Genomic DNA, 54759 nt, shown 5'->3' with positions numbered 1-54759 from the left:
TACACCGACAGCCATGTGCTGCTGGAGCAACTGGCGCCAGTCCCCGGTCGCCCACCGCGGCCGATTGTGCGGCTGGAGCCGCTGTTCGCCCAGGCGCGCCAGGCCTTGCAGGTCCTGGGCACAGTGCAGTTGCGCTGGGTGCCGCGGCGCTGCAACAGCGAGGCCGATGCCCTGGCGCGCGCGGCCGCCGAGGCGCTTGAGGTTTGAGAAAAACATAGCGCACAGCGCAGGCTGCACAAGCGCTGGTGCCATTTTTGGCTAGGGATGGTGTTCAAAAATCTGCCGCTGGCGCTGTCTGAAGTACGGCGCCGCGCCTGACAATACGCTCATGAAGCAACAAGACCTCGGCCTGAATCTGAGCAAGCGACGCACGCGCAAAGCGGTATTCTTGGACTAGATGAACCTGGTGGTGCCGTGGTCTGAGTTGCTGGCATTGATTGCTCCGCGCGCACCGCGAGCCAAGACCGGCAGACCTCCGTTCGAGTTGGAGACCATGCTGCGCATTCACTTCGTCCAGCAGTGGTTCGGCCTGTCCGACCTGGCGATGGAAGAAGCCCTCTTCGAGACCGCGCGATACCGGGAGTTTGTGGGTCTGTCCAGCGTCGAACGTATTCCCGACCGGGTCAGCATCCTGCGCTTTCGCCATCTGCTCGAAGAGCACCAGTTGGCCCAACGAATCCTGGCTACCGTCAACGCCACGCTCACCGATAAAGGTCTGATGCTGCGCGAAGGCACGGTGGTCGATGCCACCCTGATTGCCGCGCCCAGTTCGACCAAGAACAAGGGGGGTGAACGCGACCCCGAGATGCACCAGACCAAGAAGGGGAATCAGTGGCATTTTGGGATGAAAGCCCACATCGGCGTGGATGCCGATTCCGGCCTGGTTCATACCGTGGTGGGCACGGCGGCCAACGTCAACGACGTGACTCAGGCCAGCAAGCTGGTCCATGGTGACGAAGCCGATGTGTTTGCCGATGCGGGTTACCAGGGCGTGGCCAAGCGCGAAGAGACGCAAGACATCACTGCCCAGTGGCATGTGGCTATGCGCCCTGGCAAGCGCCGTGCGCTGGACAAGAGCACGCCCATGGGCGCCATCCTGGACAAGCTGGAGCAGGTCAAGGCACGTATCCGGGCCAAAGTGGAACACCCATTGCGCGTCATCAAACGGCAGTTCGGCTACACCAAGGTCAAGTACCGTGGCCTGGCCAAAAACACGGCCAACCTGGTAACGCTGTTTGCGCTGAGCAATCTGTGGATGGCGCGGCGCAAGCTTTTGCAGGGTCTGCATGGATGAGTGCGTCCACAACCGGCCAAAGGGCCAGCGGCAAGGATGAAATGCCCTTATTTGCAGCCCAAAAAACGCCGAATTCGTCATCATGTGGAATATCTCGACTCAGTGGCCACCGCCACGGGTGTTTTGAACACCATCCCTAGAAACTCTGGTGCAACCGCACCGTGATGGCCGGGGGCGCGGCTGTGCCGGCCCGGCCTGCTGCCATGCGCCATCCACGTGGGGTCCCCGCTTTCCTGTCGCCGCGCAAGGTACTCAGAGCCTGAGACAATGTCGCCCATCATGAGTGACCAGAACGACAAGATTTCCCCCGATACCGAATACGCCGACATGCCCGCCGCCAACCCCAGCCTGCCCGAAGGCTGGCTGGAAGTGGTGTCCATGGACATGGAAGCCAAGGGCGTGGCCCGCAAGCCCGATGGCAAGGTGGTGTTCATCGACGGGGCTTTGCCCACCGAGCTGGTCACGGCCAACGTGCACCGCAAGAAGAACAACTGGGAAGCCGCCAGCCTGCGCGAGATCCACCGCGAATCCGCACAGCGCGTGCAGCCCGGCTGCCCCAACTTCGGCCTGCACGACGGTGCCTGCGGCGGCTGCAAGATGCAGCACATGCACGTGGCAGCCCAGGTGGCCGTCAAACAGCGCGTGCTGGAGGACAACCTGTGGCACCTGGGCAAGGTCAAGCCCGAGACCCTGCTGCGTCCCATCGAAGGCCCGGCCTGGGGCTATCGCTACCGCGCCCGCCTGTCGGTGCGCTATGTGATCAAGAAAGGCAAGGTGCTGGTGGGCTTCCACGAGCGCAAGAGCCGCTACATCGCCGACATGGAAACCTGCAAGGTGCTGCCGCCCCATGTGGACGCCATGCTGATGCCCATGCGCGCGCTGATCGCCAGCCTGGATGCGCGCGAGACCTGCCCGCAAATCGAGGTGGCCTGTGGTGACCATGTCACCGCCCTGGTGCTGCGCCACCTGGAGCCGCTGTCCGACGCCGACCTGCAGCGCCTGCGCGACTTTGCCGCCGCACAGAACGTGCAGTGGTGGCTGCAGCCCAAGGGCCCGGACACCGTGCACCTGATGGACCCGTGTGGCCCGCAGCTGTCGTATGCGCTGCCGGACTTCGGCATCACCATGCCGTTCAAGCCCACGGACTTCACCCAGGTCAATCCGCACATCAACCGTGTGCTGGTGACGCGTTCGCTGCGCCTGCTGGATGCGCAAAAGAGCGACCGCGTGATCGACTGGTTCTGCGGCCTGGGCAACTTCACGCTGCCGCTGGCGACCATGGCGCGCGAGGTGCTGGGCATCGAGGGCTCGGACGCGCTGGTGCAGCGCTCGCACGAGAACTACGCCGCCAACAACGCCACGCGCGCGCAGGACGACCAGCTGGCCCCGACCCGCTTTGTGGGCCGCAACCTGTTCAACATGACGCCGGCGCTGCTGATGGCCGACGGCAATGCCGACAAGTGGCTGGTGGATCCCCCGCGCGAGGGCGCGTTCGCCCTGTCCAAGGCACTGGCCGACATCCACCAGATCCGCATCGGCGCCAAGCAGACTGGCGTGGCCACCGAAGAGCAGCCCGACCTGCTGCCGCCGCTGCCCGAAGGCCACGAGGCCTGGCAGTTCCCCGAGCGCATCGTCTACGTCAGCTGCAACCCCGCCACGCTGGCGCGCGATGCCGGCCTGCTGGTGCACCAGGCGGGCTACCGCTGCGTGGCCGCCGGGGTGGTCAACATGTTCCCGCACACGGCCCACGTGGAATCGATGGCCGTGTTTGAGCGCGCCCACTGAGGGTGTGCCTGACCGGGGCGGCGTTGCTGCCCTGGGTGTGACACACCACAAAAAAAGCCCGGATGAGCGCAAGGCTCTCCGGGCTTTTTTGTGGGGGCACCCGCTCAGCTGCGGGGGCGGGTGTATTCGGTTTCGACGTCGTCTTCGCGGGCGCGTGCAGGCTCGGGCTTTTGCGTCAGCACCGAGGGTGTGCCCTCCAGCTTGTGCTCGCGCATGTACTCGTCCATCTCCTTCCAGCCGGCGAACACCATGGCCTTGGGGGCCTTGGGGTTGAGGGTGTAGCAGTCTTCGATGCCGCGCATGGCATGGCGGCAGGCGCTGCCGATGGCCTTGGCCTCGTTCTCGCGGATCACCATGCGGGGGTCCGGACCCAGACCCGGCACCTGTTCAAGACAACCTGCCAGCAAGCCTGCGGCCAGCGGCAGCAGCAAGAAGGCAGGGCGGAAGGAGTGGAGATGTTTTGGCATGTGTCAGTGGTATCGACAAGCTGCAGACAATATTAAGGGTTTCTTCGCGCGGACGTAAAAAAAGCCCCCGAAGGGGCTTTTGGGGCCTTGTGGCCGTGCATCAGTCGCGTTCGCCGCCCATGATGCCCAGCAGGGCCAGCAGGCTCTGGAACACATTGAAGATGTCCAGGTACAGGGCCAGGGTGGCGCTGATGTAGTTGGTCTCGCCGCCGTCGATGATCTGCTTGATGTCGTACAGCATGTAGGCCGAGAAGATGCCGATGGCCAGCATGGAAATCGCCATCATGCCCGCGGTGGAACCCACGAACACGTTGATGACGGCACCCACCATCAGCACCAGCGCGCCGACGAACAGCCACTTGCCCATGCCGGAGATGTCACGCTTGATGACGGTGGCCAGCGAGGCCATGACAAAGAACACGCCGGCCGTGCCCGCAAAGGCGGTCATGATCAGCTGTGAGCCGTTGCTGAAGCCCAGCACCATGGCAATCATGCGCGACAGCATCAGGCCCATGAAGAAGGTAAAGCCCAGCAGCACGGGCACGCCTGCGGCCGAGTGCTTGGTTTTTTCGATGGCGAACATGAAGCCGAAGGCGCCGCCCATGAAGACGAGCAGGCCCACAAAGCCTGTCAGGCCGGCCGTGATGCCGGTGGCCACACCAACCCAGGCGCCCAGCACGGTGGGCAGCAGGCTCAGTGCCAGCAGCCAGTAGGTGTTGCGCAGCACTCTGTGGCGCTGCTGCTGCGCGATACCGTAGCTTGCAGAGTCCAAAGTGTTTACTTGGTGGTTCATTGAGTGTTTTCTCCTGTTGAACGGGCGAAATGCCCGTGGCGTCCATTCTATGAGAAGGGTTGCGGGGTGTAAGTTCCCGCCGCCCGTGCAGGACGGAGCGGTTTTCCGCGCGTTTTTGGGTTGGAATGTTTTGCGCAGAAGGTTGGGGCGGGGGGCTGGATTGTCGCTATGCTTGCCCTGTTTTGTATACAAATTGTGGGAGTCGTAGCGATGAAGAGCAAGTTTGAACTGGAATTGGCCGATGTCAAGAAAATTGCCGCCGCGGCAGAAGCCGAAGCGCTGAAAAACCACTGGCCAGTGACCATCTCCATCGTGGACGATGGCGGCCACCTGCTGTGGTTGCAGCGCCTGGATGGCGCCGCCGCCATCTCCTCGCACATTGCGCCGGCCAAGGCCCGCTCGGCCGCTCTGGGCCGCAAGGATACCAAGGCCTTCGAGGACATGATCAACAACGGCCGCACGGCCTTCCTGAGCGCGCCCTTTGTGGATGGCCTGCTGGAAGGTGGCGTGGCCATCCTCAAGGACGGCCAGTGCCTGGGCGCCGTCGGTGTTTCCGGCGTGAAGGCCAGCGAAGATGCGCAGGTGGCGCAAGCCGGCATTGCGGCGCTGGGCCTGTAAGCCGCTGCTTCTGCGGCCATAGAAAAAGCGACCGGTCAGGTCGCTTTTTTTGTTGGGAGCTTCGTGGAAAAAAGGACTGGCTACGCAATGCCCGATGAACGCCTTGTTGGCTGGCCTAAAACGATGCCGGGCCAGTGAACCCGGAATCGCCCCACGATGAAACGGTTTATTTGGTCAGGATCAGCTTGCCCAGCTTGGTGGCCTGCAGGCGGTAGGTGGCGCCGTTGTGCACGATGGACACCGATTTCTGGCCACGCAGCAGCAGCTCGCTGTCCACGCTCAGGTCCTCGGCGGCGCTGGCCGGCTGGCTGGCACGCTCGGACAGCACAGACGATGGGGCTGCAACGCGGCGCGCGGTGGGGAGGGTGAGTGTGGCTTGCATGGTGCGAAGTGTTGGGTTGGTGTGAATGTTTGTTAATGATAACGATTCTTATTCGTGTGTCAACCGCTATTCGGTGTCCCTGGATGTAAAAGGGGATTGCATGCAGGAATAGATAGCGACTGGCGCTCGTCTGCATTCGCATTCAGCCCAAAAAGTGATTGAAACCCAGGAATGGCGAGCGCTAACAGCTCTGTTTTTTGCAAAGCCCTAAAAAAAAGCCCTGCAGGCTTGCGCGTGCAGGGCGGAGGTGTTCTCGGCAATGCAGCCGGCGGTCAACGCTCAGGTTCGGTCACGAAGCCGATCTTACGGATGCCCGAGGTCTGGGCCGCCGCCATGGCCTTGGCCACGCGCTCGTAACGCACTTGCTTGTCGCCGTGGATGTGCAGATCCGGCTGCGGATCCTTGGCGGCCTCGGCCTTCAGGCGCTCCACCAGCTGCTCGTCGCTGATGGCTTCCTTGTTCCAGTGGTACTGGCCCTGGGCGTCGATGCTCAGGCTGATGTTCTGGGGCTTGACCACCTCGGGCTCGTTGGAGGCGCGGGGCAGGTCCACATTCACCGCATGCTTCATGACAGGCACGGTGATGATGAAGACGATGAGCAGCACCAGCATGACGTCCACCAGGGGCGTCATGTTGATTTCGTTCATGACTTCATCGCTGTCGTCTTGGGTGCCGAAGGCCATGGCTTACGCGCCTTTCTTGATCGGCAGCACCTTGCCGTCGGTGCCGTTGCTGGATGTGTCCACGGTCATGCGGGCGCCAGTCACGAAGAAGGCGTGCAGGTCGTGGGCAAAGCTGTTCAGGCCGCCCAGCACGCCCTTGTTGCCGCGCACGATGGCGTTGTAGCCCAGCACGGCGGGGATGGCCACGGCCAGACCAAAGGCCGTCATGATCAGGGCCTCGCCGATGGGGCCGGCCACCTTGTCGATGGACGCCTGGCCGCTGGTGCCGATCACGATCAGCGCGTGGTAGATGCCCCAGACGGTGCCAAACAGGCCCACGAAGGGGGCGGTGGAGCCGACCGATGCCAAGATGGCCAGGCCGGACTGCAGGCGTGCCGTGAATTCGTCAATACCGTTGCGCAGGCAGCGTGTGATCCAGTCGCTGACGTCCAACGCATCGTGCAGGTGGGCACTGGTCTTGCGGTGGTGGGCGATGGCTTCGCGGCCTTCCAGGGCCAGGTAGCGGAAGGGGTTGGACGGATTGGCGTCCAGCTTGTTCAGGCCGGCACCGAAGTCTTCGCTGTGCCAGAAATCCTTGGCTTCCTTGGCGTACTTCTTGAACTTCATCAGGCACAGGGCCTTGACGATGATCACGACCCACGAGGCGACCGACATGAGCAGCAGCAGGATGGCGACGCCACGCGTGACAAAGTCGCCTTGCGCCCAGACGTGGGCAATGCCGAATTGGGATTCCATGAAAACTCCTGAGATGACTGTTTATTCGAGAACGAAATTGATGGGCACGATGTACCACATGGCTTCGGGGACGCCATTGCGCTTGCCGGGCACAAAGCGCCAGCGCTGCACGGAGGTGATGGCGGCCTTGTCCAGGCGCTCATAGCCACTGGACGTCTTGATTTCAATTTGCTGCGGCAGGCCTTGTTCGCTCACCATCACCCGCAGCAGCACCTTGCCCTGCTCGCCCATGCGGCGGCTGATCGATGGATAGCCGGGGCGTGGATTGTTCAGGTAGGCGGCGTCGCTGGATGGCAGCTGCACGGCCCCGCCCGAAGGTGCGGCTGGCGGTGTCGACGGGGCCGGTGGCGCGGGCGGGGCGGGCGGCGCCGTGTTGACGGCGGGCGCGCTGTCCAGCGTACCGGTGGGGGCATTCGGGGCAGGCGTCGGGTCCGCAATCGCCTTGGGCAGGGGGGGCGCCTTTTGCACCGGCTGCGGCTTGGGCGGCGGCGGCTTGGGGGTGGGCTTGGGCGGCTGCGGGGTGGGCGGTGCCGCAGGTGCGGGAGCGGGGGGCTCGGGTGCTGGCGGCGCAATGAATTGGGCAATCACCTCGGCCGGAATAATCTGTGGCTCTGGGGGGCGGTCCATACCGCTTTGCAAGGCCCAGATGCCTGCGGCATGCAAGGTCAGCACCACGCCGGTGATCATGGTCTTGTGACCAAAATGTCCGGCAGGAGCGAATTTTTCAGAAGGAGACATAGATATCAAAAAGCCGGCTGTCGCAGCCAGCAGGCCTGCCATCGCGGCCTAGTGCGCAAGGTGGAAGAAATCGTACGCCCAAAGCGTCGGTGCTGCGTCCGCTATTTGCGGAAGATCCACCATGAGCAGCCCAGAACCAGAATCAGGCTGCCTGCAACTGTTGAGACGAATGCCATGCTTTGCTCTCCAAGATAGGGGTGGCAAGCTGAACTGTCTGTACGCTGGCTTCGTTGTGGATGGCCGCCGCGGCACCGCTGCTGCAGCACTTGGCCACCACGTCACGGGCGCAGGTTTCGCATCGACCGCATTGGGTGGCCACACCCAGTTCGAATTGAATTTCGTCAAAACTCATGCCCGCATGTGCATGGCGCGCGATCTCGCGATCAGAAACTCGGTGGCATACACAAACGATCATGGCTGCAAGCAGTTGTGGCTGGCTATTGATGTGATGCAGGAATTATAAATGCGAATTCATCGCATTTGCAAACACTTTCTATGCGTCGGGTTAAAGCGAGGCCGCAGACGGGCGTAAAAAAACCGGCCGAAGCCGGTTGTGTGTGCGCCAGGTAAATCAGCTGACGTGCTTGCCGATCAGGCCAGCCATTTCGAACATCGAAACTTGGGGCTTGCCGAACACTTCCTTGAGCTTGGCATCTGCGTTGATCATGCGCTTGTTGGCAGCGTCTTGCAGCTTGTTGGCCTTGATGTAGACCCACAGCTTGCTGATGATTTCGGTGCGGGGCAGAGGATCCTTGCCCACCACGGCCGCCAGAGCGGGGCTGGGGGTCAGGGGTTTCATGAAGGCGGCGTTAGGAGTGCGCTTTTTTGCGGGAGCTGCGGTTGCAGCAGTTGCCTTCTTTGCAGTTGCCATGTTTGCTTTCCTTGTTGGGATGGGTGTTGTGCCAGCTTGGTGGGGCGTAGGCCTGCGCCAAGACTGGTTGAGCCTGATGCTAATGGGAAAAATTAGGCTTTCCAAGCGGGCGAACCAGTTTTTTTCACCAGAGTTGTTGCAACAGAGCACGTCTTGAAGCAAAAGCGTACCGTTTCTTTCCAGTCCGCCCAAGAAATGGGAGCATGCCTCTGTGTGAATCCAGAATCAAACCAAGGGCGTTGACCTGCCCGCAAGAGGAGATGTGATGTCAGTCAATTTTCAGACCTGTGACCTGTGCGACGCCCACAAGAGCGAGGACGTTGGGGCCTTCAGGGTGTTGCCGCCGGTGTTTCACCACTATGGGGGGCGGCGGCAGTTTGCGGGTCCCGTGGTCACCGTGAAGTGCTTTGAGGACAACAGCCTGGTCAAGCAGGCGGTGGACTCTGCCGGGAACGGGCGGGTCTTGGTGGTGGACGGCGGCGGGTCCCTGCGCAAGGCGCTGGTGGGAGGCAACCTCGCAGCGGCAGCGGCGCGCAACGGCTGGGCGGGGGTGGTGGTTGATGGGTGTGTGCGTGACGTCGCGGAGTTGCGCATTGCGGAGGTGGGCATCATGGCTCTGGGTCTGATGCCCATGCCCACCGAAAAGCGCGGCGAAGGCCAAAAGGATGTAGCGGTGATGGTGGCGGGCGTGCCCGTGCGTCCGGGGGACTGGCTGTATGCGGATGAAGACGGGGTGGTTGTGACACATGGGCCGGTGCACATGGCCGCAAGCTGAATCAGCCTTTCAGCCGCAATTTTCACTTGGCAAGGATGTGTTTTCATATTGCAAAATTCCTCAATGTTGCAATGCAATAAAAAATTTCACGGATAAGAATTTGATTTTGCATTGAGAAATTTATGTGCAAGTAATTGATTTTTAATGGTAAAAATATTTGTCTTGTATAAGACATAAGAGCTTGATTAACTCTTCTATAAGACTTAAATTTATCTCCAGGCCGACAAGAAATCGGCGCCCAAGTTCGGACCATTGACTGACTTTTAACTGGAGACCCACCATGCCTGAATCCCTGAACCAACAACTCAGCCGTGAACAGCAGATCGCCGCCCTGGAAAAGGATTGGGCGCAAAACCCCCGCTGGAAAGGTGTGAAGCGTGGCTATACCGCTGCCGACGTGGTGCGCCTGCGTGGCAGCCTGCAGCCTGAGTACACCCTGGCCCAGCGCGGCGCAGCCAAGCTGTGGGAAAAGATCAACGGTGGTGCCAAGAAGGGCTATGTGAACGCCTTCGGCGCGATTTCTGCAGGCCAGGCCATGCAACAGGCGAAGGCAGGGCTGGAAGCGGTGTATCTGTCGGGCTGGCAAGTGGCTGCAGACGGCAACACTTCCGAAACCATGTACCCCGACCAGTCGCTGTACGCTTACGACTCGGTGCCTACCATGGTGCGCCGCATCAACAACACCTTCAAGCGTGCTGACGAAATCCAATGGGGCCGTGGCATCAATCCTGGCGACAAGGAGTTCATCGACTACTTCCTGCCCATCGTGGCTGATGCCGAAGCCGGCTTCGGCGGCGTGCTGAACGCCTTCGAATTGATGAAGAACATGATTGCCGCTGGCGCTGCCGGTGTGCACTTCGAAGACCAGCTGGCAGCCGTGAAGAAATGCGGCCACATGGGTGGCAAGGTGCTGGTGCCCACGCAGGAAGCCTGCGAGAAGCTGATCGCCGCGCGCTTCGCTGCCGACGTGATGGGTGTGCCCACCATCGTCCTGGCCCGTACCGATGCCGAGGCCGCCAACCTGATCACCAGCAACCACGATGCCAACGACCAGCCGTTCCTGACTGGCGAGCGCACCCAGGAAGGTTTCTACCGCGTCAAGAACGGTCTGGAGCAGGCGATCAGCCGTGGCGTGGCCTACGCACCTTATGCGGATCTGGTCTGGTGCGAAACCGGTGTGCCCGACATTGGCTTTGCCCGTGAATTCGCACAGGCCGTGCACGCTGCCTGCCCAGGCAAGCTGCTGTCGTACAACTGCTCGCCTTCGTTCAACTGGAAGAAGAACCTCAACGACAGCCAGATCGCTTCTTTCCAGGAAGACCTGTCGGCACTGGGTTACAAGTATCAGTTCATCACGCTGGCTGGCATCCACAGCAACTGGTACAACACCTTCAAGTTCGCCCACGCCTATGCCCGCGGCGAAGGCATGAAACACTACGTGGAAATGGTGCAGGAGCCTGAATTCGCCGCCCGCGAACTGGGCTACACCTTCGTGTCGCACCAGCAGGAAGTGGGCGCAGGTTACTTCGACGACGTGACCACCGTGATCCAGGGTGGTTCGTCCTCGGTCAAGGCGCTGACCGGCTCGACCGAAGAAGAGCAGTTCCACTGATTGAGCACCTGCCGGCGCAGAGCAAGGTGGGGTTCTGCGCCGGTTGGGGGTGATATGGCTTGGCCTGCAGTCGTTGACTGCGGGCTTTTTTGTTGTTGCAGCGTTAAAATGCGCAAATACTTAATCAACAAGAGCGAGAAAGGCAATCTGGTTATGACACCGCGAACGACGAGCACGGAGTTCTCTCGCAGCCATTGAGGCTGTGTGTTCGCGCCTGCCTACAGTTGTTGGCCCCTTCAGCGCGGACATGTCCGCGCTTTGTTTTTTCAGTCACTGCGCGCTTCTGTCACAGACAAGTTTCCAAGGATTTTCATGCTAAAGATCACACTTCCAGACGGCTCGCAACGCGAATTTGACGGCCCTGTCACGCCCATGCAGGTGGCTGCATCGATTGGTCCTGGCCTGGCCAAAAACACGGTGGCTGGCAAGGTCAATGGCCGTTTGGTGGATGCCTGCGATCTGATCGAGCAAGACGCGCAGCTGCAAATCATCACGCCGAAGGACCAGGACGGACTGGACATCATTCGCCACTCCTGTGCCCACTTGGTGGGGCATGCCGTCAAGCAGCTGTATCCGACCGCCAAGATGGTGATCGGCCCTGTGATCGACGAAGGCTTTTATTACGACATCTCGTACGAGCGTCCCTTCACGCCCGAAGATATGGCGGCGATTGAAGCGCGTATGAAGGAGTTGATCGCGCAGGACTATGACGTGATCAAGAAGATGACCCCGCGCGCCGACGTCATCAAGGTGTTCCAGGAGCGTGGCGAAGACTACAAGCTGCGTCTGGTTGAGGACATGCCGGACGAGCAGGCCATGGGCTTGTACTACCACCAGGAATACGTCGATATGTGCCGTGGCCCCCACGTGCCCAATACCCGTTTCCTGAAGGTCTTCAAACTGACCAAGCTGGCAGGTGCCTACTGGCGTGGCGATGCCAAGAACGAGCAGCTGCAGCGTGTGTACGGCACAGCCTGGGCCGACAAGAAGGACCTGCAGGCTTACATCACCCGCATCGAGGAAGCTGAAAAGCGCGACCATCGCCGCCTGGGGCGCGAGCTGGGCCTCTACCACATCGATGAATGCTCGCCCGGCACTGTGTTCTGGCACCCCAAGGGCTGGCGCGTGTGGCAGGAGGTGGAGCAGTACATGCGCCGCATCTACCGCGACAACTGCTACGAAGAAGTCAAGGGTCCCCAGATCCTGGACAAGACGCTATGGGAGAAGACCGGTCACTGGGACAAGTACCGCGACAACATGTTCGTGACGGAGTCCGAGAAGCGCGACTACGCCTTGAAGCCCATGAACTGCCCCGGGCACATCCTGATCTTCAAGCAGGGCATCAAGAGCTACCGCGAATTGCCGCTGCGCTATGGTGAATTCGGCCAGTGCCACCGCAATGAGCCCACTGGCGGCTTGCACGGCATCATGCGCGTGCGCGGCTTCACGCAGGACGATGGTCACATCTTCTGTACCGAAGACCAGATCCAGCAGGAAGTGCTGAACTTCAACCAGCTGGTGCAGAAGGTGTATGCCGACTTCGGCTTCATCGACATTATCTACAAGGTGGCCACCCGCCCCGCAGCACGCATCGGCTCGGACGAGATCTGGGACAAGGCCGAAAAGGCCTTGTTCGATGCACTGAAGGCATCGGGTTGCGACTACCAGATCGCGGTGGGCGATGGTGCCTTCTACGGCCCCAAGATCGAGTACACCCTCAAGGATGCGTTGGGTCGCCAGTGGCAGTGCGGCACCATCCAGGTGGACTTCTCTATGCCGGAGCGTCTGGATGCCGAGTACGTGGGCGAAGATGGCGCACGCCACCGCCCCGTGATGCTGCACCGTGCCATCGTCGGTTCGCTGGAGCGTTTCATCGGTATTTTGGTCGAACAGTACGCGGGCGCCTTGCCCGTGTGGCTGGCGCCAGAGCAGGTGGCGGTGCTCAACATCACGGACGCACAGGCCGATTACGTGAAGGAAGTTGTGGCAAAGGTGCAAAAAGCATTGCCCCATCAAAGCCTTAAGGTCGTGTCTGATCTGCGCAACGAAAAGATCACGTATAAAATACGCGAGCATGCATTGCAGAAGCTGCCTTACATCCTGGTCGCCGGCGACAAGGAAAAAGCGGCAGGCACCGTCGCTGTGCGTGCCCGAGGTAACAAGGACTTGGGCGTCATGTCGGTGGAGGCGTTCATTGAACTGCTGACCAGCGATATCCACAACAAAGTCTGATGCAGTAAGGCGCGGCCAGTCCGCGCCGATCTCATCAATGCAAGCAGCTACGCTTTTCGTAGCGTTTTCAATTTAGGGTGAAAGCCATAGCTACAGAATTCCGTGACCGTCGCCACCGCGAGGAACGCAAACACCGTCTGAACCGTGAAATCATGGCGCCTGAAGTGCGTCTGTCGGGTCCTGAGAATGAGCCCCTGGGCATTGTTTCCTTGCAGGAAGCATTGCGCATGGCCGGTGATTTGGACGTTGATCTGGTGGAAATTGCCGCAACGGCAACGCCGCCCGTATGCCGCTTGATGGACTACGGCAAGTTCAAGTACCAAGAGCAGAAGAAGGCGGCGGAAGCCAAGGCCAAGCAGACCGTGATCGATATCAAGGAGGTGAAATTCCGCCCAGGTACCGATGATGGCGACTACAACATCAAGCTGCGCAACATTCGCCGTTTCCTGGCGGACGGCGACAAGGTCAAGGTGACCCTGCGTTTCCGCGGCCGTGAAATCACGCACCAGCAACTGGGTCTGGATCTGCTGAATCGTCTGCGCGACGAGCTGGCGGACTCCATCCAGGTGGAGCAATTCCCCAAGCTGGAAGGCCGCCAGATGGTGATGATGATCGCTCCTGCGCGCAAAAAGCCTGCCGGTGGCAAGCCTGCCGCAGACACGGGCGCACAAACCGCGTAAAATGAATTGTTTTTCGGGAGCCTGCCCGCAAGGGCAGGTTTTCGTTTTGCAGCTTCCAAAGCTGTAAAAGCCGGCGCAAGCCAGCACCCAGAAGTGTCTCGGGGCCTACAAGTTGGGGCAGGGTTGCCACAACGCCTCACGAGCACAACAAACAGGAGCATTCACATGCCCAAAATGAAGACCAAGAGCAGCGCGAAGAAGCGTTTTCGCGTTCGTCCCGGTGGTACCGTCAAGCGCGGTCAAGCCTTCAAGCGTCACATCTTGACCAAGAAGAGCACGAAGAACAAGCGCCACCTGCGTGGCATCACTTCCGTGCATGAAGGCGATATGGGCTCCATCGCAAAGATGTTGCCTGGCGCTGGTCTGTAATTCACTGACGAACTAGGAGAAAACACATGCCTCGCGTCAAACGTGGTGTAACGGCTCGTGCCCGTCACAAAAAAGTTCTGACCCTGTCCAAGGGTTTCCGCGGTCGTCGCGGTAACGTCTTCCGCGTCGCCAAGCAGGCGGTGATGAAGGCAGGCCAATACGCCTACCGTGACCGTCGTACCAAGAAGCGCGTGTTCCGCCAGCTGTGGATCGCCCGTATCAACGCCGCTGCACGTGAACTGGGCCTGACTTACAGCCAGTTCGCCAACGGCCTGAAGAAGGCTTCCATCGAAATCGACCGCAAGATGCTGGCCGATATCGCTGTGCACGACAAGGCTGCTTTCAGCAGCATCGTTGACCAAGTGAAGGCCAAGCTGGCTGCTGCTTAAGTTAACGGTTGGTTGCTACTCTTCGGGTAGCTGCTAGCGCACAAACGGCAAGGGCTAGGGCTTGAAAAGGCACTAGCCCTTGTTTATTTTTACAAGTCGATAAAGAGTCGATATGAACGAGTTGGATTCTCTGGTCGAAAGCGCGCAGCAGTTGTTTGCGCAGGCCCACACCCCCGCTGATCTGGAAAATGCCAAGGCGCAGTTTCTGGGCAAGTCGGGCAAGATGACCGAGCTCATGAAGGGCATGGCGCAGCTTTCCGTCGAAGAGAAAAAGTCGCGTGGCGCTGCCATCAATGTGGCCAAGCAGGCGATCGAAGCGGCCCTGACCGCGCGCCGCAAGGCGCTGGCCGATGCCGAGCTGCAGGCCCACCTGAAGGCCGAAGTGCTGGACGTGACCCTGCCGGGCCGCCGCCGCGGCACGGGCGGTTTGCACCCCGTGTCCGTGACGATGGAGCGCATCGAGGGCATCTTTGGCTCCATGGGCTTTGACGTGGCCGAAGGCCCCGAGATCGAATCCGACTGGTTCAACTTTACGGCGCTGAACACGCCGGAAGACCACCCCGCGCGCTCCATGCATGACACCTTCTACGTGGAAGGCGGCACGCAGCACGCGCCCAACCTGCTGCGCACGCACACCAGCCCGATGCAGGTGCGCCATGCCGTGCAGCACGTCAAGCAATACCGCAATGCGCTCGATGCCGGGCAGTCCATGCCCGAGATCCGCGTCATTGCCCCCGGCCGCACCTACCGTGTGGACTCGGACGCCACGCACTCGCCCATGTTCCACCAGTGCGAAGGCCTGTGGATCGGCGAGAACGTGAGCTTCAAGGACCTGAAGGTCGTGTTCACCGACTTCTGCAAGACCTTCTTTGAATCGGACGACCTGGTGCTGCGCTTCCGCCCCAGCTTCTTCCCGTTCACCGAGCCTTCGGCCGAAATCGACATCCAGTTCCAGAGCGGCCCGCTGGCCGGTCGCTGGCTGGAAGTGGCCGGCTCCGGCCAGGTGCACCCCAACGTGGTGCGCAACATGGGGCTGGACCCCGAAAAGTACATCGGCTTTGCCTTTGGCATGGGCCCCGATCGCCTGACCATGCTGCGTTATGGCGTGAACGACCTGCGCCTGTTCTTCGACGGCGACATCCGTTTCCTGTCGCAGTTCCAGTAATTCATAAAGTGAGCGGTTTGCGCGCGTCCATCAAGTGTTTCGGATGGTTTTGATACGGAAATCCTTGATCACCGCGCGCCAACAGCTCCTGCTTTTGAAAGTACGCCTGCCCAGTCCGCTGCAGACCTGCAAGGTGCAACGGGCATGAACGCCAAAGAGTCTGACTATGCAATTTCCTGAATCCTGGTTGCGCGAATACTGCAACCCGACACTGACGACCCAAGAGCTGGCCGATACCCTGACCATGGCTGGTCTGGAAGTCGAAGAACTCGACCCCGTGGCGCCTCCCTTCACCGGCATCGTGGTCGGTGAAATCAAGGAAGCCGTGCAGCACCCCGACGCCGACCGCCTGCGCATCTGCCAGGTCGACGTGGGCGGCCCCGAGCTGCTGAACATCGTCTGCGGCGCACCGAACGCGCGCGTGGGCATCCGTGTGCCTTGCGCCACCGTGGGCGCCGAGCTGCCACCCGGCGAAGACGGCAAGCCCTTCAAGATCAAGATCGGCAAGCTGCGCGGTGTGCAGAGCTTTGGCATGCTGTGCTCGGCCAAGGAGCTGGGCATCGACGACGACGCCAGCGGCCTGCTGGAGTTCCCCGCCGATGCGCCCCTGGGGCAGAACGTGCGCGAGTACCTGAATCTGGATGACACGCTGTTCACGCTCAAGCTCACGCCCAATCTGGCGCACTGCCTGAGCGTCTACGGCGTGGCGCGCGAGCTGTCGGCCCTGACCGGCACGCCGCTCAAAGCCCTGTCCTTCCCTGCCGCCGCCGTGGCACTGCAGGACAAGCTGCCCGTGAAGATCGAGGCGACCGACCTGTGTGGCCGCTTCTCGGGCCGCATCGTGCGCAACGTCAACACGCAGGTGAAGACGCCCCAGTGGATGGTGGACCGCCTGGCGCGCTGCGGCCAGCGCGCGGTTTCACCCCTGGTGGACATCTCCAACTACGTGATGTTCGAGCTGGGCCGTCCCAGCCATATCTTCGATCTGGACAAGATTCACGGCGGCCTGAATGTGCGCTGGGGCAAGGAGGGCGAAACGCTCAAGCTCCTCAATGGCAACACCATCCAGGTCGATGATTTCCTCCAGGTCGGCGTGATTGCCGACGACCAGGGCCTGGAATCGCTGGCTGGCATCATGGGTGGCGACGCCACGGCCGTGTCCGACGATACCAAGAACATCTACATCGAAGCCGCGTTCTGGTTCCCCAAGGCCGTGGCTGGGCGCTCGCGCCACTTCAACTTCTCGACCGACGCCGGCCACCGCTTCGAGCGCGGTGTGGACCCTGCGTTCACAACCGAGCACATCGAGCGCATCACCGCGCTGGTGCTGGAGATCTGCGGCACGCCTGACACACAGGTCGGCGCCTTGGACGACCAGCAGCCCAACATGCCCGCGCCCAAGACCGTGCAACTGCGCGTGGCGCGTGCGGCCAAGGTCATCGGCATGGCCGTGACGCAGCAGCAATGCCTGGATGCCTTGAATGGCCTGGGCCTGCCGGCCACTGTGGCCAGTGAAGGCGTGATTGCGGTCACCGCACCCACCTTCCGCTTCGACATCAACCTGGAAGAGGACCTGATCGAAGAAGTGGCCCGCATGATCGGCTACGACAACCTGCCGACCACCAAGCCGCTGGCGCCCATCGCGCCCAAGCTGCTTGCGGAAAACCGCCGCAGCCCCTACACCGTGCGCCATGCGCTTGCCGGCCTGGGCTACCAGGAAACCATCAACTTCTCGTTCGTGGAAGCCAAGTGGGAAGCCGAACTGGCTGGCAACCAGGACCCCGTCAAGCTGCTGAACCCGATTGCCAGCCAGCTGAGCGTGATGCGCTCCAGCCTGATTGGCTCGCTGATGCAGGTGCTGAAGTTCAACGTCGACCGCAAGGCGCCACGCGTGCGCGTGTTCGAGCTGGGCCGCGTGTTCTTCAAGGATGCGTCCGTGGTCGACTCCGACACCACCGTCAAGGGCTTCTACCAGCCCATGCGCGTGGCCGGCCTGGCCTATGGCGCGGCCGAGCAGCTGCAGTGGGGCCGTGTGGATGCCAAGGTCGACTTCTACGACGTCAAGGGCGATGTGGAAGCGCTGCTGGCACCGCTCAAGCCCGTGTTCGAGCCTGCCGAGCACCCCGCCATGCACCCCGGCCGCTGTGCCCGTGTGCTGCTGGACGGCCAGGCCATCGGCTTTGTCGGCGAGCTGCACCCCCAATGGCGCCAGGAATGGGATCTGGCCCAGGCGCCGGTGATGTTCGAGCTGGAGCTGGACGCCGTGCTGGCCCGCCAGGTGCCCGTGTTTGCCCCCGTGGCCAAGCACCAGGCGGTGGAGCGCGACATTGCTGTGGTGGTCAAGGAGGCCGTGACCCACGCCCAGGTGATGCAGGCGATTGCCGCGGGTGTGCCCGGGGGTATGCTGCGCCATGCCGTGCTGTTTGACGTGTTCCGTCCCAAGAAACTCAAGGCCGGCGAGGAAGCGGCACCCGGTAGCCTGGCGCAGGACGAGAAGAGCCTGGCCGTGCGCCTGACCCTGGGTCGCGATGATGCATCGCTGACCGACGTGGACATCGACACCGCCATGCAGGCGGCGATTGCCGCCTTGCAAACCCAAGTGCAGGCCCGCCTGCGCGGATGAGGCAGACCATGGAAGCAAGCAAAGTGCTGATGGACAGCGACGTGGACACGGCGGGCGCCTTGACCAAGGCCCAACTGGCCGATCTGCTGTTTGACCAACTGGGCGTGAGCAAGCGCGAGGCCAAGGACATGGTGGATGCCTACTTTGACCTGATCGCGCAAAGCCTGGTGCAGGGCGAGGAGGTCAAGCTCTCGGGCTTCGGCAACTTCCAGATCCGCACCAAGGCGCCGCGCCCCGGACGCAACCCGCGCACCGGCGAGCTGATCCCCATCGAGGCACGCCGCGTGGTGACCTTCCACGCCAGCACCAAGCTCAAGGAGCAGATCCAAGGCTGAGTGAAGGGCTAGGTCCTTGATTTCAAAGGACCTGGTTGAAATCTGTGGTTTGCGGCGTCTGATTTGCCTCAGATGCTACAAAAACTGGATTACAATCATTGCTTCGGCGTGTAGCGCAGCCTGGTAGCGCACTTGCATGGGGTGCAAGGGGTCGCGAGTTCGAATCCCGCCACGCCGACCAATTTATCGAAAATGTGCCAGATGGGTATCTGGCACATTTCACTTCCCAAGCATCCTCAGTGTTTGGAAAAGTTGGTGTAAAAACCACGGTATAATCTGAGGCTTCGGCGTGTAGCGCAGCCTGGTAGCGCACTTGCATGGGGTGCAAGGGGTCGCGAGTTCGAATCCCGCCACGCCGACCAGTTTGAAAAGGCCTTGATCTTCGGATCAAGGCCTTTTTCATTGGCGCATATAAATCACCAAGCATAGCGGCCAGCGCAGGCCTGGCTGGACTTTGCGATATCTTTGGCACCGAACGCCATAAGCAGCTTGCGCAAGTAGATATGTTTTTGGTAGCGGGTCAACCCTTTTCTGCGCTTTGTTTAACGCAGGACAAGGCTTGGATGCCGTCGCGTTAATTAACGTCAAACCGTCATCGTGGGGCCGTGCCAGGCACTTCTTAGGATCGCGCCTTTGTCTGGCGCCAGGCATGCCTTGCACCGATTTTGTGCGTGTGCGGGCTCTCTGAGAACGACGTGTATGCGCGAAAACCTTCCCGTGATTGACCAAGAATTTGATTACCCGGCGGACGAGCTGTTGATGTCCACCACCGACAGCCAGGGGCGCATCACCCACTGCAATGCCGCTTTCGAGCGCGTCAGCGGCTACACCATGCAGGAGTTGATGGGACAGCCGCACAACCTGGTGCGTCACCCGGACATGCCACCGGAAGCCTTCAAGGACATGTGGTCCACGATTGGCCATGGCCGCAGCTGGAAGGGGCTGGTCAAGAACCGGCGCAAGGACGGCAGCTTCTACTGGGTGGCGGCCCATGTCACGCCCATCGTGCACGAGGGCAGGCCGGTGGGCTATATGTCGGTGCGCGCCAAGTCCACGCGGGCGCAGGTGCAGTCGGCTGAGGCCTTGTACGCGCAGTTGCATGCGCAGCGGGGGCAGCCACAGCCTTCGGTGGCGCTGCACGCCGGCCACGTGCGCCGCCAGGGCTGGCGCAACCACCTGGGCAAGCTGCAGCGCCTGTCCTTCACGAAGCGCATGGCCTGGTTGCTGGCACCGGTGCTGGCGCTGGCTCTGATTTTCCCCTGGATGGGCTGGACCCAGGCGTGGCAGTTGGCTGCGCAGGCGTTGGCGCTGCTGGCGTTGATGGGGCTGGCGCTGTGGCGCTTGCATGCACGTGTCAGCCAGCCGTTGGCGCAGGTGCAGGCGCTGGCCACGGACCTGGCCGGTTGCCAGCTGAACAAACCCTTGCCGCCCTTGCTGTCGGGGCGCCATCCCATGGCCTTGCTGATGGAGCGCCTGCAGCAGATTCACATCAACCTGCGTGCGGTGGTGGGCGATGCGCGGCATGAGATCGGCAGCTTCACCGATCTGTCGCACGGCATTGCGGCGGGCGCCACCCACCTGACGCAGCGCACAGACGTGCAGGCCGGCAAGCTGCAGGAAACGGCCAGCACCATGCAGGTGCTGGCCCAGGCGCTGGGGCAGTCGCAACAGACCACGCTGGAGGTGATGGCGGAAAGCCAGAAGAGTGCGCAGTTGGCATCCGAGGGTGGCAAGGCCATGGAGCACGTGGAAAGCCTGGTGGAGAGCATCCGCCGTTCGTCGCAGCAGATGGGCAGCATCATCGCCACCATCGAGTCGATCGCGTTCCAGACCAACATCCTGGCGCTGAACGCCGCGGTGGAGGCCGCATGCGCCGGCGAGCAGGGGCGTGGTTTCGCGGTCGTGGCCGGAGAAGTGCGGGCCCTGGCGCAAAGCAGTGCCCAGGCGGCGGGGGAAATCCGGCGGCTGATCTCGGACTCGCACACGCAGATGGGGCAGGGGGTGGAGAAGATGCTGGGCGTACCATCGCCGAGGTGGTGCAGGCCGTGGCCCATGTGAGTGATCTGATGGGGGCGATTGGCGATGCCTCGCGCGACCAGGCCAGCGGCATCGGTCAGGTGGATGCCGCCTTGCGCGATCTGGACACGGTGACCCAGGGCAACGCCCGCCAGGCCGAAGAGTCGGCACAGGCCGCCCTGGGTATGAGCAGCAATGCCGCCATCCTGGGCCGCACCCTGGAGTTCTTCAGGCTGTAGCGGAGTGCGGTCCCCATCGGTGGATGGGGTAGACAATCAAAAAGCCCCGGAGCGCATGGCTGCCGGGGCTTTTTTGATGGAGTGTGCGCGGCTTAGGCGGCTTGCTGGTCCTGGATCAGGAAGTTCAGGCGGTCCTGGCCGGCGATCCACAGCGGGGGCTTGCCGCGGCCGGTCCAGGTGGCGCCCGTGGCGGGGTCGCGGTACTTGGGGGCCACGGTTTTGGCGCCGGTGCTGGCGGCCACACGGGTGGTTTTCTTGGAGAAGACGTCTTCTTCGGTCAATTCGTACTCGGCCACGATGGCGCGCACTTGGGCGATGGCAGAAGCCAGGGCTTCTTTGCGTGCCGCTTCAATTTGCTTTTCCAGTTCTGCGCGCTGGGCCAGTAGCTCTTTATAAGTAGTCATCAAGTTCAGAGGTATCGGTGAAAAGGGGAGTTACGCCGAAACGCAATCTCAATTGGGTTTCCATTTTATCTGAGTTTGCAGGAAACAAAAATTAATACGGACAGGGAGTGCAGCTTTCTTGCGGAAATCGTGGGTCATTGAAGAAAATGTGCTGCGCGCTACGTAATTCCACGAATGAAAATTGCATTCCATGGGCGTCAGCTTGTCGAAAGAGCGCCGTGAATAATGGCCGGCAGATAAAAAGTCAAGGAGACGAAACCATGGTGTCATTTGCTGAATTCCATCAGCGCTCGATTGATCCCGCCACCCGCGACGCATTTTGGGCCGAGCAGGCGCGTTGGGTGGATTGGGCGCAAGCGCCGCAGCAAATCTGCGATTACAGCAACCCGCCATTTGCGCGCTGGTTTGCCGATGGCCGATTGAATCTGTGCCACAACGCCGTGGACCGGCATTTGGCCGATCGTGCGGAGCAGGCCGCCTTGATCGCGGTATCGACCGAAACCGAAACGGAAAAGACCTACAGCTACCGCGAACTGCATACCGAAGTGCAGCGCATGGCGGCGGTGCTGCAATCGTTTGGGGTGGAAAAAGGCGACCGGGTGCAAATCTATATGCCCATGATTGCCGAGGCCGTGTTTGCCATGCTGGCCTGCGCCCGTTTGGGGGCCATTCACAGCGTGGTTTTCGGCGGTTTTGCGGCGGTGTCGCTGGCATCGCGCATCGAGGACGCCCAGCCCAAGGTGATTGTCAGTGCCGATGCTGGCTCGCGTGGCGGGCGCGTGGTGCCTTACAAGCCTTTGCTGGATGAGGCCCTGGGCCTCAGCGCCCACAAGCCGCAGGCCGTGCTGCTGGTGAATCGCGGACTGGCCAAAATGGATTTGCGCGCGGGGCGCGACCACCTGTGGGGTGATTTGCGCGCCCGCTATCTGGATGCCCAGGTGCCTTGTACCTGGGTGCAATCCACCGACCCCAGCTATATCCTCTATACCAGTGGCACGACCGGCAAGCCCAAGGGTGTGCAGCGCGATACGGGCGGTTATACCGTGGCCCTGGCCGCCAGCATGCCGCATATTTTCGGCACCAAACCAGGGCAAACCTTTTTCTGCACCAGCGATATTGGCTGGGTGGTGGGCCACAGTTACATCGTATATGGCCCCTTGATTGCCGGCATGGCCACCATTTTGTATGAAGGCCTGCCCATTCGGCCCGATGCCGGCGTGTGGTGGAGCCTGGTCGAGAAATACCGCGTGACCCACATGTTCTCAGCACCCACGGCGGTGCGCGTGCTCAAAAAGCACGATGCGGCTTTTCTGCGGCAATATGACCTGTCCAGCCTGCAGGCCCTGTGGCTGGCGGGCGAGCCCCTGGATGAGCCCACTGCGCAATGGGTCAGCGAGGCCTTACAGGTGCCCATCATCGACAACTACTGGCAGACGGAAACCGGCTGGCCGATTCTGACGCTGTGCAATGGCGTGCAGCCGCAGGTCAGCCGCTTTGGCAGCCCCGGCAAGGCCGTATATGGCTACAACGTGCAGCTGCTGGATGACAAGACCGGCGAGGAACTGACCGAGCCGGACCACAAGGGGGTGCTGGCGATCGAAGGGCCCCTGCCGCCGGGCTGCATGCAGACCGTGTGGGGTGACGATGCCCGCTTTGTCAAAACCTACTGGCAGAGCATCCCGGGCAAGCTGGTCTACAGCACCTTCGACTGGGGCATCCGCGATGCCGATGGCTATTACTTCATCCTGGGGCGCACCGACGATGTAATCAACGTGGCGGGCCACCGGCTGGGCACCCGGGAGATCGAGGAAAGCATTGCCGCCCATCCGGACATCGCCGAGGTTGCAGTGGTCGGCGTGGCCGACAACCTCAAGGGGCAGGTGGCCATGGCGTTCGCGGTGGTACGCGATGCCGGCAAGGTGGCCGATGCTGCGGCCCAGGCGCGCATGGAGGCCGAGGTCATGAAGCTGGTCGACAGCCAGCTGGGGGCCGTGGCGCGTCCTTCGCGGGTGGTGTTTGTGTCGGCCCTGCCCAAGACGCGCAGTGGCAAGCTGCTGCGCCGTGCGCTGCAGGCGGTGGCCGAGCGCCGTGACCCCGGGGACCTGACCACCATGGAAGACCCGACGGCCCTGGCCCAGGTCAAGCAGTTGTTGGATGCCTGACCGGCCTCCGCCCAGCACGAGGGACCGCGAGGTCCCTTTTTTGTGTCGAGGTTTTCGAAAAAAGGAGCTGCTAGCGCAAGCAGGATAAGCGCTGGAAGCCTATTTCTTGCATTTTCTGGGCGACGCAACGCGTCGTGGCCCGTGGGGGGGCGTGTACCCCGTGGGTGCCGGTGGCGTTGACGGCCGCCTGCCCTTCAGCGCACGGCGGCGGGGGCGACGGGCGGTGTGGCCTGGGCGGCCGACCAGGTCGACAGCCAGGTGGGCAACTGGGCCAGCGGCATTGGGGCCGCGAAGTGGAAGCCCTGGGCGATGTGGCAGCCCATGAGTTCCAGGGCGGTGCACTGGTCGGCGCTTTCCACGCCTTCGGCGATCACCGAGTAGCCGAAGGCCTGCGCCAGGCTGACGACGCCATGGACGATGGCGCAATCCCCGGGGTCGCTCAGCATGTCGCGCACAAAGCTGCGGTCGATCTTGAGCGAGTCCAGCGGCAGGCCGCGCAGATAGGTCAGCGAGGAGTAGCCGGTGCCGAAATCGTCCAGGGTCACGCTGATCCGCAGCGCGCGCAGTTGCGCCAGTACCTGGGCCACGTGCTGCAGGTCGTACAGGGCGGCGCTTTCCGTGATTTCCAGGTCCAGCCAGTGCGGGGGCACGTCCGGGTGGGCCTGCAGCAACTCCGTCACCCATTGGGCAAATCCCGGCTGCTGCAGGTGCCGCGCGGAGATGTTGACGGCCACCTGCAACTGCAGCCCCTGTGCGATCAGCTGCTCGATGCAGCCCATGGCATGGCGCAGCGCCCATTGGCCGAACGGCTCTTCCAGCTCCGTGCCTTCGATCAGGGGTAGAAACTCCTGGGGGCTGAGCACGCCGCGCTCCGGGTGCAGCCAGCGTGACAAGACCTCCACACCCACGACGCGCTGGTGGCGGGTGTCGACCTTGGGCTGCACGTAGAGCGTGAACTCCCCACCCTCCAGTCCCTCGCGGATGCGCAGGCCCTGGATCTGCTGCGCGCGCTGGCTGCGTTCCAGGGTGCTGTCAAAAGCCTGGATGCGATTGCGCCCGTTTTGCTTGGCCTGGTACATGGCCTGGTCGGCGTGGCGGATCAGGGTGTCGGCGTCGCAGTCGTCCTCGGGATAGAGGGTGTAGCCGATGCTGGCGGTGATCTGCACGGCTTCGCCATCCAGGGTGTAGGGGCGCGAGATGCTTGCCATGAGCCGCTGCAGCAGGTTTTCGCACTGCACACGGGTGTGGATCTGGCTGAGCAGCAGCACGAATTCGTCGCCGCCAAAGCGCGCCACGCAGTCATCGGCGCGCAGGGCGTGCTGCAGGCGCTTGGCCACCAGGACCAGCAGCCGGTCGCCGGCGTCGTGGCCCAGGCGGTCGTTGATGGGCTTGAAGCCATCCAGGTCCAGGTAGACCACGCCCAGCAACTGCTGGCTCTGGCGCGCCTGGACCAGGGCTTCGTGCAGGCGTGCTGCCAGCTCAATCCGATTCGCCAGTCCGGTCAGGGCGTCAAAGTGCGCCAGCTGCTGCAGGCTGTGCTTTTGTTCCTGCTGGGTGGTGACATCCAGGCACACGCCCAGCATACGCATGGCGCGCCCATGCAAGTCGTAGCGCACCACCTTGCCCATGGAGCGCAGCCAGCGCGAGCGGCCATGCGCCGGCTGCAGGCGCCAGGTGATATCGAAAGGGCCGTCCTCGGGGTGGTCGATGTGGCGCAGCAACTCCTGGTTAAAGCGCGCAATGTCGTGGCTGCCGACCAGCTCGGTCCAGTGCCAGTCCTGGCGGGTCTGGCCCAGGCTGGCCGGGCCATCCTGCACGGGCAGGTGGTTGAGCGTGCTCCAGAACGCATCGCCGGTGATCAGCCCGGTGTGCAGGTCCCAGTCCCAGCGGCCCAGCGAGGCCGCCTCCAGCGTGATGGACAGCAGGGCTTCTCGTTCGCGGATGGATTCTTCCTGGCGCTTTTGCGCATCGATGTCCTGCATCACGCCGCGCATGGCCGTGATGCGGCCATCGTCGTCCAGCACGGCTTCGCCGCGCGAACGCACCCACAGCTTGCGCCCGTCGGTGCGCAGGATCTGGATTTCCAGCTCCCAGTCGCTGCGTGCGCGCAGGCAGTGCTGCAACTGCGTGCGCATGCGGTCGCGGTGCTCGGGGACCACAAAGGTGTTCAGGTAGTCGCGTGGCAAGGTACTGCCGCGTGGCACCCCGTGCATGTCGTAGCAGACATCGGACCAATAGACCAGGCCCTGGCCGCGCCGGTCCTCCCAGGCGCCCAGGCGGGCCAGGTGGCCGGCCTGCTGCAGCTGGCGGTTGAGGGCGTACAGCTCCTGCACGGTGCGCTCGTGCTCACGCATGTCGTGAAAGACGAACAGCATGCACTCTTCGCCACCGACGGTGATCGGCACGGCCGAAATCGTACCTGGCACCAACTCGCCCCTGGTCTGGCACAGGATGCGCATCTTGTCAACCTGGCCCTTGAGGGACAGCTCGTCCAGCAGCTTGCTGCGTTCGTCCGGGGTGGCGTAGACCTGCAGTTCGGCATTGGTGCGGCCGATGATCTGGTGCAGCTCCAGCCCCACCATGCGGCAGAACGCTGGGTTGACATCCACAAAGCGCCCATCGCGCAGCGAGGTAATGCCGGCGGCATCGGGCAAGGTGCGGTAGGCCGCGCTGTAGATGGTCTGCACCACCTGGCGCTGCGCGCTGATGTGGTTGTGCCAGAGGTGGGCCAGTGCGGCCCAGGCCAGTGCCACGGCCAGCCAGGGCAGGTTCAGCCAGTCCCAACCCTGGCCCCACCAGGCGCCGGGGTGCTGCGGCCACTGCTGTGTTTCCCAGATCGCCACCAGGGTGACGGCCAGGACCACAGCCAGGCCCAATGCCGCGGTGCGGGTGCGCAGCAGGGAAAGAAAGAGTGGACGGAGGGCATTCATGGACCGGGGAGTGTGGGGCAGCCGAGAGCAGCCGCAATGCTGGGGGCGGTCCCCGCCCGTTGGAATCGGGGATTTCCTTGTAACAACATGTTTTCCGTGCTGCATCAAGCTTTCGCCCGGGCTTGTGCAGACGGGGTGGACGCCGCCACTAAAATGTGGCTGCAGGCACGACGGACGTGCCTTGTTTTTTTGCAGATCCAACGCTGAGGACACCACTGTGCAAATTGCTGCTTCCATCTTCAAGGCCTACGACATTCGCGGCATCGTGCCTTCTACGCTGAACGAGGACGTGGCGCGCAGTGTCGGGCGGGCCTTTGGCCAAGCTGCCCTGACCGAGGGTGAGCGGGTGGTGGCCGTGGGGCGCGATGGTCGCCTGTCCGGCCCGGCGCTCAGCCAGGCATTGATGGCCGGGCTGGTCGAGGCGGGCGTCGACGTGCTGGACGTGGGCATGTGCACCACGCCCATGCTGTACTTTGCGGCCAGCACCTTGTGCACCAGCGGCATCATGGTGACCGGCAGCCACAACCCCAAGGACTACAACGGTTTCAAGATGGTGCTGGCCGGCCGGGCCATCTATGGCCCCGAGATCCAGGCCCTGCGCCAGACCATCGAGACCGAGCGCTGGTCGTTGCCCGGTGGCGGCCAGGTGCGCCAGGCCGATGTGCTGGAAGCGTACACGGCGCGCATCGTGGGCGATGTGCGGCTCAGCCGCCCGATCAAGTTGGTGGTCGATTGCGGCAATGGCGTGGCCGGCGCCACGGCACCCGGCATCTTTCGCGCCCTGGGCTGCGAGGTGCTGGAGCTGTTCTCGGAGGTGGATGGCACCTTCCCCAACCACCACCCCGACCCCAGCAAGCCCGAGAACCTGCGCGATGTGGTGCGTGCGCTGCAGGAGACGGATGCCGAGCTGGGCCTGGCCTTTGACGGCGACGGCGACCGCCTGGGCATCGTCACCAAGGATGGTCAGACCATCTACCCCGATCGCCAGATGATGCTGTTCGCCCAGGACGTGCTGTCGCGCGTGCCCGGCGCGACGATTCTGTTCGATGTGAAGTGCACGCAGCGCCTGGCCCCCGCGATCCGCGCCGCCGGTGGCGTGCCGGAGATGTACAAGACCGGCCACTCGCTGGTCAAGGCGCGCATGAAGGAAGTCGACTCGCCCCTGGGTGGCGAGATGAGCGGGCACATCTTCTTCAAGGAGCGCTGGTTCGGCTTCGACGACGGCACCTATGCCGGCTGCCGCCTGCTGGAAATTCTGAGCCGCGAGGCCGACCCCAGCGCCGTGCTGAATGCGCTGCCCACCAGTTTTTCCACGCCCGAGCTGAACGTGGCCTGCGCCGAGGGCGAGCCCCATGCGCTGACCGCCGAGTTGCAGGCCCTGGCCCCCGCGGTGTTTACTGCGCCGGCGCAGATCAGCACCATCGACGGCCTGCGCGTGGACTGGCCCGATGGTTTCGGCCTGATCCGTGCCAGCAACACCACACCCGTGCTGGTGCTGCGCTTCGAAGGCCAGACCGAGGCTGCGCTGCAGCGCATCGAGGCGCAGATGCTGGCGCTGCTGGAACGTGTCAAGCCCGGTGCCCAGGTGGGCCATGCGGCGCACTGACCCGCGGACCCTGGCTGCGTAGGACACCGCGCATGAACTGGAGCTTGGCTGCCTATTCCGCCCTGGCCTGGGCCGCACAACCGCTGCTGCGGCGCAAGCTGCGCCGCCGTGCGCAGGCCGAACCCGGCTACGGCGAGTCCGTGGGGGAGCGCTTCGGCCGCTACGCCCCGGCCGACCTGGGCCGCGACGGCGCCGGACACTGGGTCTGGGTGCATGCCGTCTCGCTGGGCGAGACCCGGGCGGCCGCCCTGTTGATCGCAGAGCTGCGCGCGGCCCTGCCCGGCATGCGGCTGTTGCTGACCAATGGCACGGCCACAGGCCGTGCCGAGGGGCGCAAGCTACTGCAGCCCGGGGACGTGCAGGTCTGGCAGCCTTGGGACAGCCCACAGGCCGTGCGGCGGTTTTTGCGCCAGTTCCGCCCCGCCGTGGGCGTGCTGATGGAAACCGAGATCTGGCCCAATCTGGTAGCCGGCTGCCACCAGGCCGGCGTCCCCCTGGTGCTGGCGAATGCGCGGCTCAATCCCAAGTCCCTGGCCGGTGCGCAGCGCTGGCCGGCCTTGTTCGGCCCCACCTACGCCGCCTTGCGGGCCGTCTGGGCGCAGTCCCAGGAGGATGCCGAGCGCCTGCGCAGCCTGGGCGCGCCGGTGCAGGCCGTGCTGGGCAATCTGAAGTTCGATGTCCAGCCCGACGCGCAGCTGCTGGCCCGGGGCCAGGCCTGGCGCACCGCCAGCCCACGCCCGGTGGTGATGCTGGCCAGCGCCCGCGAGGGCGAGGAAGCCCAGTGGGTGGCCCAGTGGGATGGGCGCAAATTCCACGGCGTGGCGGGGCAATGCCAATGGCTGATCGTGCCGCGCCATCCACAGCGCTTTGAGGCGGTGTATGCCCTGTTGCAGGGGGCCGGCCTGCGCGTGGCCCGCCGCAGCGCCTGGGGCGAAGGCCTGCCGCCCGCGGACGTGGATGTCTGGCTGGGCGACAGCGTGGGCGAGATGCCGCTGTACTACGCCGCCGCCGATGTCGGGCTGCTGGGTGGCAGTTTCGAACCCCTGGGCGGCCAGAACCTGATCGAGGCGGCCGCCTGCGCCTGCCCCATGGTGATGGGGCCGCACACCTTCAACTTTGCCCAGGCTTCGCAGCAGGCCTGCGAGGCCGGCGCCGCGTTCCGCGTGCTGGACATGGAGCAGGGCGTGCAACTGGCCACCGCCCTGGCGCGCGATGCCGATGGGCTGCGCCGTGCGCGCCAGGCGGCGCTGGAGTTTGCCCAGGCCCACCGCGGTGCCGCGCGGGCCACGGCCCAGGCGATTGCAGCGATCGTGCACACGGGCGATACTTTGAAAAAGTGAGCTATCAGCGCTTGCCAGTTGTGCGCTGGAAGCCATTTTTATTGATATTTTTGCGACCGCATCGGTTCGGCGCTGCACGATGTACAACACCCACGATCCCCAAGTCCTTCCTATCCGCGACGGCGTCAAGCCCAGTTGCGTGGTCTTGCCCAGCACCGGGCAGGGCCGCACCCTGGACTATCTGGTGCAGCGCCTGCCCGCCGTCGCCGGGGACGACTGGCGGGCCCGCATGGCGCGCGGCGAGGTGGTGGATGAGCTGGGCCGCCCGGTGCAGCCGGACACCCCGCTGCTGCATGGCCTGCGCGTGTACTACTACCGGGAAGTGGACACCGAGCCCCACATCCCCTTCGAGGCCGAGGTGCTGTACCAGGACGCGCACATCGTCGTGGCCGACAAGCCGCACTTTCTGCCCGTGGTGCCCGGCGGGCGCTACCTGCAGAACACCTTGCTGGTGCGGCTGAAAAAGCAGCTCGGCCTGCACGACCTGTCGCCCGTGCACCGCATTGACCGCGACACGGCGGGGCTGGTGCTGTTCGCCATCCGGCGCGAAGACCGGGGGGCCTACCAGGCCCTGTTTCGTGAGCGCACGGTGCACAAGACCTACGAGGCGATTGCGCCCTGGAACCCGCAACTGCAGTTTCCCCGCGAGCACGCCAGCCGCATGGTCGAAAGCCAGAACTTCATCCGCATGCACGAGGTGGCGGGCACGCCCAACAGCCTGACGCGCATGGAGCTGCTGGAGCACAACCGGCAATGGGCGCGCTACCGGCTCAGCCCCGTCAGCGGCAAGCGCCACCAGCTGCGCGTGCACATGGCCGCCCTGGGCCTGGGGCTGAAGGGCGATGGCCTGTACCCAGTGGTGGACGATGCGCCGGAAGGCGACTTCTCGCGCCCGCTGCTGCTGCTGGCCCAGACCCTGGCGTTCCAGGACCCGGTCACCGGTGCGGCGCGGCAGTTTTGCACCCGCCGCAGCTTGGGGCCCTTGCCAGACCCGGCGCCGGCCGCCTGAACCTGCCCGCGTGGTGCGCGAGGCGCAATTGCAGCCCTGCGCCCGTGGTACAGGCCTGCAAACCTATAATCCCCGGTTGTCCCGTGTCGCGAGCTTTGCGCACAACGAAACCACATATCCATGAGCACTCCCACTTTCTCCGTTGCAGACATCCGCAAGACGTTCCTGGACTTCTTTGCCTCCAAGGGCCACACCATTGTGGAATCCAGCCCGCTGGTGCCCGGCAATGACCCCACCTTGATGTTCACCAACTCGGGCATGGTCCAGTTCAAGGACGTGTTCCTGGGTACCGACAAGCGCCCCTACACGCGTGCGACCAGCGTGCAGACCTGCCTGCGTGCCGGCGGCAAGCACAACGACCTGGAGAACGTGGGCTACACGGCCCGCCACCACACCTTCTTCGAAATGCTGGGCAACTGGTCGTTCGGCGACTACTTCAAGCGCGAATCGCTGAAGTGGGCCTGGGAGCTGCTGACCGAGGTCTACAAGCTGCCGGCCGAGCGCCTGCTGGCCACCGTCTATGCGGAAGACGACGAGGCCTATGACATCTGGACCAAGGAAATCGGTCTGCCTCCCGAGCGCGTGATCCGCATCGGCGACAACAAGGGCGGCCGCTACAAGTCCGACAACTTCTGGATGATGGCCGACACCGGCCCCTGCGGCCCTTGCTCGGAAATCTTCTACGACCACGGCCCGGAAATTCCCGGCGGCCCTCCAGGCTCGCCCGATGAAGACGGCGATCGCTACATCGAGATCTGGAACAACGTGTTCATGCAGTTCGACATGGCCGAAGACGGCTCGGTCAAGCCGCTGCCCGCACCTTGCGTGGACACCGGCATGGGCCTGGAGCGCCTGGCGGCCATTCTGCAGCACGTGCACAGCAACTACGAGATTGACCTGTTCCAGAAGCTGATCGCCGCGGCCGGCCGCGAGACCCACACCGCCGATCTGGCCACCCCCTCGCTGAAGGTGATTGCCGACCACATCCGCGCCACCGCCTTCCTGGTGGCCGACGGCGTGATCCCTTCCAACGAAGGCCGTGGCTACGTGCAGCGCCGCATCGTGCGCCGTGCCATCCGCCACGGTTACAAGCTGGGCCAGAAGACCCCGTTCTTCCACAAGCTGGTCAAGGACCTGGTCGCCGTGATGGGCGATGCCTACCCCAAGATCCGCGAACAGGAAGCCCGCATCACCGACGTGCTGCGCGTGGAAGAAGAGCGCTTCTTCGAGACCCTTGCCAACGGCATGGACATCCTGGACAGCGCGCTGGCCGGTGGTGCCCAGGTGCTGCCCGGCGATGTCGCCTTCAAGCTGCATGACACCTATGGCTTCCCGCTGGACCTGTCCAACGACGTGGCGCGCGAGCGTGGCGTGACGGTGGACGAGGCCGGTTTCCACGCGGCCATGGAGCAGCAGAAGAACCAGGCCCGCGCGGCCGGCAAGTTCAAGATGGACCGTGCGCTGGAGTACACCGGTGCCTCCAACACGTTCACCGGCTACGACCGTCTGGTGGAATCTGCAAAGATCGTAGCGTTGTACGTCGACGGCACGCCCGTTTCGGCACTGAACAATGGCCAAAGCGGCGTTGTGGTTCTGGACACCACACCCTTCTACGCCGAATCCGGCGGCCAGGTCGGCGACCAGGGCGTGATCAGCGCCGGCTCGGCCCGCTTTGCCGTGGCCGACACCCTCAAGATCAAGGCCGACGTGTTCGGTCACCACGGCACGCTGACCACCGGCACGCTGAACGTGGGCGATAGCGTGCAGGCCGAAGTCGACACCCAGCTGCGCGCGGCCACCATGCGCAACCACTCGGTCACGCACATCATGCACAAGGCCCTGCGCGAGGTGCTGGGCGAGCATGTGCAGCAAAAGGGCTCGCTGGTCAACGCCGACCGCACCCGCTTTGACTTCACCCACAATGCCCCCGTGACCGCGGAAGAAATCCGCGAGATCGAGCGCCGTGTGAACGCGGAAATCCTGGCCAACACCGCCACCGACGCCCGCGTGATGGACATCGAATCGGCCAAGGCCACCGGCGCCATGATGCTGTTCGGCGAGAAGTACGGCGAATCCGTGCGTGTGCTGGACATCGGCAGCAGCCGTGAACTGTGCGGCGGCACCCACGTGCACCGCACCGGTGACATCGGCCTGTTCAAGGTCGTGGGCGAGTCCGGCGTGGCCGCTGGCGTGCGCCGTATCGAAGGCATTACCGGCGAGAACGCGCTGGCCTACCTGCAATCGCTGGAATCCACCGTGGACCAGGCCGCTGCGGCCTTCAAGGCACCAGCGACCGAGCTGACCCACCGCATCGGCGGTGCCCTGGATCAGATCAAGGCCCTGGAAAAGGAAATCGCTGCTCTGAAGGGCAAGCTGGCCTCCAGCCAGGGCGATGAGCTGCTGACGCAGGCGGCAGACGTCAAGGGCGTGAAGGTGTTGGCCGCCAAGCTGGAAGGTGCCGATGCCAAGACCCTGCGCGACACCATGGACAAGCTCAAGGACAAGCTAGGCGCGGCCGTGATCGTGCTGGCGGCCGTGGACGGCGACAAGGTGCAACTGGCCGCAGGCGTGACCAAGGCCGAGACTGCCAAGGTCAAGGCCGGTGAGCTGGTGAACTTTGTGGCCCAGCAAGTGGGTGGCAAGGGGGGCGGCAAGCCCGATATGGCCATGGCCGGCGGCACCGATGCTGCGGCGGTGCCCGCTGCGCTGGCCTCCGTGCAAGCCTGGGTGACCGAGCGCATCTAAGACGCAAACGGCCCAGCCGTTCGAAAGCCAGGGCTTCCGCTCCCTGGCTTTTTTTTGCCGGCCATCCAGGAAAGGGAAGGGTAGTGCTTTGCTTATTCCTATTGGATTGCTTGGTCTATTGTTTTTTTAAAGCTTTTACACTTAATCTGTATCCATGTCTGTATGCAAGCGGCTGACTTCAGCGCTTACGGTGGTCTGCTCTTTGTTGCGTCACGCCAAGTCTTTGGGCTTGTGCGTGGCTGCTGCATGGGCCGCCATCTGCATGTCGGCCACTGCGCAGTCGGTGGTGTTCATCAATCCCGGTAAAGCCACTGAAACCTTCTGGGCCTCTGCTTCCGACGCCATGCACAGGGCGGCCCAAAGTCTGGGCATGCAGCTGCGCGTCATCTACGCCGAGCGGGACCGCTTGGAGCCGATTGCGATTGCCCAGCGGCTGGCGCAACTGCCGCCGCCGCAACGCCCGCAGTATGTGGTTTTCTCCAACGACTACAGCGTGGCGCCGGGGGTGTTGCGTGCCCTGGAAGGCTCGGGCATCCAGGCTTTCCTGGCCTACAGTGCCATCCAGCCGGAGTTGCGCGACCAGGTGGGGGTGCCCAGGGGGCGTTACCCATTCTGGCTTGGCAGCCTGGAGCCCCGGGCCCAGGACGCCGGTTATCTGACGGCCAAGGCCCTGATCGAGGCCGCGCGCAAGCGCCCCGGGCTCAAGGCCGCGGATGGAAAATTCCACCTGCTGGCGATTGCCGGGGATCGCTCCACCGCTTCCTCCATCGCGCGCAACCAGGGCCTGCACCGGGCTGTGCAGGAAGCGCCGGATACCGTGCTGCTGCAGGAGGTCTATGGCGAGTGGCGGCGCGACAAGGCGCGCTTGCAGGCACAAGAGTTGTTCCGCCGTTATCCGGAAGCGCGCTTGGTCTGGAGCGGCAACGATGAAATGGCCTTGGGCGCCATGCAGGCTTGGCAGATCCAGGGCGGCAAACCCGGCAAGGACGCACTGTTCAGCGGAATCAATACGTCGGCACAAGCCTTTGAGGCCTTGCGCCAGCAGGAGTTGAGCGCCCTGGCGGGTGGGCACTTTCTGGCGGGGGCCTGGGCCTTGGTGCTGCTGTTTGATTACCACCACGGGGTGGACTTCAGTTCCGAAGGCCTGGAATTGGTGTATCCGATGTTTAAACTCTTCAGTACACCCAGCAGCCTGCGGTTTGAGAAAAGCTTTGGCACAGGGCAGCGTACCCTGGACTTCAAGCCGTTCAGCAAATACCACCATCCTGCTTTGCGACGTTACGACTTTGACCTGGACCAGTTGCTGCGTTAGCAGCGTGTGAATGTATGCACCGTGAAGCCGGGGAGTTCCGCTCGATTGCCACCTTGATGTTGCAACGCATTATCGCGTTGGCGCTGGTCTGCCTGATCGGGATGGGGGGGCTGCAGCTGTGGCTGGAGCGCCAGCAGCAGGAAAAGCTGCTCTTCCAGACCATGGCCTTGATGGTGGAGACCAGCAGCCAGGCGATGGCGCATGCCATCTGGGACATTGATCGCGATGTGCTGAGTTTTCAGATCCGCCGTCTGACGGAGCTGGAGGCGGTGGGGCTGGTGCAGGTGCACATCCGGTCAACCGGCGAAATCCTGACATCCGGGCGTGACGGGGGTGCCCAGGATGTGCCGTCCTACCAGACGGTGATTTACGCCCCCCACGCGCTGCAGCAGCCTCTGGGCACGATCGAGGTCTGGGCTGATCGCACCTATTACCGCAATCTGTTGTGGGAGTCTCAAAAGCGCGTGATTCCCGGCTATTTGATCTTCACGGTGCTGATGTGCCTGATGGTGGCTTGGGTCATGCGCCGCGACCTGGGTCTGCCGCTGCGCCAGATCGCGGACTTTGCACGCAACCTCAGGCCCGAGACGTTGAACCAACCGCTGGAAGTCCGGCGCCCGGAACGGGCCCGCGCCGACGAGATCGATATGGTGATGCAAGGTTTCGAGCACCTGCAACAAGCCCTGGATCGCCACATCAAGGACCTGGATGGCATGGTCAAGGAGCGCACGGCGGAGCTGATCGCCCTGGTGGATGAAGTCAAGCGCCTGTCCCAGCTGGATGCGTTGACTGGGACCTTCAACCGCCGCGCCATGGAGCAGCGCCTGCCGCTGGAGATGGAGCGTTGCGTGCGCTATGGGCGCCCGTTTGCGGTCATTTTTGCGGACATTGACCATTTCAAGCGCATCAACGACCAGTACGGCCATGCCGTGGGGGACGCCGTGCTCACGGCAGTGGCAGCGCGCTTGCAGGCATGCCTGCGGGCCAACCTGGACTGGATGGTGCGTTTCGGTGGCGAAGAGTTCGTGATCTTCATGCCCGAAACCGATCTGTCACACGCCCAGGCCGTGGCCCAGCGGCTGGCCGCGGACATGCGCGCCACGCCTTGGGGGTGCAACGGCTTGAGCCTGTGGCTGACCTGCAGCTTCGGCGTGGCCGAATACCAGTCGGGGGATTCGATGAAGAGCCTGCTGGAGCGTGCCGACCACATGCTTTATCGGGCCAAGGACCTGGGGCGGGACCGCGTGTGTGCGGATACCACGGTGTGAGTCACGGCAGTGCGGTGCTTCGGCCCAGCCCATCCCTTGGCGCAGGTGCGGTTTAAGGGGCTCAGAACAGCTCGACGTCCGCGTGTGACACCTGGGAGCCACCCAGCAGGCCTTGATCCTGCAGGCTCTCGAAGTGGCAGACGCGGTTGCGGCCATGTTCCTTGGCGTAGTACAAGGCCTGGTCTGCCTGCCCCAGGATTTCCACGGGCGAGCACAGTTTGGCGCCGGCAAAGCCGACACTGACGGTGACCTGCCCGACCTGCGGAAAATCATGCCGCGCCACCATGGCCCGGAAAGCTTCGAGCGAGGCCTGCGCGGATTCCTTGGCCATCGGGGGCATCAGCACCACGAATTCTTCGCCACCAAAGCGGAAGATGCGGTGGCGCGGGCCGAAGGCCGAGCGCAGCAGGTTGGCCACCAGGATCAGCACCTCATCACCGAACAAATGGCCGAAGCGATCGTTGACCAGCTTGAAGTGATCGATGTCGATCACGGCCAGCCACGGCTGGATCTCGGTCTGCATGCTGACGGCGCTGGCAAAGCGCAGCAGGTGCTCGTCGAAGGTCTTGCGGTTCAGCAGATCCGTCAGCGCATCGCGTTCGCTGTAGTCCAGCAGACTTTGGTAGTTCTGGTAGACGTTGAACACCCCGGTGATCACGTCCAGGTTGTGGGTGTTGAAGGGCTCGGACTGGGTGATCTCAATGCACACATGCACTTGCTCGTGCATCCAGACGGGCAACCAGATGGTGTGCTGGTGCGCGTCGGAGTGCTGGGCCTGTTGCGCCTTGTGGGCAATGCAGGCCTGCAGGTGGGGTAGGGCCTGCAGCGGAAAGCGCTGGGCATCGTTGGCAAAGTCCTGCTCGGCCGCCACCAGTTGGCCGGCTTCGTACCAGGTGCGGGGGCGCACCCAGTATTGGTCACCGAGCTTGAGCAGCTCCAGCGCCCGAACATTCGTGATGTGCGGTAACTGCAAGAACGTGGAGAGTACGGACAACTCCAAGCGCAAATGATCGCGTTGGCCGGTCATTTGAACCAAGTTTTGCAGAAGGTGCATGAAGTTCGGCGCGGTGGTGACAACCAGGAAGCGCGCAGCTTAACACTTGGTGAAGACTAAGTCCCAGACTCCGTGGCCTAAACGTAGCCCCCGATTTTCAAACTTTGTTAACGGGCGGTAATCTGGCTTGGCGGCATAGCCCTGCGCGGTGTTGGCCAGCTGCGGTTCGGCGCTGAGCACTTCCAGCATCTGCACGGCATAGGGTTCCCAGTCGGTGGCGCAGTGGATGTAGCCACCGGGTTTGAGGCGGGTGGCCAGCTTGGCGACCAGCGGCGACTGGATCAGGCGGCGCTTGTTATGCTTTTTCTTGTGCCAGGGGTCGGGGAAGAAGATGTGCACGCCGTCAATACTGCCTTCGGGCAGCATTTGGTCGATCACCTCCACGGCATCGTGCTGCAGGATGCGGATGTTGGTGATGTCGTGCTCGCCAATGCGCTTGAGCAGGGCGCCGACGCCGGGCTCGTGCACTTCGCAGCACAGGAAGTTGTCGTCGGGGCGTACGCGGGCAATGTGCGCGGTGGCCTCGCCCATGCCGAAACCGATCTCCAGGATCAGCTTACCGGGGCGGCCGAATGCGGCCTGGGCGTCGAACGGTGCGTTCGCGTAGCTCAGCAGGAACTGGGGGCCCAGGTCCTCGAACGCCTTGGCCTGGCCGGTGGTCACACGGCCGGTGCGGCGCACATAGCTGCGAATGGTTTTGGGAAATGCCACATCCGCCGGGGCCTGGCCTGCGGCGTGTGCTTGGGGGGCGGCTGCGTCCGGGGCAGCCTGGGGGGTGTTTTGTTGCTCAGTCACGCTGCGCATTGTAAGTGGAGCGCCAGATTTCAACCCACTGCGCCAGCGCATCGGCCACCGTGGTTTCGGGGTTTGCCGCGGGCAGTTGCAGCACCTGGGCTGCGGCATTCAAGGCCTGCAGCGGCTGGTGCAGCTCCACCGCCGGGGCGCCATGCTGTTTGGAGAGTTTTTCGCCATCGGGCATGCGCACCAGGGGGGTGTGCAGGTACTGCGGATGCTGCAGACCCAAGGCGTGCTGCAGCAACAGCTGGCGGGGTGTGTTGTCGGCCAGATCCTCGCCGCGCACGACGTGGGTGATGCCCTGCAGGGCATCGTCCACCACCACGGCCAGCTGGTAGGCATACAGGCCATCGGCGCGCTGCAGCACAAAGTCGCCGGCCACCTGGCCGGGGCATTGCTGTTGCGGGCCCAGGCGGCGGTCGTGCCAGTGCAGGCAACCGTCAATTATGGAAAAAGGAGCACTCAGCGCTTGCCCTGTCTGCGCTGCAGGCCAATTGGATACATAAGCTTCGAGGGCAAAGCGCCAGCTGCGCACCGGCTTGCCGTGCAGCCCCTGGCGGCAGGTGCCGGGGTAGGGGCGTTCCACATGCCGCTGGTGGGACAGTCCCAGGCGCTGCCAGGCGGCCTCGATGTCCTTGCGGGTGCAGCCGCAGGCATAGGCCAGGCCTGCCTGCTGCAACTGGGCCAGGGCCTGGGCGTAATGGCTGTGGCGCTGCGATTGCCAGGTGGGGGCTTCATCCGGCAGCAGGTGGCACTGGGCCAGTTGCTGCAAGATGGTCTGGTCCGCCCCGGGGGGGCAGCGTGGGGGGTCGATGTCCTCGATGCGCACCAGCCAGGTGCCGTGCTGGGCGCGCGCATCCAGCCAGCTGGCCAGGGCAGCCACCAGCGAACCGGCATGCAGCGGCCCGGTGGGCGAGGGCGCAAAGCGCCCGCGGTACGCGGTGCGGGGCATGGGGTCAGACCTGTACCGGGCCGGCCACGGCCGTGGGCGACAGGCGGTGGTCGTTGAGCAGGGCTTTCTGCGTCACCGGGCTTTGCAGCTGGGTCAGCCACCAGTGCAACGCCTTGCCCAGTCCGCCGCTGCTGGGTTTTTTCCAGGCATAGCGCATGCGCAGCTGGCGTGTGGGGCGGGTGACGGGCTTGGTGACCAGCAGTCCGGCCTCCACATAGGGGCGGGCCATGCTTTCGGGCAGGAAGCCGCAGCCCAGGCCGCGCACCTGGGCGTCGATCTTGGCCTGGACGGTGTCGACCGTGAACGTGTCCTGGCCGCCCAGCAGGCCAATGGAGGTGCGCTCGCGCTGGGCCGAGTCGGCGACGACGATCAGGCGGTGCTCCAGCAGCAGTTCGTCGGTGATGGGCTGCTCCACCTGCGCCAGGGGGTGGAACGGCGCCACGGCAAAAACAAAGGTGATGTCGCCCAGGTCCTCCAGCTGCAGCCCGGGCACGCTGGTGTTGTTGCTGCCGACGCCCAGGGCCAGGTCGGCCCGGCCGGTGCTCAGCAGCTCGACCGGGCCGGTCAGCGTGCCCATGCCCAGCTTGATCCGGGTGGGGGACTTCAGGGCGTAGAAGGCCTCAACCAGGTCGAACAAGGTGGCCTGGGAGATCACGCCGTCGGCAACCAGGGTGAGTTCCGGCTCCCATCCGGTGGCAACGCGGCGCACGCGGTGCGCCACGGCGTCGATGTCCTGCAGCAAGCGGATGCCCTCGGTCAGCAGGGCCTGGCCCGCTTCGGTGGCCTGGGCCTGGCGGGTGCTGCGGTCGAACAGCAGCACATCCAGCGCTTCTTCCATCTGGCGCACGCGGTAGGTCAGCGCACTGGGCACCAGGTGCAACTGTCTCGCCGCAGCGGCAAAACTGCCAGTGTCGGCAATGGCCTGCAACATGGCCAGGCTGTCTGGCGTTAAAACATCACGAGGGCTGGGCATGCGGTGGAACGCTCATTCAAAGAGTTTGAATGATGCCATCAAACGGTGGCGATCAACGCTGGAACTGGCGCCCTTACAGTTCTGGACATGGCAGGTCACGACCCGCAGATGCAAGGAGCACCCCATGATTCAAATCCGCAAATCCCACGAACGTGGCTACGCCGACCACGGCTGGCTCAAGTCGTTCCACAGCTTTTCGTTCGCTGGCTACTACGACCCCGCCCACATGGGCTGGGGCAACCTGCGCGTCATCAACGAAGACCGCATCGCAGCCGGCACCGGCTTTGGCGCCCACCCCCACCACGACATGGAAATCGTCAGCTATGTCATGGAAGGCGAGCTGTCGCACAAGGACAGCATGGGCAACGTCCAGACGATTGCACCGGGCGAAGTCCAGCGCATGACGGCCGGCACCGGTGTGGTCCACAGCGAACACAACCACGCGGCCGGCCGCACCACCCACTTTCTGCAGATCTGGCTGCTGCCCAGCCGCAAGGAGCTCGAGCCTGGCTATGAGCAAAAGCGCTTCAGTGATGCCGAAAAGACCAATGTCCTGCGCCTGGTGGCGTCGCCCGACGGCCACCAAGGCTCCGTCCACCTGAACGCCGATGCCCGCATCTACGCCAGCCTGGTGCGTCCGCAGCCCGGGCAGACAGTGCAGCTGGAGCATGTGCTGCCCCAGGGGCGCAAGGCCTATGTCCTGGTGGTCCAGGGCCACATCGAGATTGCGGGGCAAAAGCTGACAAGTGGCGATGCGCTGCTTGCAGAAAATGAGCGCAGCCTGCGCATGGAGAGCCAGCAGGCTGCTGAGTTGCTGGTGTTTGATTTGGCACCCTGAGTGCCTGGTTTGTAGATGGATTCACCCAAGGGCACTGCCCATAGAAAGCACACGAATATGAACAACTCTCTTCAAGACACCCTGGCCTTGGTGGGCCGCATGCTGCTGGCGTGGCTGTTTGTGCCTGCCGGTTTTGGCAAGATTGCCGGCTTTTCCGGCGCTGTCGGCTATGCGACATCCGTGGGTCTCCCCCTGCCCGAGGTGGGCGTGGCGGTCGGTCTGCTGATCGAGCTGGTGGGCGGGCTGCTGCTGCTGGTCGGCTTCATGGTGCGCCCTGCTGCCGTGCTGCTGGCGTTCTTCACCCTGGTGGCCAGCTTCTTCTTCCACGCCTACTGGTCGCTGCCAGCCGACCAGGCCATGATGCAGCAGCTGATGTTCAACAAGAACCTGGCCATTTCGGGTGGCTTGCTGGCCTTCGCCGCCTTCGGGGCAGGCCGCTGGAGCCTGGACGCCAAGCGCCAGCGCGTTTGAGCGTGATCGGTGGTGGTGGGGCAGTTGGGCTCGCCACCTTCATCCCATAAAAAAGAGCTGCGTTGTGCAGCTCTTTTTTATGGGCATCGCGCCGCAATCACTCGGGTTGCGGTGCGGGTAGCATGGATTTGATGCGGCTGGCCAGCTGGGCCACGGCCAGCGCGGCGGCGCAGCCCGGGGTAGCAACAACTGGCGGCGCATGACGGCATCGCGCACGGCCTTGTCGGCCGGGATGTCACCCATGTGGATCAGGCGCATGGGCAGGCCCGACTCGGTGTTGACGAAGCGGTTCAGCACCTGCTGCAGCTGGCCGGTGATGGCGCGGCCATCGCCCGGGCGGATGGCCTGGTTGATCACCAGGCGCATGTTCTGGCGCTTTTGCTGGGTGGCCAGCACCTTGATCGCCGCATAGGCATCGGTCAGCGAGGTGGGTTCCGGCGTGGCCACGATCAGCACTTCCTTGGCCAGCGAGACCGAGAACAGCACCACGTCGGAGATGCCGGCGCCTGTGTCCAGCAGCACCACGTCGTAGTTGGGGGCCAGGGTGTCGATCACATGGATCAACTGATTGCGCACCTCGGGTGTCAGGCGCGAGTATTCGACCATGCCCGAGCCGGCCAAGAGCGCATGGAAGCCGCCGGGGGCTGTGATCACCGCGTCTTGCAGCGAGGCCTTGCCGGTGAACACATCGTGCAGCGTCACCTTGGGGTAGAGGTTTAGCACCACGTCCAAGTTGGCCAGGCCCAGGTCGGCGTCCAGTACCAGCACGCGCAGTCCCAGGCGGGTCAGCGCGGCGGCCAGGTTGGCGGAGACAAAGGTCTTGCCCACCCCGCCTTTGCCACTGGTGACGGCAATGATGTGCGCGTTCGAGGTGCGGATGGTGCGCAGTTCGCCGCCAGGGATGGTGGCCTTGGTGGGGTGGAGGGGGGACAGCACGTCGCTCATCTCAATGCTTTCAGTTGACGCCATCTGTCGAGCCCAGGGGGGCGGCGAATACATCGGACCAATCCCCGGGCCAGCTGGTATCGCCAGTCAAATCGGGGACAAAAAGCAGTTTTTTTTCTTCTGCAGTCACGGTGCTGTCAGGTTGTTGTTCGATTTCAATCCGGTTGCGGCCATGGCTCTTGGCTTGGTACAACTGCTGGTCCGCGCGTTCGATCCACAGCTTGCGCGTGCTGCGTATCCATTGCAGGGCGTAGGCACCGCCGATGCTGACGGTGACGGTCAACTCCTGGCCCGGCGCGATCGGCACGCGCAACGCTTCGACCGCCTTGCGCACGCGTTCGGCCACATTCTGGCCATAGGCGGGCTGGCAGGCCGGCAGGACGACGGCGAATTCCTCGCCGCCATAGCGGGCCAGCGTGTCCATGGGGCGCACACAGCTATTCAGGGCCTGGGCCACCGCTTGCAGCACCAGGTCGCCGACGTTGTGGCCGTGCAGGTCGTTGACGCGCTTGAAATGGTCCACGTCGATCATCAGCAGCAGGGCCACGTCACCGGAGCGTGCCACACGGTCCAGTTCACGGTCCAGGATGGTGTCGAACTGGCGGCGGTTGGCGCAACCGGTCAGCGGGTCGCGCAGGGAGAGGTCGCACAGCTCATCGATGATGGCTTGCAAGTGGCCGGAGGGATCGTGGTCCGCTGGAGGCAGGCCTGCACTTTCTTCTTTACCCAGCAGTGCAAGCGCTCCGTCCAGACGGAGCTGATGCAGCGTGATGGGGAGAGTTGTGGCAGTACCAGTCACAAAAAACGATCCAGCGTGGTTAATTCGTTCAAGTGTAGCAGTCCATGCAGACTGGGTGCGGGCTTCCTGCCATTTACCTCAATAAGCGTTGCGCAAAAAAGCCAGTGCTTGTGTATTGGTACGGTGCAGGTGCAGGCCGGTGCCGGGGGTCAGGCATCCTGCTTTGTCCAGTATCGCTTGCACCGGCAATTTCAATCCGCCGATATGCAGGTCAATCCCGCGCTTTTGCAGGCTTTGGCGCAAGCGCAGAAAGCTCTCCACGCCGGTGACATCGATCCGGTTGATGGGCTGGGCGTCCAGGTACAGGGCCTGCAGGTCCGGATGCTCCTGCAGTGCCTGGGCCAGATGGCGTTCCAGCGCGGCGGAGGAGGCGAAGTCCCACTCGGCATCCAGGCGCACGGCCAGCACGTGCGGGGTGATGGGCGGCAGGTTCCAGATGGCCCGCGAGCGCAGGCTGCCATCCGCGTGTTCGCCGATCTCAACGATCCGCGGGTGCAGGCGGTGGTACAGGAAGTGGCACAGGCTCAGCAGCACGCCCGTGAGCACCCCCCAGTACAGGCGCGGCGCGGTGGCCAGGGTCAGCACGAAGGTCGTCAGGGCGATGCTGCCTTCCACTGCCGAGATGCGAAACAACGCCTGCAGGCTGCGTGGCTGGATCAGGTTGATGACGGCCGAGACCACCACCGCCGCCAGGGCTGCCTGGGGGATGTGGTACAGCCAGGGCGTGAGCCACAGCACCGTCACCAGCACCATGCCGATCGCGAACACGCTGGTCCAGCCGGTCTTGGCGCCCACGTTCAGGGTGACGGCCGAGCGGGAAAACGACGCGCTGATGGCAAAGCTGCCGCTCAGGCCGGACACTACTTTGGACATGCCCTGGGCGATCAGGTCCTGGTTTTCATTCCAGCGCGTGCCGGCCTGGCGGTGCTCCAACTGGGCGCTGGATGCCACTTCCAGAAAACTCACCAGGCTGACCATGATCACGGGCAGCAGCAGGCGCGAGACTTCGTCCCAGCCGATGGCGGCTGGCCAGCTCAGCCCGGGCAGGCCTGCCGGCAGGTGGCCGACGATGTTGCCGTCGCGTTCGGCATAGCCCAGGGCGGCGCTCAGCATGCCGCACAAGGCCACCACCAGCACGGCCGCGGGCCAGCGCGGGGCTAGTTTCTTGAGCAGCAGCAGCAGGCCCAGCCCGCCCAGGCCAAAGCCGGCGGCCCAGCCGTCGAAGTGGTGCAAATCGGGGTTGTGGAACCAGGCGCTCCAGGTGCTGCGCAGCCCCAGCAGGTCGGGCAGCTGCGACAGCAGGATCAGGATGCCTGCTGCCTGGGTGAAGCCGTTCAGCACCGGCGAGGTGACCAGGTTGACCAGCCAGCCGCTGCGCAGCGCGCCCAGCAGCCACTGCACGGCGCCGGCCATGATGGCCATCCAGCAGGCCAGGGTGACCCAGTGGGCGCTGCCGGGTTCGGCCATGCCGGCCAGCGACGCACCGATCAGCAGGCTGGTCAGGGCTGTGGGGCCGACGCCCAGGCGGGGGGAATTGCTCCACAGCACGGCCACCAGCGAAGGCAGCAGGGCGGCGTAGATGCCGGTGACCAGCGGCATGCCCGCGAGTGCAGCATAGGCCACGCCCTGGGGCAGCAGCATCAGGCCGACCGTGACCCCTGCCAGCATTTCGCCGCGGGCCAGCGCCCAGGTGGGGCGGGGCCAGGCCAGGAAGGGGAACCACTGTTTCAATTGCATAAGCCGCTATTGTGGAGGGATTGCAGGGCGTCTTGGATGTTCGTGCTTGTCCTACGGACGCTTCGGCCCTCTCCGACCGGGCTGGATTCGGGTTGCCACTAGGATTCACCCCACGTCGTCACGGTGTTGAGGCCGTGGCTTTGCCTATATGAAGATTGATGAGGAGCTTTCACACATGTCGATATCTCACAAGCGCGTTGTTCAAGTGCTGGCTGTCTCGGCCCTGGCCCTGGGCCTGGCCGCATGCGGACCCAAGGAAGAAACTGCCGGCCAGAAGCTGGACAACACCATTGAGCGTACCGAGCAAGCTGCTGAAAAGGCCAAGATGGAGGCAGACCGCGCCGCCGAGGCAGCCGGTCAGAAAATGGAAAACGCCGTAGAGGCCACCAAGGAGGCCGCACAGCAGGCTGCCGATGCCACTAAGGATGTGGCCAGCGACGCCCTGGCCGTGGCCAGCGAGGCCAGCATCACCGCCAAGGTCAAGGCCGCACTGGTGGGGGATGCCGACCTGAGCGCGCTGAAGATCAATGTGGACACCAAGGGCAGCGTGGTCACCCTGCACGGCGAAGCCCCCAATCAGGCGGGCAAGGACCGTGCCGAGCAACTGGCCAAGGCCGTGGAGGGCGTGTCCTCCGTCAACAACTTGCTGACCGTGAAGTAATCCGGCGCACGGTTTCCAAGAAGGCCGCCTTCGGGCGGCTTTTTCTTGGCCGGTGCGCGCGGTGGGCGGCTTAACATGTGGGCATGAAGCAAGCACGCCACATCACGACCGAGCTGGTACACCACGCGTACCAGGCCCCCGCCGCTTTCTCCGCGCCGCAGCCGGCGGTGCACAAGGCTTCCACCGTCCTGTTCGACAACGTGCAGGACATGCGTACACGCCGCTGGCTGGACAAGAGCGGCTACACCTATGGCCTGCATGGCACGCCCACGACCTACCAGCTGGAAGAGCGCCTGTGCAGCCTGGAGGGGGGCCAGCAGTGCCTGCTGGTGCCCAGCGGGCTGAGCGCCATCAGCACCGTGGCCCTGGGCCTGCTGTCTGCGGGCGATGAGGTGCTGATTCCCGACAACGCCTACGGCCCGAACAAGGATTTTGCCGACCACGAGCTGACCCGCTGGGGCATCCGCCCGGTGCTCTACAACCCCATGGATGTGGCCGACCTGCAGGCCAAGATCACGCCGGCGACCACGCTGGTGTGGCTGGAAGCCCCGGGCAGCGTGAGCATGGAGTTCCCCGATCTGATCGCCCAGGTCCAGGCCTGCCGCGCGCGCGGCGTGACCACGGTGCTGGACAACACCTGGGGCGCGGGCCTGGCCTTCCAGCCGTTCGACCTGCTGGCCGATGGCGGCAGCCTGGGGGTGGATGTGTCCGCGCACGCGCTGACCAAGTACCCGAGTGGTGGTGGCGACGTGCTGATGGGCAGCATCATCACGGCGGACGCGGCCCTGCACATGCGCATCAAGCTGACGCACATGCGCCTGGGTATTGGCATCGGCGCCAACGATGCGGAGCTGGTGCTGCGCTCGCTGTCCAGCGTGGCCCTGCGCTATCGCGCGCACGACCTGTCGGCCCGCACCCTGGCGGCGGCGCTGCAGCGCCAGAGCGCTGTGGTGCAACTGCTGCACCCGGCTTTTGCCGGAGCGCCCGGCCATGCCCACTGGCAGCAGCTGTGCGGCGCCGCCAACCAGGGCCAGGGCGCGGCTGCGGGCCTGTTCAGCGTGGTGATCGATTCGCGCTACGACCGTGCCGCTATCGACAAATTCTGCGACAGCCTGCAACTGTTCCGCCTGGGCTACAGCTGGGGCGGGCCGATGAGCCTGGTCGTGCCCTATGACATCGACAGCATGCGCAGCGGCGGGCGCGGCAGCCTGCAGGCCGGCTCCGTGGTGCGCTTTTGCGTCGGGCTGGAAGACCCGCAGGACCTGATGCAAGACCTGGCCCAGGCGTGGCAGCTGGCCTTTGGCACGCCCTGGCAGGACTGAGGTCGTCTGAAAAACAGGAGCTGCTGGCGTGCATCCATATTGGATTTCAGAGTGAAATATCTCTGAAACCTTTGTTGGAGGCGAGCCAGCTGCTCTTTTTTTTATCGGGTGTTTTCCGCAGATTGACGCCTGCGGGTGGCTATGTTTTCCTGTCTCCCACAGGAGGACAGCCATGGCAACACCGGATTCCCCCGTGCATGTGGTCGCCGCCAGCGAAGGCGCGCCCATCGTCATCCGCAGCGTCGGGTGGCAAGAACCCTTGCGCTGGCTGGCCGCCGGCTGGGGTGATATCCGCCGCGCCTGGGGCGTGGCCCTGTTCTACGGCAGCTGTTTCTGGCTGATGGCGCTGGCGCTGGCCTGGGTGTTTCGGGCCAGCCCGGAATACACCATGTCGCTGGCCAGCGGCTGCCTGCTGCTGGGGCCGTTTCTGGCCATGGGGCTGTACGACACCAGCCGCCGCCTAGAGCAGGGGCTGGCCCCGGACCTGGGTCAGTCCATCACCTGCTGGGACAAGCAACTGGCCAGCATGGGCATGCTGGTGCTGGTGCTCATCGTGCTGGAGCTGCTGTGGGGCCGGGCTTCGTTGGTGGTGTTTGCCGTGTTCTTCAACACCGGCATGCCGTCGACCACCGGCGTGGTCCAGGCCTTGTTCAGTGTCGACAACTGGGAATTCATCGCGGTCTACGCCGCCGTTGGCGGCGTGTTTGCGGCCCTGGTGTTCGGCAGCACCGTCGTCTCGCTGCCGATGATGCTGGACCGCGGCACCGATGCCATGACCGCCGCCATCACCAGCTTGCGCGTGGTGACCACGCAGACCGGGGCGCTGGTGCTGTGGGGGGGGCTGATCGTGCTGCTGGTGGCGGCTGCCTTGCTGGTGCCCTGGCAGTGGCCGTTGGTGGTGGTGGGGCCATGGCTGGGCTGCGCCAGCTGGCACGCCTACCGGGCCTGCGTGGGATCGCAGCCGGTCACAGCAGAGGGCGCAGCACCGGCCACACGTTCTCCAGCATGAGCGGCTGGGCCTGGGCGTTAGGGTGGATGCGGTCGGCCTGGAACAGGGCCAGCGGGTCCTTGCCATCGGCCACGCCCTGCAGGAAGAAGGGCAGCAGCGCGGCCTTGCGCTCCTGCGCCACGCTGGCAAACAGCTGTTCAAAATCCTGGGCGTATTGCCGGCCGTAGTTGGGCGGCATCTGCATGCCCAGCAGCAGCACCTTGGCGCCGGCCTCCTGCGCCGCCTGGGTCATCCAGCGCAGGTTGTCGCGCGTGCCGGACAGCGGCAGGCCGCGCAGCGCATCGTTGCCCCCCAGCTCGATGATGACCACGCTGGGCTGGTGCTGGCTCAGCAGGCCTGGCAGCCGCGCGCGCCCGCCCGAGGTGGTGTCGCCGCTGACGCTGGCATTGGTGACCTGCACCGGCTGCTGGTGCTGCGCCAGGCGCTGCGCCAGCAGGGCCACCCAGCCCGTGCCGCGCGCCAGGCCGTATTCGGCGCTCAGCGAATCCCCGACCACCAGCACATGCTTGGCAGGGCGCGCCTGCGCCTGCACGCCACTGGCCAGGGTGGACAGGCCCAGGGCCAGCGAGGACGCGATAAAGTGGCGGCGGTGTTTCTTTGTTTGTGCGTCTTGCATGCTAGCGATAAGGCCTTTCATGTCTGCTGAATTGATGTCTGCCCCGGTGATCGAAGTCGAGCACCTGCATAAAACCGTGAGCGACTCCACCGGTGCGCTGGAGATTTTGCGGGATATCCATTTCAGCCTGCAGCCCCGACAGACCGCAGCCATCGTGGGGGCATCGGGCTCGGGCAAGAGCACCTTGCTGTCGATGCTGGCCGGGCTGGACACCCCCACGCAGGGCACGGTGCGCCTGCAGGGGCAGGACATTTTTGCACTGGACGAGGATGCGCGCGCGGCCTTGCGTGGACAGAAGATGGGTTTTGTGTTCCAGAGCTTCCAGCTGCTGCCGAACCTGACGGCACTGGAAAACGTGATGCTGCCGCTGGAGCTGGCCGGCGTGCGCAGCGCGCGCCAGCAGGCCAGCGAGATGTTGCAGCGCGTGGGGCTGGGCCAGCGCCTGGGGCACTACCCCAAGCTGCTGTCCGGTGGAGAGCAGCAGCGCGTGGCCCTGGCGCGTGCCTTTGTGGTGCAGCCGGCCGTGCTGCTGGCGGACGAGCCCACGGGCAGCCTGGACTTCGCCACCGGGGCAGCGGTGATGGCGCTGATGCTGTCGCTGAACCGCGAGCTGGGCACGACCCTGGTGCTGGTCACCCACGACCGCGAGATTGCCGCGCAGTGCGAGCGCACCCTGACCATCGAGGCCGGGCGCCTGGTGTGAGTGCCAGGGCATTGCCAAATGCACGACAATCGCCGCATTCGTGAATTGGGGCCCTGTGCCCGCAGACCTGGAAATTTTTATGACTGACGCTATCGCCCGCCCAGAATTGCCCGATCACCTGTCGATTGACCCCAGCAGCAAGTTCTTCGTGGCGGCCGTGTTCGAACACGACATCGGCATCCGCTTCAACGGCAAGGACCGCAACGATGTGGAGGAATACTGTGTGAGCGAAGGCTGGGTGAAGGTGCCGGCCGGCAAGACCCTGGACCGCAAGGGCCGTCCGCTGCTGATCAAGCTCAAGGGCACGGTGGAAGCCTACTACCGCTGAGCCCGGACTGGTCCAGCCCCCAGCAGCAGCCTTCGGGCTGCTTTTTTGTGCGCGCAGGCATGGGATGCCCATGAAAAAGGCCCCTGTGCAGGGGCCTTGGTCGACGGGAGTGCGGCAGGCGTCAGCCCTGGCGCTGCTCCTGGGCCATGCAGGCCGCAGCGGTGAACAGCACGTCGGTCGACGAGTTCAACGCCGTTTCGGCGGAATCCTGCAGCACGCCAATGATGAAGCCGATGGCCACGACTTGCATGGCCACATCGTTGGAGATACCGAACAGCGAGCAGGCCAGGGGGATCAGCAGCAAAGAGCCACCGGCCACGCCCGAGGCGCCGCAGGCGCAGACCGATGCCACCACGCACAGCAGGATGGCTGTGGGCATGTCCACAGCGATGCCGACGGTGTGGGCCGCCGCCAGCGACAGCACGCTGATGGTGATGGCCGCACCGGCCATGTTGATGGTGGCACCCAGGGGAATGGCCACGCTGTAGGTGTTCTCATCCAGGTTCAGGCGCTTGGCGATGGCCAGGTTCACGGGGATGTTGGCGGCAGAGCTGCGGGTGAAGAAGGCCGTGACACCGCTTTCGCGCAGGCACATCCACACCAGCGGGTAGGGGTTGCGGCGGATCTGCCACCACACGATCAGGGGATTGACGATCAGCGCCACAAACAGCATGGAGCCCAGCAGCACCGCCAGCAGGTGCACATACCCAGCCAGCACCTGGGTGCCGGTGGCGGCCACGGTGGAAGCCACCAGCCCGAAAATGCCCAGCGGCGCCAGGCGGATCACGGCCTGGATGATCAGGGTGATGCCGCTGGACAGGTCGGCCATGGCCTGGCGGGTGCTGTCCGCGCCCTTGCGCAGGGCGATGCCGATGGCGATGGCCCACACCAGGATGCCGATGTAGTTGGCATTCAGCAGGGCGTTGACCGGGTTGGCCACGGCACTCTTGAGCAACTGGACCAACACTTCACCAATGCCGCCCGGGGCGGCCATGCCCGAGGCCGCATCCTGCAGCACCAGCGTGGATGGAAACAGCATGCTGGCCGTCACGCCGACGATGGCGGCGGTCAGGGTGCCGACCAGGTACAGGCCCAGGATGGGGCGCAGGTGCCCGGTCTGGCCGGGGCTTTGGTTGCTGATGGCGGCAATCACCAGCACGAACACCAGGATGGGCGCCACGGCCTTGAGGGCCGAAATGAACAGGGTGCCCAAGAGCTCGACGCGCAGGGCGGCGTCCGGCCAGATCAGGGCCAACGCAATCCCCAGCACCAGGCCGATGACGATTTGCGTGACGATGCTGGTCTGCTTGGACCAGCGCAGCAGGGGGTGGAACATGATGAAAAGCGTGCACCGAAGTCGGGAAAGTGCGCAAGTGTAGGGAGTTCGTGATTCCTTGTCTGGTGCATGAGTTCATAACTTGGCGCTATCAAGTGCCATGCACTGGCGCGGAGGCGAATCGAAGCCCGGCCTACAGGTATCTGCGCATGGCCCTTGGCGCGGGGCTGCGAAGCAGGATAATCGCTGCCCTATGTCGTCTCCCAAAGTGCTTTTCGGCTTTCATGCCGTCGGCGTGCGTCTGAAGACCGCGCCCCAATCCATCATTGAGATTTATTACGAAGGCACGCGCCGCGATGCGCGCATGCGCCAGTTCTTGGAAAAAGCCAAGGAAGCCGGTGCGCGCCTGATCGAAGCCGATGCCATGCGCATCGCCAAGCTGGCCGGCAGCCACGGCCACCAGGGCGTGGCCGCGCGCGTGGACGAGGTCAAGGACACCCGCACGCTCGAAGAGCTGCTGGACGACTTGGAGGAAAGCGGGGTGCACAACCCCTTGCTGCTGGTGCTGGATGGCGTGACCGATCCGCACAACCTGGGCGCCTGCCTGCGCGTGGCCGACGGCGCGGGCGTGCACGCCGTGATCGCGCCCAAGGACCATGCCTCGGGCATCAACGCCACGGTGGCCAAGGTGGCCAGCGGCGCGGCTGAGACCGTGCCGTACTTCATGGTGACCAACCTGGCGCGCACGCTCAAGGAACTCAAGGAGCGCAACATCTGGATCATCGGCACCAGCGGTGATGCTGACAAGCACCTGTACCAGGTGGACCTCAAGGGTCCCGTGGCCCTGGTGCTGGGCGCCGAGGGCGACGGCATGCGCCAGCTGACCCGCAAGACCTGCGACGAGCTGATCAGCATTCCCATGCAAGGTGCCGTGGAAAGCCTGAACGTGTCCGTGGCCAGCGGCGTGTGCCTGTACGAGGCCGTGCGCCAGCGCCAGGCATAAGCACAAAAAGATAGCTGTCAGCGCTTGTCATGCCTGCGCCAGAGCCAGAAAACACTGAAATTCTGCGGCAGGTGCGCGCCTGGCTGCAGCAGGCCCGGCAAGTGACGGTGCTGACCGGCGCGGGCGTCAGTGCCGAGTCGGGGGTGCCCACGTTCCGCGACGTGCAAACCGGCATCTGGGCGCAGTTCGATCCGCAGGAGATGGCGTCGGAGCCAGGTTTTCGGGCCCACCCGCAGCGGGTTTGGCAGTGGTATGCCCACCGGCGGAACTTGGTGTCTGCGGTGCAGCCGAATGCCGCGCACCGGGCGCTGGCGCAGTTTGCTTGCCACCACCCGGGCAAGCTGAAACTGGTGACGCAGAACGTGGACGGTCTGCACCAGCGGGCAGGCAGTCCGGAGGTGATTGCCCTGCACGGGGATTTGCTGGCCAATCAATGGCTGGACGCGGTGTGCCCGCAGTGCGATCTGGAGGCTGCCGTGCAGCGTGGGGGCGAGCCACCATCCTGTCCCACCTGCGGCAACCCGGTGCGCCCCGGCGTGGTCTGGTTTGGCGAGCACCTGCCAGCGGCGGCCCTGGCGCAGGCGGAAGCCGCGGTGCAAACCTGCGACCTGATGCTGGTGGTGGGCACCTCGGGCGTGGTCTACCCGGCAGCGGGGCTGGTCTTTCAAGCCCACCAGCAGGGTGCACGTGTGGTGGTGGTCAACCCCGATGCGACCGAGCTGGACAGGCTGGCCGATGCCTGTGTGCGCGCCACGGCGGCCCAGGCATTGCCGCAACTGCTGCGGCTGGATGAGGGGGGTGTTTAAGGGTGGGTCTTGCCGTGCGCGGTTTGCGCGGCCAACCATTCGTGGAAGCTGCCATGCAGGTGCCGGGGGATGGTCACCAGCTCCTGCTCCAGCACGCGAGCCATTTCCTGCAGGGTGGACAGCCGTGGATCCAGTCCGTTGCTTTCCAGCCGTTGCACCGTCATGCGCGACAGCCCGGCATGCTGGGCCAGTTCGGCCTGGGTCATATGACGGGCCTTGCGGATAGCGGTCAAGGCGGTGACCAGGGGGTAAGCGGGTTTGTGGTGGTCTTCGCCGGTGGCTGGGGTGGTGCTCATGCCACGACTGTAATCCGGTTTGGAGGCCGCGGTCGGCGGCCTCAGGCAAATACGTTGAGGCGTGTGCCCAGGTTGCCGTAGCGCGCCAGCTCGGGTTGGGCGTGCGCCATCGGTGTGGCTGCAGCGCTGCCCGGCGTGGCGGGATGGTCGCGTTGCGGTTGCTGCTGCTGGTTGGGGGAACGGCGCAGCTCCTGCAGCGTCAGGCTGTCGGTGACGCGGTTCTGCGCCCAAGCGTTGGTGGCGTTGCGAAGGGCGGTGGCGTAGCGTAAATCCATGGTCAGGCAGGGTCCGGTAGGAATACCTGAACTCTAAAAGTGGAGCTCATCTTGCGGTCGATCAATAAAAAACCGATTGCCCGCTTTGTTTGGCCGATACGCGCAGGCTGGCGGGGCTGGGCCTTGGAATCAATCGGGCCAGTAGGGCAGCCAAGCAATCCGTCCCTGGCCGCCGTCGTTGAGGTGCTGGACCAGGGCTGCGCTGTGCGGCTGGGGCATGCTCCACTGCATGTCCACGCGGCTGTGGTGGCGGATGTTCTGCAACTGGGCGCCGGCCTGCTCCAGTTCGCGGCGCAGCCAGCCTTCTAGGGCATAGGGCAGGCTGCACTGCAGCGTCACCATGCGCTGCAATGTGATCTTTTCGGCCTGCAGCAAGGCCTGGGCCACGCTGTCGGTGTAGGCGCGCACCAAGCCTCCGGCGCCCAGCTTGACGCCGCCAAAATAGCGCACCACGGTGGCCAGCACGCCTTCCAGGTCGTGGTGGCGCAGGACTTCCAGCATTGGGCGGCCCGCCGTGCCACTGGGCTCGCCATCATCGACCGCAGCCGACTGGCCGCCCGCCAGCAAGGCCCAGCAAACGTGGGCGGCGCCAGGGTGGGTCTGGCGCAGGGCATCGACCACCGCCTGGGCGCTGGCGCGATCGTGAATGGGTTGCACGCAACCGATGAAGCGGCTTTTTTTGATGAGCAGTTCGCTGTGGGCTGGGCGGGCAATCGTTTGCGGCATAGGGCGGCAAGCTTAAATGAATCCGAGGGCCGCGCTGGTGACTGGGTGAGGGTTATGCCTAGGCCCCAGTGACAGTCCTTGTGAACCTTGTCCTACGGCGGCGGTTGTTCAGGCTTCTTACAGTCGAGCTCAAGGAGCGTGCCGCCATGTCCACACCACCTGCCACCCACAGCCTGTTGTCCGGTCACACCTTTGGCCGCCACCATACGCAGCACCCGCCACTGTCTGCGCCCTTGCAGCAGGGGCAAGCCTCCAATGTGGCGCAGATCGGTGGCGATGCACCGCGGGCAGTGCAAGCCCAGGCTGCCCCCACGCCATGTGACCTGGACCATCTGGTGCGCAGCATCGGGGAGTGGTGAGCGTGAGATTTCCGCAAAAAAGCCGCCAATGAGGGCGGCTTTTTGATGAGGGACTTACTCGTCCGGTTGTTGCGGGCTGAAGATTTCCCAGCAGGCGATGAACAGGGCGGCGATGGCTGGGCCGATCACGAAGCCGGTGAGCCCGAAAATCGACATGCCCCCCAAGGTGGTGATGAGCACAATGTAGTCAGGCAGCTTGGTGTCCTTGCCAACGAGTATGGGGCGCAGGATGTTGTCCACCAGCCCGATCACCACCACGCCATAGGTGGCCAGCACCAGGCCCTGGGTGACGCTGCCGGTGGCCATGAAGTAGATGGAGACCGGCCCCCAGATCAGGCTGGCGCCCACGGCGGGCAGCAGCGACAGGAAGGCCATCAGTACCCCCCAGAGCACAGCGCCCTGGATGTCCAGAATCCAGAAGATCAGGCCACCCAGTGCCCCCTGGGCGCAGGCAACCACCAGGTTGCCCTTGACGGTGGCGCGGATGACGGTGGCGAACTTGTCGGCCAGGGCTTGCTTGTGCTCGCGTTCCATTGGAATGGCGTTGCGCACGCGCTGTGCGAGGCGGGTGCCGTCGCGCAGCAGAAAGAACAGTAGGTACAGCATGATGCCGAAGCTCACCACAAAGCCCAGCGTGTTCTGGCCCAGTTCCACGGCCTTGCCCGCGATCAGTTTGCCGGCTTCGGCGGCCACGCTGGAGAGCTTGCTCTGGATTTCCTGGGTTGACGCCAAGTTGATGCGTTGCAGCAAATCTTTCATCCACGCGGGCATGGCGGCACTGATCTGCTGGAAGTAGGTGCCGAAGTCCAGCTGCCCCGTCGACATGCGGTTGTAGATGATCACGGTTTCGCTGACCACTGAGGTGGCGATCAGCACCAACGGCAGGATGACTCCCAGCAGACAGAGCGCCAAAGTGACCAGGGTGGCCAGGTTGGGCTTGCTGGGCATGCGCTGCAAAAGGCGCTTGTTCAGTGGGTGGAACAGGATGGCCAGCGCCAGGGCCCAGAAGATGGCGCCGATGAAGGGCCACAGAATCACGCCGAATCCCGCGCTGACTGCAATCAAGAGAAGCAAGAAGGTGCGGTTGGTGGTCTTTTCAGAGGGCATGGCCAGATGGATGGGGCTGAGGGGGCTCGGCTGGTGCGATGTTCAAGCGCAGACTGTACGCGACTTGCTTATTGCCGAAACTATGCTGCAGGCGGTTTTACATAAGAAATATGTTTTGAGGAGCATTTGTA

General features: G+C 63.9%; 54 protein-coding genes, 2 tRNA genes and 2 pseudogenes (1 of these 58 only partly in view). 35 read left to right on the top strand and 23 right to left on the bottom strand.

Annotated features, from left to right (window positions below; all coding sequences use genetic code 11):
• The 3 genes and pseudogenes from CA2_RS10680 to rlmD form a co-directional block, all read left to right on the top strand.
• Positions 1 to 207: the end of a reverse transcriptase-like protein gene (locus tag CA2_RS10680; RefSeq protein ID WP_245620938.1), read on the top strand. Its footprint begins 231 nt before the window's first position; 207 of the gene's 438 nt are visible here — the last part of the coding sequence; its start codon lies off the left edge, out of view; it ends in the stop codon at positions 205 to 207.
• A 121-nt stretch (positions 208 to 328) separates the two neighbouring features.
• Positions 329 to 1294: pseudogene (locus tag CA2_RS10675) on the top strand (IS5 family transposase).
• A 327-nt stretch (positions 1295 to 1621) separates the two neighbouring features.
• Positions 1622 to 3079, top strand: a complete 1458-nt coding sequence (gene rlmD / locus CA2_RS10670) for a 23S rRNA (uracil(1939)-C(5))-methyltransferase RlmD (protein ID WP_245620939.1) — start codon at positions 1622 to 1624, stop codon at positions 3077 to 3079.
• Between the two features lie 104 nt (positions 3080 to 3183).
• Here rlmD and CA2_RS10665 read toward each other — a convergent pair whose 3' ends face one another.
• A complete protein-coding gene (locus CA2_RS10665; protein WP_042416558.1) occupies positions 3184 to 3546 on the bottom strand; it encodes a hypothetical protein in 363 nt (120 codons plus the stop codon).
• Between the two features lie 100 nt (positions 3547 to 3646).
• Complete coding sequence (locus tag CA2_RS10660) at positions 3647 to 4339, bottom strand: Bax inhibitor-1/YccA family protein (protein WP_042416555.1); 693 nt, start codon at positions 4337 to 4339, stop codon at positions 3647 to 3649.
• 210 nt (positions 4340 to 4549) lie between these two features.
• Here CA2_RS10660 and CA2_RS10655 point away from each other — a divergent pair, with 210 nt between their 5' ends.
• A complete protein-coding gene (locus CA2_RS10655; RefSeq protein WP_042416552.1) occupies positions 4550 to 4957 on the top strand; it encodes a GlcG/HbpS family heme-binding protein in 408 nt (135 codons plus the stop codon).
• Between the two features lie 166 nt (positions 4958 to 5123).
• Here CA2_RS10655 and hemP read toward each other — a convergent pair whose 3' ends face one another.
• The 6 genes from hemP to CA2_RS10625 form a co-directional block, all read right to left on the bottom strand.
• Positions 5124 to 5339, bottom strand: coding sequence for a hemin uptake protein HemP (gene hemP / locus CA2_RS10650; protein WP_042416549.1), 216 nt, complete (start codon positions 5337 to 5339; stop codon positions 5124 to 5126).
• A 272-nt stretch (positions 5340 to 5611) separates the two neighbouring features.
• Positions 5612 to 6022, bottom strand: coding sequence for an ExbD/TolR family protein (locus CA2_RS10645; protein WP_042416545.1), 411 nt, complete (start codon positions 6020 to 6022; stop codon positions 5612 to 5614).
• A gap of 3 nt (positions 6023 to 6025) precedes the next feature.
• Positions 6026 to 6757, bottom strand: a complete 732-nt coding sequence (locus CA2_RS10640; RefSeq protein ID WP_042416543.1) for a MotA/TolQ/ExbB proton channel family protein — start codon at positions 6755 to 6757, stop codon at positions 6026 to 6028.
• A 21-nt stretch (positions 6758 to 6778) separates the two neighbouring features.
• Positions 6779 to 7495 (bottom strand): energy transducer TonB, encoded by a 717-nt coding sequence (locus CA2_RS10635; RefSeq protein WP_042416539.1) that lies wholly within the window; start codon positions 7493 to 7495, stop codon positions 6779 to 6781.
• 142 nt (positions 7496 to 7637) lie between these two features.
• A complete protein-coding gene (locus CA2_RS17555) occupies positions 7638 to 7910 on the bottom strand; it encodes a (2Fe-2S)-binding protein (RefSeq protein ID WP_081888958.1) in 273 nt (90 codons plus the stop codon).
• Between the two features lie 156 nt (positions 7911 to 8066).
• Positions 8067 to 8366 carry an SWIB/MDM2 domain-containing protein gene (locus CA2_RS10625; RefSeq protein WP_042416534.1) on the bottom strand — a complete coding sequence of 100 codons (300 nt, stop codon included), beginning with the start codon at positions 8364 to 8366 and terminating at the stop codon, positions 8067 to 8069.
• Between CA2_RS10625 and CA2_RS18280 the strand changes: the two genes are divergently transcribed.
• From CA2_RS18280 to CA2_RS18575, 14 genes are all read left to right on the top strand, one after another.
• Complete coding sequence (locus CA2_RS18280; RefSeq protein WP_169741467.1) at positions 8293 to 8523, top strand: hypothetical protein; 231 nt, start codon at positions 8293 to 8295, stop codon at positions 8521 to 8523. The genes CA2_RS10625 and CA2_RS18280 overlap by 74 nt on opposite strands.
• A 108-nt stretch (positions 8524 to 8631) precedes the next feature.
• Complete coding sequence (gene rraA / locus CA2_RS10620; protein ID WP_042416533.1) at positions 8632 to 9141, top strand: ribonuclease E activity regulator RraA; 510 nt, start codon at positions 8632 to 8634, stop codon at positions 9139 to 9141.
• A 280-nt stretch (positions 9142 to 9421) separates the two neighbouring features.
• Complete coding sequence (gene aceA / locus CA2_RS10615) at positions 9422 to 10753, top strand: isocitrate lyase (protein ID WP_042416530.1); 1332 nt, start codon at positions 9422 to 9424, stop codon at positions 10751 to 10753.
• 312 nt (positions 10754 to 11065) lie between these two features.
• Positions 11066 to 12985 (top strand): threonine--tRNA ligase, encoded by a 1920-nt coding sequence (gene thrS, locus CA2_RS10610; RefSeq protein WP_042416523.1) that lies wholly within the window; start codon positions 11066 to 11068, stop codon positions 12983 to 12985.
• Between the two features lie 77 nt (positions 12986 to 13062).
• Positions 13063 to 13665, top strand: coding sequence for a translation initiation factor IF-3 (infC, locus tag CA2_RS10605; RefSeq protein ID WP_081770728.1), 603 nt, complete (start codon positions 13063 to 13065; stop codon positions 13663 to 13665).
• A 165-nt stretch (positions 13666 to 13830) separates the two neighbouring features.
• Complete coding sequence (rpmI, locus tag CA2_RS10600) at positions 13831 to 14034, top strand: 50S ribosomal protein L35 (protein ID WP_042416520.1); 204 nt, start codon at positions 13831 to 13833, stop codon at positions 14032 to 14034.
• Between the two features lie 26 nt (positions 14035 to 14060).
• Complete coding sequence (gene rplT, locus CA2_RS10595) at positions 14061 to 14423, top strand: 50S ribosomal protein L20 (RefSeq protein WP_042416517.1); 363 nt, start codon at positions 14061 to 14063, stop codon at positions 14421 to 14423.
• 112 nt (positions 14424 to 14535) lie between these two features.
• Positions 14536 to 15588, top strand: a complete 1053-nt coding sequence (gene pheS / locus CA2_RS10590) for a phenylalanine--tRNA ligase subunit alpha (RefSeq protein WP_042416515.1) — start codon at positions 14536 to 14538, stop codon at positions 15586 to 15588.
• A gap of 166 nt (positions 15589 to 15754) precedes the next feature.
• Positions 15755 to 18211, top strand: coding sequence for a phenylalanine--tRNA ligase subunit beta (gene pheT / locus CA2_RS10585; RefSeq protein WP_042416512.1), 2457 nt, complete (start codon positions 15755 to 15757; stop codon positions 18209 to 18211).
• 8 nt (positions 18212 to 18219) lie between these two features.
• Entirely contained in the window at positions 18220 to 18546 is a 327-nt protein-coding gene (locus tag CA2_RS10580) for an integration host factor subunit alpha (RefSeq protein WP_042416617.1), read from the top strand.
• Between the two features lie 104 nt (positions 18547 to 18650).
• A tRNA-Pro gene (locus CA2_RS10575) sits at positions 18651 to 18727 on the top strand.
• Between the two features lie 104 nt (positions 18728 to 18831).
• A tRNA-Pro gene (locus CA2_RS10570) sits at positions 18832 to 18908 on the top strand.
• A gap of 337 nt (positions 18909 to 19245) precedes the next feature.
• On the top strand, positions 19246 to 20604 hold the full coding sequence (locus CA2_RS10565) for a methyl-accepting chemotaxis protein (protein ID WP_156106017.1): 1359 nt from the start codon (positions 19246 to 19248) through the stop codon (positions 20602 to 20604).
• Positions 20592 to 20801 (top strand): hypothetical protein, encoded by a 210-nt coding sequence (locus CA2_RS18575; RefSeq protein WP_169741469.1) that lies wholly within the window; start codon positions 20592 to 20594, stop codon positions 20799 to 20801. The genes CA2_RS10565 and CA2_RS18575 overlap by 13 nt, the downstream gene beginning before the upstream one ends.
• 92 nt (positions 20802 to 20893) lie before the next feature.
• Here the strand turns inward: CA2_RS18575 and CA2_RS10560 are convergent, their stop codons facing one another.
• Positions 20894 to 21205: an H-NS histone family protein gene (locus CA2_RS10560; RefSeq protein WP_042416507.1), complete on the bottom strand. Its 312-nt coding sequence runs from the start codon at positions 21203 to 21205 to the stop codon at positions 20894 to 20896.
• Between the two features lie 236 nt (positions 21206 to 21441).
• Here CA2_RS10560 and CA2_RS10555 point away from each other — a divergent pair, with 236 nt between their 5' ends.
• Positions 21442 to 23367 (top strand): propionate--CoA ligase, encoded by a 1926-nt coding sequence (locus CA2_RS10555; RefSeq protein WP_281176771.1) that lies wholly within the window; start codon positions 21442 to 21444, stop codon positions 23365 to 23367.
• A 194-nt stretch (positions 23368 to 23561) separates the two neighbouring features.
• Here CA2_RS10555 and CA2_RS10550 read toward each other — a convergent pair whose 3' ends face one another.
• Positions 23562 to 26297: a sensor domain-containing protein gene (locus CA2_RS10550; protein ID WP_169741468.1), complete on the bottom strand. Its 2736-nt coding sequence runs from the start codon at positions 26295 to 26297 to the stop codon at positions 23562 to 23564.
• Between the two features lie 217 nt (positions 26298 to 26514).
• On the opposite strand from CA2_RS10550, the gene CA2_RS10545 reads away from it, so the two are divergent.
• The 6 genes from CA2_RS10545 to CA2_RS10520 all read left to right on the top strand — a co-directional run bounded on the left by CA2_RS10545 (position 26515) and on the right by CA2_RS10520 (position 35577).
• The gene (locus CA2_RS10545) at positions 26515 to 27903 is read left to right on the top strand and encodes a phosphomannomutase/phosphoglucomutase (protein WP_042416501.1); all 1389 of its coding nucleotides are present in this window, start codon (positions 26515 to 26517) and stop codon (positions 27901 to 27903) included.
• A gap of 32 nt (positions 27904 to 27935) precedes the next feature.
• Complete coding sequence (locus CA2_RS10540) at positions 27936 to 29243, top strand: 3-deoxy-D-manno-octulosonic acid transferase (RefSeq protein WP_042416498.1); 1308 nt, start codon at positions 27936 to 27938, stop codon at positions 29241 to 29243.
• 79 nt (positions 29244 to 29322) lie between these two features.
• Positions 29323 to 30252 carry a pseudouridine synthase gene (locus CA2_RS10535; protein ID WP_042416495.1) on the top strand — a complete coding sequence of 310 codons (930 nt, stop codon included), beginning with the start codon at positions 29323 to 29325 and terminating at the stop codon, positions 30250 to 30252.
• Between the two features lie 120 nt (positions 30253 to 30372).
• The gene (alaS, locus tag CA2_RS10530) at positions 30373 to 32997 is read left to right on the top strand and encodes an alanine--tRNA ligase (protein ID WP_042416492.1); all 2625 of its coding nucleotides are present in this window, start codon (positions 30373 to 30375) and stop codon (positions 32995 to 32997) included.
• A gap of 154 nt (positions 32998 to 33151) precedes the next feature.
• Entirely contained in the window at positions 33152 to 34309 is a 1158-nt protein-coding gene (locus tag CA2_RS10525; RefSeq protein ID WP_245620937.1) for an ABC transporter substrate-binding protein, read from the top strand.
• 14 nt (positions 34310 to 34323) lie between these two features.
• Positions 34324 to 35577 (top strand): GGDEF domain-containing protein, encoded by a 1254-nt coding sequence (locus CA2_RS10520; RefSeq protein WP_042416489.1) that lies wholly within the window; start codon positions 34324 to 34326, stop codon positions 35575 to 35577.
• A gap of 61 nt (positions 35578 to 35638) precedes the next feature.
• Here the strand turns inward: CA2_RS10520 and CA2_RS10515 are convergent, their stop codons facing one another.
• The 4 genes from CA2_RS10515 to CA2_RS10500 are packed head-to-tail and all read right to left on the bottom strand — an operon-like array spanning position 35639 to position 39351.
• On the bottom strand, positions 35639 to 36631 hold the full coding sequence (locus CA2_RS10515) for a GGDEF domain-containing protein (protein ID WP_042416487.1): 993 nt from the start codon (positions 36629 to 36631) through the stop codon (positions 35639 to 35641).
• A 39-nt stretch (positions 36632 to 36670) separates the two neighbouring features.
• Positions 36671 to 37435, bottom strand: a complete 765-nt coding sequence (gene trmB / locus CA2_RS10510; protein WP_042416484.1) for a tRNA (guanosine(46)-N7)-methyltransferase TrmB — start codon at positions 37433 to 37435, stop codon at positions 36671 to 36673.
• Positions 37419 to 38378, bottom strand: coding sequence for a tRNA glutamyl-Q(34) synthetase GluQRS (gene gluQRS / locus CA2_RS10505; protein ID WP_042416481.1), 960 nt, complete (start codon positions 38376 to 38378; stop codon positions 37419 to 37421). Before gluQRS ends, trmB begins: the two co-directional genes overlap by 17 nt.
• A 4-nt stretch (positions 38379 to 38382) precedes the next feature.
• Positions 38383 to 39351, bottom strand: a complete 969-nt coding sequence (locus CA2_RS10500) for a LysR family transcriptional regulator (protein WP_042416478.1) — start codon at positions 39349 to 39351, stop codon at positions 38383 to 38385.
• Positions 39352 to 39475: 124 nt separating this feature from the next.
• On the opposite strand from CA2_RS10500, the gene CA2_RS10495 reads away from it, so the two are divergent.
• Positions 39476 to 40189, top strand: coding sequence for a pirin family protein (locus tag CA2_RS10495; protein ID WP_042416475.1), 714 nt, complete (start codon positions 39476 to 39478; stop codon positions 40187 to 40189).
• A 57-nt stretch (positions 40190 to 40246) separates the two neighbouring features.
• The gene (locus CA2_RS10490; protein WP_042416472.1) at positions 40247 to 40660 is read left to right on the top strand and encodes a DoxX family protein; all 414 of its coding nucleotides are present in this window, start codon (positions 40247 to 40249) and stop codon (positions 40658 to 40660) included.
• A gap of 97 nt (positions 40661 to 40757) precedes the next feature.
• On the opposite strand, the pseudogene CA2_RS10485 reads toward CA2_RS10490, so the two are convergent.
• From CA2_RS10485 to CA2_RS10475, 3 genes and pseudogenes are all read right to left on the bottom strand, one after another.
• Positions 40758 to 41605, bottom strand: a pseudogene (locus CA2_RS10485) (MinD/ParA family protein).
• A gap of 10 nt (positions 41606 to 41615) precedes the next feature.
• A complete protein-coding gene (locus tag CA2_RS10480) occupies positions 41616 to 42404 on the bottom strand; it encodes a GGDEF domain-containing protein (RefSeq protein WP_081888955.1) in 789 nt (262 codons plus the stop codon).
• A gap of 78 nt (positions 42405 to 42482) precedes the next feature.
• A complete protein-coding gene (locus CA2_RS10475; protein WP_042416469.1) occupies positions 42483 to 44141 on the bottom strand; it encodes a SulP family inorganic anion transporter in 1659 nt (552 codons plus the stop codon).
• Between the two features lie 175 nt (positions 44142 to 44316).
• Here CA2_RS10475 and CA2_RS10470 point away from each other — a divergent pair, with 175 nt between their 5' ends.
• From CA2_RS10470 to CA2_RS10460, 3 genes are all read left to right on the top strand, one after another.
• Complete coding sequence (locus CA2_RS10470) at positions 44317 to 44802, top strand: BON domain-containing protein (RefSeq protein ID WP_042416464.1); 486 nt, start codon at positions 44317 to 44319, stop codon at positions 44800 to 44802.
• Between the two features lie 83 nt (positions 44803 to 44885).
• Positions 44886 to 46124, top strand: a complete 1239-nt coding sequence (locus CA2_RS10465) for a PLP-dependent transferase (protein WP_042416606.1) — start codon at positions 44886 to 44888, stop codon at positions 46122 to 46124.
• 172 nt (positions 46125 to 46296) lie between these two features.
• Positions 46297 to 47133: a DUF2189 domain-containing protein gene (locus tag CA2_RS10460; protein WP_042416460.1), complete on the top strand. Its 837-nt coding sequence runs from the start codon at positions 46297 to 46299 to the stop codon at positions 47131 to 47133.
• Here CA2_RS10460 and CA2_RS10455 read toward each other — a convergent pair.
• Positions 47090 to 47749 carry an arylesterase gene (locus CA2_RS10455; RefSeq protein ID WP_042416457.1) on the bottom strand — a complete coding sequence of 220 codons (660 nt, stop codon included), beginning with the start codon at positions 47747 to 47749 and terminating at the stop codon, positions 47090 to 47092. The genes CA2_RS10460 and CA2_RS10455 overlap by 44 nt on opposite strands.
• A 19-nt stretch (positions 47750 to 47768) precedes the next feature.
• Between CA2_RS10455 and CA2_RS10450 the strand changes: the two genes are divergently transcribed.
• Positions 47769 to 48452 (top strand): ABC transporter ATP-binding protein, encoded by a 684-nt coding sequence (locus tag CA2_RS10450; protein ID WP_042416454.1) that lies wholly within the window; start codon positions 47769 to 47771, stop codon positions 48450 to 48452.
• A 79-nt stretch (positions 48453 to 48531) separates the two neighbouring features.
• The gene (locus CA2_RS10445) at positions 48532 to 48780 is read left to right on the top strand and encodes a DUF3297 family protein (RefSeq protein ID WP_042416452.1); all 249 of its coding nucleotides are present in this window, start codon (positions 48532 to 48534) and stop codon (positions 48778 to 48780) included.
• A 121-nt stretch (positions 48781 to 48901) separates the two neighbouring features.
• Here the strand turns inward: CA2_RS10445 and sstT are convergent, their stop codons facing one another.
• Positions 48902 to 50116: a serine/threonine transporter SstT gene (sstT, locus tag CA2_RS10440; protein WP_042416449.1), complete on the bottom strand. Its 1215-nt coding sequence runs from the start codon at positions 50114 to 50116 to the stop codon at positions 48902 to 48904.
• A gap of 193 nt (positions 50117 to 50309) precedes the next feature.
• On the opposite strand from sstT, the gene rlmB reads away from it, so the two are divergent.
• Positions 50310 to 51059 carry a 23S rRNA (guanosine(2251)-2'-O)-methyltransferase RlmB gene (gene rlmB / locus CA2_RS10435; RefSeq protein WP_042416447.1) on the top strand — a complete coding sequence of 250 codons (750 nt, stop codon included), beginning with the start codon at positions 50310 to 50312 and terminating at the stop codon, positions 51057 to 51059.
• 29 nt (positions 51060 to 51088) lie between these two features.
• Entirely contained in the window at positions 51089 to 51865 is a 777-nt protein-coding gene (locus CA2_RS10430; protein WP_042416444.1) for an SIR2 family NAD-dependent protein deacylase, read from the top strand.
• Here the strand turns inward: CA2_RS10430 and CA2_RS10425 are convergent.
• The 3 genes from CA2_RS10425 to CA2_RS10415 all read right to left on the bottom strand — a co-directional run bounded on the left by CA2_RS10425 (position 51862) and on the right by CA2_RS10415 (position 53162).
• Positions 51862 to 52161 carry a helix-turn-helix domain-containing protein gene (locus CA2_RS10425; protein ID WP_042416441.1) on the bottom strand — a complete coding sequence of 100 codons (300 nt, stop codon included), beginning with the start codon at positions 52159 to 52161 and terminating at the stop codon, positions 51862 to 51864. The genes CA2_RS10430 and CA2_RS10425 overlap by 4 nt on opposite strands.
• A 41-nt stretch (positions 52162 to 52202) precedes the next feature.
• On the bottom strand, positions 52203 to 52436 hold the full coding sequence (locus CA2_RS10420) for a hypothetical protein (protein ID WP_042416440.1): 234 nt from the start codon (positions 52434 to 52436) through the stop codon (positions 52203 to 52205).
• A 129-nt stretch (positions 52437 to 52565) separates the two neighbouring features.
• The gene (locus CA2_RS10415) at positions 52566 to 53162 is read right to left on the bottom strand and encodes an IMPACT family protein (protein WP_042416435.1); all 597 of its coding nucleotides are present in this window, start codon (positions 53160 to 53162) and stop codon (positions 52566 to 52568) included.
• Positions 53163 to 53308: 146 nt separating this feature from the next.
• Between CA2_RS10415 and CA2_RS10410 the strand changes: the two genes are divergently transcribed.
• Entirely contained in the window at positions 53309 to 53521 is a 213-nt protein-coding gene (locus tag CA2_RS10410; RefSeq protein ID WP_042416432.1) for a hypothetical protein, read from the top strand.
• A 54-nt stretch (positions 53522 to 53575) separates the two neighbouring features.
• On the opposite strand, the gene CA2_RS10405 is transcribed toward CA2_RS10410, so the two are convergent.
• A complete protein-coding gene (locus CA2_RS10405) occupies positions 53576 to 54628 on the bottom strand; it encodes an AI-2E family transporter (protein ID WP_042416429.1) in 1053 nt (350 codons plus the stop codon).
• Positions 54629 to 54759 lie beyond the last annotated feature (131 nt).

The sequence above is a fragment of the Comamonas aquatica NBRC 14918 genome, from assembly GCF_000739875.1.
GTDB lineage: Bacteria > Pseudomonadota > Gammaproteobacteria > Burkholderiales > Burkholderiaceae_C > Comamonas > Comamonas aquatica.
The sequence above is the reverse complement of the archived record's forward strand: the minus strand, read 5'-3'. Positions and strand labels throughout refer to the sequence as shown.

Bases quoted from the DNA above. Each gene is read 5' to 3' on its own strand.
- rlmD (WP_245620939.1), top strand. From the start codon at position 1,622: ATGCCCGCCGCCAACCCCAGCCTGCCCGAAGGCTGGCTGGAAGTGGTG.
- CA2_RS10665 (WP_042416558.1), bottom strand. From the start codon at position 3,546: ATGCCAAAACATCTCCACTCCTTCCGCCCTGCCTTCTTGCTGCTGCCG.
- CA2_RS10660 (WP_042416555.1), bottom strand. From the start codon at position 4,339: ATGAACCACCAAGTAAACACTTTGGACTCTGCAAGCTACGGTATCGCG.
- CA2_RS10655 (WP_042416552.1), top strand. From the start codon at position 4,550: ATGAAGAGCAAGTTTGAACTGGAATTGGCCGATGTCAAGAAAATTGCC.
- hemP (WP_042416549.1), bottom strand. From the start codon at position 5,339: ATGCAAGCCACACTCACCCTCCCCACCGCGCGCCGCGTTGCAGCCCCA.
- CA2_RS10645 (WP_042416545.1), bottom strand. From the start codon at position 6,022: ATGGCCTTCGGCACCCAAGACGACAGCGATGAAGTCATGAACGAAATC.
- CA2_RS10640 (WP_042416543.1), bottom strand. From the start codon at position 6,757: ATGGAATCCCAATTCGGCATTGCCCACGTCTGGGCGCAAGGCGACTTT.
- CA2_RS10635 (WP_042416539.1), bottom strand. From the start codon at position 7,495: ATGTCTCCTTCTGAAAAATTCGCTCCTGCCGGACATTTTGGTCACAAG.
- CA2_RS17555 (WP_081888958.1), bottom strand. From the start codon at position 7,910: ATGATCGTTTGTGTATGCCACCGAGTTTCTGATCGCGAGATCGCGCGC.
- CA2_RS18280 (WP_169741467.1), top strand. From the start codon at position 8,293: ATGAAGGCGGCGTTAGGAGTGCGCTTTTTTGCGGGAGCTGCGGTTGCA.
- CA2_RS10625 (WP_042416534.1), bottom strand. From the start codon at position 8,366: ATGGCAACTGCAAAGAAGGCAACTGCTGCAACCGCAGCTCCCGCAAAA.
- rraA (WP_042416533.1), top strand. From the start codon at position 8,632: ATGTCAGTCAATTTTCAGACCTGTGACCTGTGCGACGCCCACAAGAGC.
- aceA (WP_042416530.1), top strand. From the start codon at position 9,422: ATGCCTGAATCCCTGAACCAACAACTCAGCCGTGAACAGCAGATCGCC.
- thrS (WP_042416523.1), top strand. From the start codon at position 11,066: ATGCTAAAGATCACACTTCCAGACGGCTCGCAACGCGAATTTGACGGC.
- rpmI (WP_042416520.1), top strand. From the start codon at position 13,831: ATGCCCAAAATGAAGACCAAGAGCAGCGCGAAGAAGCGTTTTCGCGTT.
- rplT (WP_042416517.1), top strand. From the start codon at position 14,061: ATGCCTCGCGTCAAACGTGGTGTAACGGCTCGTGCCCGTCACAAAAAA.
- pheS (WP_042416515.1), top strand. From the start codon at position 14,536: ATGAACGAGTTGGATTCTCTGGTCGAAAGCGCGCAGCAGTTGTTTGCG.
- pheT (WP_042416512.1), top strand. From the start codon at position 15,755: ATGCAATTTCCTGAATCCTGGTTGCGCGAATACTGCAACCCGACACTG.
- CA2_RS10580 (WP_042416617.1), top strand. From the start codon at position 18,220: ATGGAAGCAAGCAAAGTGCTGATGGACAGCGACGTGGACACGGCGGGC.
- CA2_RS10565 (WP_156106017.1), top strand. From the start codon at position 19,246: ATGCGCGAAAACCTTCCCGTGATTGACCAAGAATTTGATTACCCGGCG.
- CA2_RS10560 (WP_042416507.1), bottom strand. From the start codon at position 21,205: ATGACTACTTATAAAGAGCTACTGGCCCAGCGCGCAGAACTGGAAAAG.
- CA2_RS10550 (WP_169741468.1), bottom strand. From the start codon at position 26,297: ATGAATGCCCTCCGTCCACTCTTTCTTTCCCTGCTGCGCACCCGCACC.
- CA2_RS10540 (WP_042416498.1), top strand. From the start codon at position 27,936: ATGAACTGGAGCTTGGCTGCCTATTCCGCCCTGGCCTGGGCCGCACAA.
- CA2_RS10535 (WP_042416495.1), top strand. From the start codon at position 29,323: ATGTACAACACCCACGATCCCCAAGTCCTTCCTATCCGCGACGGCGTC.
- alaS (WP_042416492.1), top strand. From the start codon at position 30,373: ATGAGCACTCCCACTTTCTCCGTTGCAGACATCCGCAAGACGTTCCTG.
- CA2_RS10525 (WP_245620937.1), top strand. From the start codon at position 33,152: ATGTCTGTATGCAAGCGGCTGACTTCAGCGCTTACGGTGGTCTGCTCT.
- CA2_RS10520 (WP_042416489.1), top strand. From the start codon at position 34,324: ATGCACCGTGAAGCCGGGGAGTTCCGCTCGATTGCCACCTTGATGTTG.
- CA2_RS10515 (WP_042416487.1), bottom strand. From the start codon at position 36,631: ATGCACCTTCTGCAAAACTTGGTTCAAATGACCGGCCAACGCGATCAT.
- trmB (WP_042416484.1), bottom strand. From the start codon at position 37,435: ATGCGCAGCGTGACTGAGCAACAAAACACCCCCCAGGCTGCCCCGGAC.
- gluQRS (WP_042416481.1), bottom strand. From the start codon at position 38,378: ATGCCCCGCACCGCGTACCGCGGGCGCTTTGCGCCCTCGCCCACCGGG.
- CA2_RS10500 (WP_042416478.1), bottom strand. From the start codon at position 39,351: ATGCCCAGCCCTCGTGATGTTTTAACGCCAGACAGCCTGGCCATGTTG.
- CA2_RS10495 (WP_042416475.1), top strand. From the start codon at position 39,476: ATGATTCAAATCCGCAAATCCCACGAACGTGGCTACGCCGACCACGGC.
- CA2_RS10490 (WP_042416472.1), top strand. From the start codon at position 40,247: ATGAACAACTCTCTTCAAGACACCCTGGCCTTGGTGGGCCGCATGCTG.
- CA2_RS10475 (WP_042416469.1), bottom strand. From the start codon at position 44,141: ATGCAATTGAAACAGTGGTTCCCCTTCCTGGCCTGGCCCCGCCCCACC.
- CA2_RS10470 (WP_042416464.1), top strand. From the start codon at position 44,317: ATGTCGATATCTCACAAGCGCGTTGTTCAAGTGCTGGCTGTCTCGGCC.
- CA2_RS10465 (WP_042416606.1), top strand. From the start codon at position 44,886: ATGAAGCAAGCACGCCACATCACGACCGAGCTGGTACACCACGCGTAC.
- CA2_RS10460 (WP_042416460.1), top strand. From the start codon at position 46,297: ATGGCAACACCGGATTCCCCCGTGCATGTGGTCGCCGCCAGCGAAGGC.
- CA2_RS10455 (WP_042416457.1), bottom strand. From the start codon at position 47,749: ATGCAAGACGCACAAACAAAGAAACACCGCCGCCACTTTATCGCGTCC.
- CA2_RS10450 (WP_042416454.1), top strand. From the start codon at position 47,769: ATGTCTGCTGAATTGATGTCTGCCCCGGTGATCGAAGTCGAGCACCTG.
- CA2_RS10445 (WP_042416452.1), top strand. From the start codon at position 48,532: ATGACTGACGCTATCGCCCGCCCAGAATTGCCCGATCACCTGTCGATT.
- sstT (WP_042416449.1), bottom strand. From the start codon at position 50,116: ATGTTCCACCCCCTGCTGCGCTGGTCCAAGCAGACCAGCATCGTCACG.
- rlmB (WP_042416447.1), top strand. From the start codon at position 50,310: ATGTCGTCTCCCAAAGTGCTTTTCGGCTTTCATGCCGTCGGCGTGCGT.
- CA2_RS10430 (WP_042416444.1), top strand. From the start codon at position 51,089: ATGCCTGCGCCAGAGCCAGAAAACACTGAAATTCTGCGGCAGGTGCGC.
- CA2_RS10425 (WP_042416441.1), bottom strand. From the start codon at position 52,161: ATGAGCACCACCCCAGCCACCGGCGAAGACCACCACAAACCCGCTTAC.
- CA2_RS10420 (WP_042416440.1), bottom strand. From the start codon at position 52,436: ATGGATTTACGCTACGCCACCGCCCTTCGCAACGCCACCAACGCTTGG.
- CA2_RS10415 (WP_042416435.1), bottom strand. From the start codon at position 53,162: ATGCCGCAAACGATTGCCCGCCCAGCCCACAGCGAACTGCTCATCAAA.
- CA2_RS10410 (WP_042416432.1), top strand. From the start codon at position 53,309: ATGTCCACACCACCTGCCACCCACAGCCTGTTGTCCGGTCACACCTTT.
- CA2_RS10405 (WP_042416429.1), bottom strand. From the start codon at position 54,628: ATGCCCTCTGAAAAGACCACCAACCGCACCTTCTTGCTTCTCTTGATT.